At 66.7% G+C, this 55,520-nt stretch carries 53 protein-coding genes and 1 riboswitch (2 of these 54 only partly in view); of the genes, 29 read left to right on the top strand and 24 right to left on the bottom strand.

All coding sequences use genetic code 11. The annotated features are described in order from the left end of the window. Both N8A90_RS04600 and N8A90_RS04605 read left to right on the top strand, forming a co-directional pair. Window positions 1-1,256, top strand: partial view of an MFS transporter gene (locus N8A90_RS04600; protein WP_262073469.1) — the 3' portion only. 439 nt of this gene lie to the left of the window's left edge; only the last 1,256 of its 1,695 coding nucleotides appear in the window; its start codon lies off the left edge, out of view; it ends in the stop codon at window positions 1,254-1,256. Between the two features lie 122 nt (window positions 1,257-1,378). Further along, on the top strand, window positions 1,379-1,528 hold the full coding sequence (locus N8A90_RS04605) for a hypothetical protein (protein WP_262073470.1): 150 nt from the start codon (window positions 1,379-1,381) through the stop codon (window positions 1,526-1,528). A gap of 27 nt (window positions 1,529-1,555) precedes the next feature. Here N8A90_RS04605 and N8A90_RS04610 read toward each other — a convergent pair whose 3' ends face one another. Continuing rightward, a complete protein-coding gene (locus N8A90_RS04610) occupies window positions 1,556-2,668 on the bottom strand; it encodes an ABC transporter substrate-binding protein (protein ID WP_262073471.1) in 1,113 nt (370 codons plus the stop codon). A 186-nt stretch (window positions 2,669-2,854) separates the two neighbouring features. On the opposite strand from N8A90_RS04610, the gene uvrA reads away from it, so the two are divergent. Together uvrA and N8A90_RS04620 are read left to right on the top strand one after the other, a co-directional pair. Continuing rightward, on the top strand, window positions 2,855-8,620 hold the full coding sequence (gene uvrA / locus N8A90_RS04615; RefSeq protein WP_262073472.1) for an excinuclease ABC subunit UvrA: 5,766 nt from the start codon (window positions 2,855-2,857) through the stop codon (window positions 8,618-8,620). A gap of 83 nt (window positions 8,621-8,703) precedes the next feature. Then, window positions 8,704-9,678, top strand: coding sequence for a Bug family tripartite tricarboxylate transporter substrate binding protein (locus N8A90_RS04620; protein ID WP_262073473.1), 975 nt, complete (start codon window positions 8,704-8,706; stop codon window positions 9,676-9,678). A gap of 52 nt (window positions 9,679-9,730) precedes the next feature. Here the strand turns inward: N8A90_RS04620 and N8A90_RS04625 are convergent, their stop codons facing one another. The 5 genes from N8A90_RS04625 to N8A90_RS04645 form a co-directional block, all read right to left on the bottom strand. Then, window positions 9,731-11,173, bottom strand: a complete 1,443-nt coding sequence (locus N8A90_RS04625; RefSeq protein WP_262073474.1) for an NAD-dependent succinate-semialdehyde dehydrogenase — start codon at window positions 11,171-11,173, stop codon at window positions 9,731-9,733. Window positions 11,174-11,360: 187 nt separating this feature from the next. After that, on the bottom strand, window positions 11,361-12,572 hold the full coding sequence (locus N8A90_RS04630; RefSeq protein ID WP_316044001.1) for an HAD-IIB family hydrolase: 1,212 nt from the start codon (window positions 12,570-12,572) through the stop codon (window positions 11,361-11,363). Beyond that, a complete protein-coding gene (locus N8A90_RS04635) occupies window positions 12,550-13,533 on the bottom strand; it encodes a glycosyltransferase family 2 protein (protein WP_410087635.1) in 984 nt (327 codons plus the stop codon). The genes N8A90_RS04630 and N8A90_RS04635 overlap by 23 nt, the downstream gene beginning before the upstream one ends. Further along, window positions 13,530-15,287, bottom strand: a complete 1,758-nt coding sequence (locus N8A90_RS04640) for an ArnT family glycosyltransferase (protein WP_262073475.1) — start codon at window positions 15,285-15,287, stop codon at window positions 13,530-13,532. Before N8A90_RS04640 ends, N8A90_RS04635 begins: the two co-directional genes overlap by 4 nt. Window positions 15,288-15,308: 21 nt before the next feature. Beyond that, window positions 15,309-16,937, bottom strand: coding sequence for a peptide chain release factor 3 (locus N8A90_RS04645; protein WP_262073476.1), 1,629 nt, complete (start codon window positions 16,935-16,937; stop codon window positions 15,309-15,311). Between the two features lie 209 nt (window positions 16,938-17,146). Then, window positions 17,147-17,215: riboswitch (S-adenosyl-L-homocysteine riboswitch) on the top strand. Window positions 17,216-17,290: 75 nt separating this feature from the next. Here N8A90_RS04645 and ahcY point away from each other — a divergent pair. From ahcY to N8A90_RS04665, 4 genes are read left to right on the top strand one after another with little or no spacing between them, the layout of a single operon-like run. Beyond that, window positions 17,291-18,730 (top strand): adenosylhomocysteinase, encoded by a 1,440-nt coding sequence (ahcY, locus tag N8A90_RS04650; protein WP_262073477.1) that lies wholly within the window; start codon window positions 17,291-17,293, stop codon window positions 18,728-18,730. Between the two features lie 9 nt (window positions 18,731-18,739). Next, window positions 18,740-19,540, top strand: a complete 801-nt coding sequence (locus N8A90_RS04655; protein ID WP_262073478.1) for a TlyA family RNA methyltransferase — start codon at window positions 18,740-18,742, stop codon at window positions 19,538-19,540. After that, window positions 19,518-20,351: a methylenetetrahydrofolate reductase [NAD(P)H] gene (metF, locus tag N8A90_RS04660; protein ID WP_262073479.1), complete on the top strand. Its 834-nt coding sequence runs from the start codon at window positions 19,518-19,520 to the stop codon at window positions 20,349-20,351. Before N8A90_RS04655 ends, metF begins: the two co-directional genes overlap by 23 nt. Next, a complete protein-coding gene (locus N8A90_RS04665) occupies window positions 20,348-21,034 on the top strand; it encodes a septal ring lytic transglycosylase RlpA family protein (RefSeq protein ID WP_262073480.1) in 687 nt (228 codons plus the stop codon). Before metF ends, N8A90_RS04665 begins: the two co-directional genes overlap by 4 nt. A 10-nt stretch (window positions 21,035-21,044) precedes the next feature. Here N8A90_RS04665 and N8A90_RS04670 read toward each other — a convergent pair whose 3' ends face one another. Further along, on the bottom strand, window positions 21,045-21,974 hold the full coding sequence (locus tag N8A90_RS04670) for a 23S rRNA (adenine(2030)-N(6))-methyltransferase RlmJ (RefSeq protein ID WP_262073481.1): 930 nt from the start codon (window positions 21,972-21,974) through the stop codon (window positions 21,045-21,047). Window positions 21,975-22,225: 251 nt separating this feature from the next. On the opposite strand from N8A90_RS04670, the gene N8A90_RS04675 reads away from it, so the two are divergent. From N8A90_RS04675 to mdtD, 5 genes are all read left to right on the top strand, one after another. After that, on the top strand, window positions 22,226-23,287 hold the full coding sequence (locus N8A90_RS04675; RefSeq protein WP_262073482.1) for a porin: 1,062 nt from the start codon (window positions 22,226-22,228) through the stop codon (window positions 23,285-23,287). Window positions 23,288-23,515: 228 nt separating this feature from the next. Further along, the gene (rplM, locus tag N8A90_RS04680) at window positions 23,516-23,983 is read left to right on the top strand and encodes a 50S ribosomal protein L13 (RefSeq protein WP_262073483.1); all 468 of its coding nucleotides are present in this window, start codon (window positions 23,516-23,518) and stop codon (window positions 23,981-23,983) included. After that, on the top strand, window positions 23,980-24,372 hold the full coding sequence (rpsI, locus tag N8A90_RS04685; protein WP_162569459.1) for a 30S ribosomal protein S9: 393 nt from the start codon (window positions 23,980-23,982) through the stop codon (window positions 24,370-24,372). Before rplM ends, rpsI begins: the two co-directional genes overlap by 4 nt. Window positions 24,373-24,584: 212 nt before the next feature. Beyond that, window positions 24,585-24,956: an iron-sulfur cluster insertion protein ErpA gene (erpA, locus tag N8A90_RS04690; protein ID WP_183027375.1), complete on the top strand. Its 372-nt coding sequence runs from the start codon at window positions 24,585-24,587 to the stop codon at window positions 24,954-24,956. A 90-nt stretch (window positions 24,957-25,046) separates the two neighbouring features. Beyond that, on the top strand, window positions 25,047-26,480 hold the full coding sequence (gene mdtD / locus N8A90_RS04695) for a multidrug transporter subunit MdtD (RefSeq protein ID WP_262073484.1): 1,434 nt from the start codon (window positions 25,047-25,049) through the stop codon (window positions 26,478-26,480). Window positions 26,481-26,495: 15 nt separating this feature from the next. Here the strand turns inward: mdtD and N8A90_RS04700 are convergent, their stop codons facing one another. After that, window positions 26,496-27,608: an anhydro-N-acetylmuramic acid kinase gene (locus tag N8A90_RS04700; RefSeq protein WP_262073601.1), complete on the bottom strand. Its 1,113-nt coding sequence runs from the start codon at window positions 27,606-27,608 to the stop codon at window positions 26,496-26,498. A 40-nt stretch (window positions 27,609-27,648) separates the two neighbouring features. Then, window positions 27,649-29,004 carry a M23 family metallopeptidase gene (locus N8A90_RS04705; RefSeq protein WP_262073485.1) on the bottom strand — a complete coding sequence of 452 codons (1,356 nt, stop codon included), beginning with the start codon at window positions 29,002-29,004 and terminating at the stop codon, window positions 27,649-27,651. A gap of 158 nt (window positions 29,005-29,162) precedes the next feature. On the opposite strand from N8A90_RS04705, the gene tyrS reads away from it, so the two are divergent. Then, complete coding sequence (tyrS, locus tag N8A90_RS04710; protein WP_262073486.1) at window positions 29,163-30,395, top strand: tyrosine--tRNA ligase; 1,233 nt, start codon at window positions 29,163-29,165, stop codon at window positions 30,393-30,395. Window positions 30,396-30,425: 30 nt separating this feature from the next. On the opposite strand, the gene N8A90_RS04715 is transcribed toward tyrS, so the two are convergent. Both N8A90_RS04715 and N8A90_RS04720 read right to left on the bottom strand, forming a co-directional pair. Further along, the gene (locus N8A90_RS04715; protein ID WP_262073487.1) at window positions 30,426-30,959 is read right to left on the bottom strand and encodes an OmpA family protein; all 534 of its coding nucleotides are present in this window, start codon (window positions 30,957-30,959) and stop codon (window positions 30,426-30,428) included. Window positions 30,960-31,030: 71 nt separating this feature from the next. Beyond that, window positions 31,031-31,501, bottom strand: a complete 471-nt coding sequence (locus tag N8A90_RS04720; RefSeq protein WP_262073488.1) for a FecR domain-containing protein — start codon at window positions 31,499-31,501, stop codon at window positions 31,031-31,033. 127 nt (window positions 31,502-31,628) lie between these two features. On the opposite strand from N8A90_RS04720, the gene N8A90_RS04725 reads away from it, so the two are divergent. Next, window positions 31,629-32,564 (top strand): cation diffusion facilitator family transporter, encoded by a 936-nt coding sequence (locus N8A90_RS04725; RefSeq protein ID WP_262073489.1) that lies wholly within the window; start codon window positions 31,629-31,631, stop codon window positions 32,562-32,564. Beyond that, entirely contained in the window at window positions 32,561-33,004 is a 444-nt protein-coding gene (dtd, locus tag N8A90_RS04730) for a D-aminoacyl-tRNA deacylase (protein WP_262073490.1), read from the top strand. The genes N8A90_RS04725 and dtd overlap by 4 nt, the downstream gene beginning before the upstream one ends. Before the next feature lie 14 nt (window positions 33,005-33,018). Here the strand turns inward: dtd and ybeY are convergent, their stop codons facing one another. Both ybeY and N8A90_RS04740 read right to left on the bottom strand, forming a co-directional pair. After that, window positions 33,019-33,477 carry an rRNA maturation RNase YbeY gene (gene ybeY, locus N8A90_RS04735; RefSeq protein ID WP_262073491.1) on the bottom strand — a complete coding sequence of 153 codons (459 nt, stop codon included), beginning with the start codon at window positions 33,475-33,477 and terminating at the stop codon, window positions 33,019-33,021. Beyond that, complete coding sequence (locus N8A90_RS04740) at window positions 33,477-34,424, bottom strand: PhoH family protein (RefSeq protein ID WP_262073492.1); 948 nt, start codon at window positions 34,422-34,424, stop codon at window positions 33,477-33,479. Before N8A90_RS04740 ends, ybeY begins: the two co-directional genes overlap by 1 nt. Window positions 34,425-34,454: 30 nt before the next feature. Here N8A90_RS04740 and ruvA point away from each other — a divergent pair, with 30 nt between their 5' ends. Then, complete coding sequence (ruvA, locus tag N8A90_RS04745; RefSeq protein WP_262073493.1) at window positions 34,455-35,027, top strand: Holliday junction branch migration protein RuvA; 573 nt, start codon at window positions 34,455-34,457, stop codon at window positions 35,025-35,027. Window positions 35,028-35,072: 45 nt separating this feature from the next. Here ruvA and N8A90_RS04750 read toward each other — a convergent pair whose 3' ends face one another. Genes N8A90_RS04750 through N8A90_RS04780 form a run of 7 tightly spaced genes read right to left on the bottom strand, consistent with a single transcriptional unit; the run spans window position 35,073 to window position 42,771 of the window. Continuing rightward, complete coding sequence (locus tag N8A90_RS04750; RefSeq protein WP_262073494.1) at window positions 35,073-36,953, bottom strand: potassium transporter Kup; 1,881 nt, start codon at window positions 36,951-36,953, stop codon at window positions 35,073-35,075. Further along, entirely contained in the window at window positions 36,950-37,903 is a 954-nt protein-coding gene (locus N8A90_RS04755; RefSeq protein ID WP_262073495.1) for a phosphatidate cytidylyltransferase, read from the bottom strand. Before N8A90_RS04755 ends, N8A90_RS04750 begins: the two co-directional genes overlap by 4 nt. Continuing rightward, window positions 37,900-38,583: a lysophospholipid acyltransferase family protein gene (locus tag N8A90_RS04760; RefSeq protein ID WP_262073496.1), complete on the bottom strand. Its 684-nt coding sequence runs from the start codon at window positions 38,581-38,583 to the stop codon at window positions 37,900-37,902. Before N8A90_RS04760 ends, N8A90_RS04755 begins: the two co-directional genes overlap by 4 nt. Window positions 38,584-38,621: 38 nt before the next feature. Beyond that, window positions 38,622-39,056: a hypothetical protein gene (locus N8A90_RS04765; RefSeq protein WP_262073497.1), complete on the bottom strand. Its 435-nt coding sequence runs from the start codon at window positions 39,054-39,056 to the stop codon at window positions 38,622-38,624. After that, complete coding sequence (locus N8A90_RS04770) at window positions 39,053-40,381, bottom strand: phosphatase PAP2/dual specificity phosphatase family protein (RefSeq protein WP_262073498.1); 1,329 nt, start codon at window positions 40,379-40,381, stop codon at window positions 39,053-39,055. Before N8A90_RS04770 ends, N8A90_RS04765 begins: the two co-directional genes overlap by 4 nt. Window position 40,382: 1 nt before the next feature. Further along, window positions 40,383-42,143: a bifunctional alpha/beta hydrolase/class I SAM-dependent methyltransferase gene (locus N8A90_RS04775; protein WP_262073499.1), complete on the bottom strand. Its 1,761-nt coding sequence runs from the start codon at window positions 42,141-42,143 to the stop codon at window positions 40,383-40,385. A gap of 10 nt (window positions 42,144-42,153) precedes the next feature. Beyond that, window positions 42,154-42,771, bottom strand: a complete 618-nt coding sequence (locus tag N8A90_RS04780; protein WP_262073500.1) for a CDP-alcohol phosphatidyltransferase family protein — start codon at window positions 42,769-42,771, stop codon at window positions 42,154-42,156. Between the two features lie 116 nt (window positions 42,772-42,887). Between N8A90_RS04780 and ruvB the strand changes: the two genes are divergently transcribed. The 6 genes from ruvB to N8A90_RS04810 all read left to right on the top strand — a co-directional run bounded on the left by ruvB (window position 42,888) and on the right by N8A90_RS04810 (window position 48,159). Next, a complete protein-coding gene (gene ruvB / locus N8A90_RS04785) occupies window positions 42,888-43,943 on the top strand; it encodes a Holliday junction branch migration DNA helicase RuvB (RefSeq protein ID WP_262073501.1) in 1,056 nt (351 codons plus the stop codon). 10 nt (window positions 43,944-43,953) lie between these two features. Beyond that, on the top strand, window positions 43,954-44,940 hold the full coding sequence (gene dmeF / locus N8A90_RS04790) for a CDF family Co(II)/Ni(II) efflux transporter DmeF (RefSeq protein WP_262073502.1): 987 nt from the start codon (window positions 43,954-43,956) through the stop codon (window positions 44,938-44,940). Window positions 44,941-45,022: 82 nt separating this feature from the next. After that, window positions 45,023-45,214, top strand: coding sequence for a hypothetical protein (locus tag N8A90_RS04795; RefSeq protein ID WP_262073503.1), 192 nt, complete (start codon window positions 45,023-45,025; stop codon window positions 45,212-45,214). 18 nt (window positions 45,215-45,232) lie between these two features. Beyond that, the gene (locus tag N8A90_RS04800) at window positions 45,233-46,006 is read left to right on the top strand and encodes a hypothetical protein (RefSeq protein ID WP_262073504.1); all 774 of its coding nucleotides are present in this window, start codon (window positions 45,233-45,235) and stop codon (window positions 46,004-46,006) included. 96 nt (window positions 46,007-46,102) lie between these two features. Then, window positions 46,103-46,978, top strand: a complete 876-nt coding sequence (locus tag N8A90_RS04805) for a UDP-2,3-diacylglucosamine diphosphatase (protein WP_262073505.1) — start codon at window positions 46,103-46,105, stop codon at window positions 46,976-46,978. Continuing rightward, complete coding sequence (locus N8A90_RS04810) at window positions 46,975-48,159, top strand: glycosyltransferase (protein WP_262073506.1); 1,185 nt, start codon at window positions 46,975-46,977, stop codon at window positions 48,157-48,159. Before N8A90_RS04805 ends, N8A90_RS04810 begins: the two co-directional genes overlap by 4 nt. 98 nt (window positions 48,160-48,257) lie before the next feature. On the opposite strand, the gene N8A90_RS04815 is transcribed toward N8A90_RS04810, so the two are convergent. Further along, entirely contained in the window at window positions 48,258-49,376 is a 1,119-nt protein-coding gene (locus N8A90_RS04815; RefSeq protein ID WP_262073507.1) for a hypothetical protein, read from the bottom strand. Window positions 49,377-49,947: 571 nt separating this feature from the next. Between N8A90_RS04815 and N8A90_RS04820 the strand changes: the two genes are divergently transcribed. Continuing rightward, window positions 49,948-50,244, top strand: a complete 297-nt coding sequence (locus N8A90_RS04820) for a hypothetical protein (RefSeq protein ID WP_262073508.1) — start codon at window positions 49,948-49,950, stop codon at window positions 50,242-50,244. Here N8A90_RS04820 and N8A90_RS04825 read toward each other — a convergent pair. Further along, window positions 50,207-50,530 carry a YegP family protein gene (locus N8A90_RS04825; protein ID WP_262073509.1) on the bottom strand — a complete coding sequence of 108 codons (324 nt, stop codon included), beginning with the start codon at window positions 50,528-50,530 and terminating at the stop codon, window positions 50,207-50,209. The genes N8A90_RS04820 and N8A90_RS04825 overlap by 38 nt on opposite strands. Window positions 50,531-50,608: 78 nt before the next feature. Next, entirely contained in the window at window positions 50,609-51,577 is a 969-nt protein-coding gene (locus N8A90_RS04830) for a hypothetical protein (protein ID WP_262073510.1), read from the bottom strand. 138 nt (window positions 51,578-51,715) lie between these two features. Here N8A90_RS04830 and N8A90_RS04835 point away from each other — a divergent pair, with 138 nt between their 5' ends. The 5 genes from N8A90_RS04835 (at window position 51,716) to N8A90_RS04855 (ending at window position 55,227) form a co-directional block, all read left to right on the top strand. After that, a complete protein-coding gene (locus N8A90_RS04835; RefSeq protein WP_262073511.1) occupies window positions 51,716-52,312 on the top strand; it encodes a hypothetical protein in 597 nt (198 codons plus the stop codon). Window positions 52,313-52,323: 11 nt separating this feature from the next. Continuing rightward, window positions 52,324-52,671 carry a hypothetical protein gene (locus N8A90_RS04840; RefSeq protein ID WP_262073512.1) on the top strand — a complete coding sequence of 116 codons (348 nt, stop codon included), beginning with the start codon at window positions 52,324-52,326 and terminating at the stop codon, window positions 52,669-52,671. 3 nt (window positions 52,672-52,674) lie between these two features. Next, a complete protein-coding gene (locus N8A90_RS04845) occupies window positions 52,675-54,150 on the top strand; it encodes a phage/plasmid primase, P4 family (RefSeq protein WP_262073513.1) in 1,476 nt (491 codons plus the stop codon). Window positions 54,151-54,316: 166 nt separating this feature from the next. Then, on the top strand, window positions 54,317-54,664 hold the full coding sequence (locus N8A90_RS04850; RefSeq protein ID WP_262073514.1) for a hypothetical protein: 348 nt from the start codon (window positions 54,317-54,319) through the stop codon (window positions 54,662-54,664). Continuing rightward, entirely contained in the window at window positions 54,661-55,227 is a 567-nt protein-coding gene (locus N8A90_RS04855; RefSeq protein WP_262073515.1) for a hypothetical protein, read from the top strand. The genes N8A90_RS04850 and N8A90_RS04855 overlap by 4 nt, the downstream gene beginning before the upstream one ends. A gap of 52 nt (window positions 55,228-55,279) precedes the next feature. Here N8A90_RS04855 and N8A90_RS04860 read toward each other — a convergent pair whose 3' ends face one another. Beyond that, window positions 55,280-55,520 carry the 3' portion of a virulence factor gene (locus N8A90_RS04860; RefSeq protein WP_262073516.1) on the bottom strand. The gene runs 122 nt beyond the window's last position, so only the last 241 of its 363 coding nucleotides appear in the window; its start codon lies beyond the right edge, outside the window; its stop codon occupies window positions 55,280-55,282.

Consider the following 55,520-nt stretch of genomic DNA (forward strand, 5'->3'; position numbering starts at 1 on the left):
CCGCCACCTACGTCGCGGAACATTCGCCGCACGGCAAACGCGGTGCCTACACCTCGTGGATCCAGACGACCGCCACGCTCGGCCTGTTCCTGAGTCTGCTGGTGATCCTCGGCGTGCGGCTGGCCGTCGGTGAGGCCGCCTTCGCCGACTGGGCCTGGCGCATTCCGTTCCTGGTGTCGATCCTGCTGCTGGGCGTCTCAGTGTGGATCCGCCTGTCGCTGTCGGAATCGCCGGCCTTCCAGAAGATGAAGGCCGAGGGCAAGACCTCGAAGGCGCCGCTGTCCGAATCCTTCGGCGAGTGGAAGAACCTGAAGATCGTGATTCTGGCGCTGGTCGGCCTGACCGCCGGCCAGGCCGTGGTCTGGTACACGGGCCAGTTCTATGCGCTGTTCTTCCTGACGGCCCAACTGAAGGTCGATGCAACCACCGCGAACCTGATGATCGCTGCGGCACTGCTGATCGGCACGCCCTTCTTCGTGGTGTTCGGCACGCTGTCGGACAAGATCGGCCGCAAGCCGATCATCATGGCCGGCTGCCTGCTGGCCGTGGTTACCTACTTCCCGGTCTTCAAGATGATCACCGAAGCCGCCAACCCCGACCTGGCCAAGGCGCAATCCACCGCCGGTGTCGTGGTGACGGCCGACCCAGCCAGCTGTTCCTTCCAGGGCAACCCGGTGGCCCGCGAGATCGACTTCAAGAGCTCTTGCGATATCGCCAAGCGCTACCTCGTGCAGAACTCGGTGAGCTATGAAAACGTGGCCGGCCCGGCAGGCTCGCCGGCCGTGGTGAAGATCGGCGCCAAGAGCGTGGCGGCGCCCGCGGGCAACGTGGTCAACCTGAAGTTCGATGAAACGTCGGCCAAGGCCATCGCGGCCTTCAAGAAGGAAGTCGGCGACGACCTGAAGGTCGCGGGCTACCCGGCCAAGGCCGACCCGGCCAAGATGAACAAGGTGCTGACGGTGGCGCTGCTGTTCTGGCTGGTGCTGCTGGTGACCATGGTCTACGGCCCCATCGCCGCCATGCTGGTCGAGATGTTCCCCACGCGCATCCGCTACACCTCGATGAGCCTGCCGTACCACATCGGCAACGGCTGGTTCGGCGGCCTGCTGCCCACCACCGCCTTCGCCATCGTGGCGAGCACCGGCAACATGTACAACGGCCTCTGGTACCCGATCATCATCGCGGGCATGACGCTGGTGATCGGCACGCTGTTCATCCGCGAGACGAAGGACGTCGACATCTACGCCAACGACTGATCGGCGCCAGGCCTCGACCGCGGGCGCGCGGCGAGGCTGTTCAGCACAGGGGCTTCATGCCAGCCGATGGGCCGCATGAAGCCCTTTTTCTGAACATCGCACAACCTCAGGAGACCCCACCCATGTGGAAACTCGTCGTCGGCTTCGTCATCTTCGCCGCGGTATCGCTCTATTTCATCGGCAAGGCGGGCGACAAGGTCGACATGTCCGGCGAGAAGCACGGCGGCGATGCCACGCATGAGCCGGCGCCCGCGGCCAGTGCGCCGAAGTGAAGACGGCCGGGCGCCTTCTTCGGCCGCTCAGCGCTTGAACTTCCCGTCGCTGATGATCGACAGGTCCGCGAAGTCGATGCCGGAGTGGTCGGTGGGCGAGTAGTTGATGTCGAGCCCGCCGCCCAGGTCGTAGTTGCGCAGCCCGTCGAGCGCCGCCAGCACCTTGGCGCGCGTGGGTTTCGGGCCGGCGCGGCGCAGGGCTTCCACCAGCACCTTGGCGGACGCGAAGCCCTCGAGCATCTGCGGCGTCAGCTCGCCCTGGCCCTTGGCCTTGGCCAGTGCCTGGGCTTCCTTCACCATGGGCTGGGCGATGGCCCGCTCCGACGGGAACACCTGCGTCACGATCACGCCGCCGCTGGCCTTGCCCAGCTGCTTGATGAAACCGCCCGACGCGTTGTTCGACAGCGTGACGACCTGCGCCGCCGAGCCGGAGGCCCGCAAGCCCTTCACGCCCTCGGCCACCGCGTCGGCCGAGCCGATCCAGAGCACGGCCTGCGGGTTGGCCTTGGCCAGCGCCGGCAGGATGGCGGCGTAGTCGGGCTTGTCGCGGTCGGCCGGGATCACCGCCACCGGCTGGATCTTCGCCTTGGCGAAGCCGTTGCTGGCGCCTTCCAGGCCGTCCTTGCCGAAGGAGTCGGCGGCGTGCACGACGGCGATGCGGTCGATGCCCACGGTGTGCAGGTGCTGCACCGCCTTCTCCGACTCGCGCTGGTAGGTGGAGCGGACGTTGAAGACGTGCTTTTGCACCGGCTTGTGCAGCACCATCGCGCCGGTCGACGGGCCGATCAGCGCCACGCCGTGCTTGTCGAGCCACGGCAGGATCGCCTGGGTGTGGGGCGTGCCCCGGCTCATGAAGAGGGCGACGACCTTGCGCTCCTCGATCAGTACGCGCGCGTTCTCGCCGGCACGCTTCACGTCGAAGCCGTCGTCCAGACGGACGATCTCGATCGGCTCGCCGTTCACGCCGCCCTGGGCGTTCACGCTGTCGATCATCAACTGCGCGCCCAGGATGGTTTCGTTCATGCTGCCCGCCACCGGGCCGGTGATGCCGGCGGTCTGGCCGATCAGGATCTGGGCCGGGGCGGCGCTGGCGCCCACGGCCAGCAGGCCGGCCACGCAGAGCAGACGAAGATGCTTCATGTCGAGTTCCGAGAAGAGGTGCGGAGGAGACGGGGGGAGAAGCCCTGTCGCGGAGGTTGCATTTGTTACCAAATGTCTATTTTTGAGGCCCCGGGGAAACCCTTGGGTCTTGTGCGCCATGTCACGGCGCGGGCGGAAAGCAGCGCAACCCCTTCCTAGAATGTCTGCCCCACCCCCAAGGCACGCATGACACAGGGCTCCATCCGGATTCGCGGCGCACGCCAGCACAACCTCCAGAACCTCGATCTCGACATCCGCACCGGCGAGATGACCGTGGTCACCGGCCCCAGCGGGTCGGGCAAATCGAGCCTCGTGTTCGACACGCTGTACGCCGAGGGGCAGCGCCGCTATGTCGAGACCTTCTCGGCCTACGCCCGCCAGTTCCTCGACCGCATGGACAAGCCGGCGGTCGATAAGGTGGAAGGCGTGCCGCCCGCCATCGCCATCGACCAGACCAACCCGGTGCGCTCCTCGCGCTCCACGGTCGGCACGATGACCGAGCTGAACGATCACCTGAAGCTGCTCTACGCCCGTGCGGCCCAGTTGTTCGACCGCGACACGGCGCTGCCGGTGCGCCACGACTCGCCCGACACCATCTACGCGGCGCTGGTCGAGCGTGCAGCGGCGGCCGGTGATCCGCGCATCGTGGTGACCTTCCCGGTCGAGCTGCCCGCCAGCACGACGCCCGAAGAAGTGACGCAGTGGCTGTCCGCCAGCGGCTTCACGCGCGTGCAGGCCGAGCGCGAGGTCGCGACGCCGACCGGCCCGCGCAAGGTGCTCGACGTGGTGGCCGACCGCTTCCGCCTCTCAAGCGCCGAGCGGGCCCGCGTGCTCGAAGCCATCGAGACTGGGCTGAAGCGTGGCGTGGGCCGGCTCACCGTGTATGCGGTGCCGGCGGACGAGGGCGCAGCACCCGACATCTGGAAGTTCTCGACCGGATTGCACTGCCCGGAGACCGACATCCGCTACGGCGACCCGATCCCGTCGATGTTCTCCTTCAACTCGGCCGTCGGTGCCTGCGAGACCTGCCGCGGCTTCGGCCGCGTGATCGGCGTCGACTTCGGCCTGGTCATTCCCAACGACAAGCTCACGCTGCGCGCCGGCGCGATCAAGACCATCCAGACGCCTGCGTGGAAAGAGGCGCAGGACGATCTCATGCGCCATGCCGAAGACGCCGGCATTCCGCGCGACACGCCCTGGGCCAAGCTCACGCAGGAGCAGAAGGACTGGGTGCTCGACGGCTCACCCAACTACAAGGGCAAGTGGAACCAGCAGTGGTATGGCATCAAGCGCTTCTTCGGCTACCTGGAGAGCAAGGCGTACAAGATGCACATCCGCGTGCTGCTGTCGAAGTACCGCAGCTACACGCCGTGCCCGACCTGCAGCGGCGCGCGCCTGAAGCTCGACAGCCTGCTGTGGCGCATCGGCCGCAAGGAAGATGCCGACGCCGTGCTCGCGCCGGGCAAGCGCTTCCTGCCGGTCGGCACGAAGTGGTCTCGCGCGCAGCTCGAGGCGCTTCCCGGCCTGTGCCTGCACGACCTGATGCTGCTGCCCATCGAGCGGCTGCGGAAGTTCTTCGACGGCATCGAGCACCGCGGCAACGGCGCGAACGCCAACGAAGGCGATGCCCAGGCGCTCAAGCTGCTGTTCGAGGAGATCACCACGCGCCTGCGCTACCTGCACGACGTGGGCATCGGCTACCTGACGCTCGACCGCCAGAGCCGCACGCTCTCCGGCGGCGAGGTGCAGCGCATCAACCTCACGACCGCGCTCGGCACCTCGCTGGTCAACACGTTGTTCGTGCTCGACGAGCCCAGCATCGGCCTGCACCCGCGCGACATGAACCGCATCACCGAAGCCATGCTGCGCCTGCGTGACGCGGGCAACACGCTGGTGGTGGTCGAACACGACCCGGCCGTGATGCTGGCGGCCGACCGCGTGATCGACATGGGCCCCGGCCCCGGCATCCGCGGCGGCCAGATCGTGTTCGACGGCACCACCGACGAACTGCGCAATGCGCACACGCTGACCGGCGACTACCTCGGCGGCCGCAAGCAGATCGGCATGGGCTTCAAGCGCGCGGTGACCGACAGCACGCCGCGCCTCATCCTCGAAGGCGCGCGCGAGCACAACCTGCAGAACATCACCGTCGAGTTCCCTCTGCAGCGCCTGGTGGTCGTCACCGGCGTCAGCGGCTCGGGCAAGTCGACGCTGGTGCAGGACGTGCTGGCGCCCGCGCTGATGCGCCACTTCGGCAAGGCGACCGAGTCGCCCGGCGAGCACGACCGCCTGCTGGGCGCCGACCACCTGAGCGATGTCGTCTTCGTCGACCAGTCGCCCATCGGCAAGACGGCGCGTTCCAACCCCGCCAGCTACGTCGGCGCGTGGGACGCCGTGCGCGAGATCTTCGCGACGGCCGGGCTGTCGCGCCAGCGCGGCTACACCGCCAGCAAGTTCAGCTTCAACAGCGGCGACGGGCGCTGCCCGACCTGCGGCGGCTCGGGCTTCGAGCACGTCGAGATGCAGTTCCTCTCCGACGTGTACCTGCGCTGCCCCGACTGCGACGGTCAGCGCTACCGCCCGGAGATTCTCGAAGTGAAGATCGAACGCGGCGGCCGCAGCCTGAACGTGGCCGACGTGCTCGACCTCACGGTGGCCGAGGCCGCCGCGACCTTCGCGAACGACCGCGACGTGCTGCGCGTGCTGCAGCCCATCGTCGACGTCGGCCTCGACTACGTGAAGCTGGGCCAGCCGGTGCCGACGCTGTCGGGCGGCGAGGCGCAGCGCCTCAAGCTCGCGGGCTTTCTGGCGGAGGCCGCGAAGAGCGGCACGGCCAGCAAGCAGTCGGTGGCGCGGCGCGGCACGCTCTTCCTGTTCGACGAGCCGACCACCGGCCTGCACTTCGACGACATCTCGCGCCTGATGCGCGCGCTGCGCAAGCTGCTCGATGCGGGCCATTCGCTGGTCGTCATCGAGCACAACCTCGACGTGATCCGCGCCAGCGACTGGCTGATCGACCTCGGCCCCGAAGGCGGCGACGGCGGCGGCCAGGTCGTGGCCGTGGGCACGCCGGAGCACGTGCGCGAGATGAAGGGCTCGCTCACCGGCGACGCATTGCGCGACTACGAACTCTCGCTCGGCCCGTCGCGCCATGCGGTGCGCGAGCGCAGCGGCGCCGAGCTGGCACGGCGTGCGCTGCCCACCTTCGGCCGCGAGGCGATCCAGATCGTCAACGCGCGCGAGCACAACCTGAAGAACCTCAGCGTCGATATCCCGCGCGGCAAGTTCAGCGTGGTGACGGGCGTCAGCGGCTCGGGCAAGTCGACGCTGGCCTTCGACATCCTGTTCAACGAAGGCCAGCGGCGCTACCTCGAATCGCTCAACGCCTATGCGCGCAGCATCGTGCAGCCGGCAGGCCGGCCCGAGGTCGATGCGGTCTACGGCATTCCGCCGACGGTGGCCATCGAGCAGCGCCTGTCGCGCGGCGGCCGCAAGAGCACGGTGGGCACGACCACCGAGGTGTGGCACTTCCTGCGCCTGCTGTACGTCAAGCTCGGCACGCAGCATTGCATCCACGACGGCGCGGCCGTGCAACCGCAGACGCCCGACAGCATCGCGGCGCAGTTGCTGAAGAACTTCCGCGGCCAGCACATCGGCCTGCTCGCGCCACTGGTGAGCAACCGAAAGGGCGTCTACACCGAGCTGGCCGACTGGGCACGGCCGCGCGGCTACACGCACCTGCGGGTCGACGGCGGCTTCCTGCCGGTCACGCCCTTCCCGCGGCTGGACCGCTTCAAGGAACACAGCATCGAGTTGCCGGTGGCCAGCCTCGACGTGTCGCCGTCGAACGAGGCGGCGCTGCGCGAGGCGCTGACCAAGGCGCTCGAACTCGGCAAGGGCGTGGTGCACGTGCTGAGCGACATCGATGCGCTCAAGCCCGCGATGGAGGCCGGCGAGCCGACGGCGGGCATCGGGCGCACGCAGGTCTTCTCCACGCTGCGCGCCTGCCCGGTCTGCAGCACGAGCTACGCCGAACTCGACCCGCGCCTTTTCAGCTACAACAGCAAGCACGGCTGGTGCCCCGACTGCGTGGGCACGGGCGTGAAGCTGACCAAGGACCAGCGCAAGGTCTACGACGACTCGGTGCTGGCCGACGACCAGAAGGGCCGCGAACAGACCTTCGCCGAACCCGAAGCCGAAGACGTGGGCGAGACGGTCTGCCCGACCTGCGAGGGCCGCCGCCTGAACGCGACCGCACGCGCGGTGAGCTTCGGCCCGGCGACGCATCCGGCCGCCCATGCCGGCCCGTTCGGCGCGGGCGGCATCGGCATCACCGAGATCGCACGCATGAGCGTGATGGACATCCGGCAGTGGTTCGAGGGCCTCGCGCTCGTCGGCCGCGAGGCGGAGATCGCACGCGACCTGGTGCCCGAGATCAAGAGTCGGCTCGAGTTCCTCGAAGAGGTCGGCCTCGGCTACCTCACGCTGGACCGTGGTGCACCGACGCTCTCCGGCGGCGAGGCGCAGCGCATCCGCCTGGCGGCGCAACTCGGCAGCAATCTGCAGGGCGTGTGCTATGTGCTCGACGAGCCGACCATCGGCCTGCACGCGCGCGACAACCGCATCCTGCTCAATGCGCTGCACAAGCTCGGCGAGAAGGGCAACACGCTGGTGGTGGTGGAGCATGACGAAGACACCATCCGCCGCGCCGATCACATCATCGACATCGGCCCCAGCGCGGGCAAGCGCGGCGGCCGACTGGTGGCCGAAGGCACGGTGGCCGACATCGAGGCGGCGGGCGATTCGCAGACGGGCCGCTACCTGCGCGATGCGATCAAGCATCCGTTGCAGGAACGTCGCGCCGTGCCCCCGCCCGAGCCCGGCGCGCCCGACTGGCTCACGGTGCACGGCGCCGACCTGCACAACCTGCAGGACGTGACGACCACCTTGCCACTGCACCGCCTGGTCGCGATCACCGGCGTCAGCGGCTCGGGCAAGTCGACGCTCGCGCGCGACGTGCTGCTGACCAACGTGCAGGCGATCGTCATCCAGCGCATGACCAAGGCCGGCCGCGACAAGGATGCGGTGGGCAAGCGCGCCGCGTGGTCCGGTTGCGCGTCGGTGGAGGGCTACGAGAGCATCGACCGCGTGCTCGAGGTCGACCAGACGCCCATCGGCAAGACGCCGCGCAGCTGCCCTGCCACCTACATCGGCTTCTGGGACACGATCCGCAAGCTCTTCGCCGACACGCTGGAGGCCAAGGCGCGCGGCTATGCGCCGGCCCGCTTCAGCTTCAACACCGGCGAAGGGCGCTGCCCGGCCTGCGACGGCGCCGGCATCCGCACCATCGGCATGAGCTTCCTGCCCGACGTGAAGGTGCCGTGCGAGGTCTGCCACGGCGCGCGCTTCAACCCTGAGACGCTGGCCGTCACCTGGCGCGGCAAGAGCATTGGCGACGTGCTGCAGATGGAGGTCGACGAGGCGGTCGACTTCTTCGCCGCCATGCCCAACATCAGCCACCCGTTGCAACTGCTCAAGGACGTGGGGCTCGGCTACCTCACGCTGGGGCAACCGTCGCCGACGCTGAGCGGCGGCGAGGCGCAGCGCATCAAGCTGGTCACCGAATTAGCCAAGGTGCGCGACGACATCACGCGCCGCGGGCAGAAGGCGCCGCACACGCTGTACGTGCTCGACGAGCCGACGGTCGGCCTGCACATGGCCGACGTCGAGAAGCTGATCCACGTGCTGCATCGGCTGGTGAACGGCGGGCACAGCGTGGTGGTGATCGAGCACGACCTCGACGTCATCGCCGAAGCCGACTGGCTGATCGACCTCGGCCCGGAGGGCGGCAACGGCGGCGGGCGCATCGTGGCGGCGGCGCCTCCGGAGGAGGTGGTGAAGCTCGGCACGCACACGGGGGTGGCGCTGGGGCCGGTGCTGACACGCAGGTGACCGACGCGGGACTTCACCGATTGCGTGGTGAAGTCCCCTTCGGCCCAATGGACGGCTTCGGATTTTTCTCCAGGAAGCCTTTCATGCATCGTCGTTCCCTTGTCTCTTTCGGCGCTGCTGCGCTGGCGGCGGCCACTCTGGCCACGCCTTTCGCCGCGCAGGCGCAGGCCTTCCCCAGCCGGCCCGTCAAGCTCGTGATCGCCTTCCCGGCGGGCGGCCCCACCGACATCACGATGCGCCAGCTGGCCGACAACGCCAGCAAGATCCTGGGCCAGCCGGTCATCGTCGAGAACAAGCCCGGCGCCGGCGGCACGCTGCCCGCGCAGGCGCTGCAGGGCGCGCCGGCCGACGGCTACACGGTGGCGCAGATCCCGCTCGGCGTGTTCCGGCTCGGCTACACCACCAAGATCAACTGGGACCCGATCAAGGACATCAGCTACGTCATCAACGTCACCGGCTACGCCTTCGGCATCGTGGTGCCGGCCGACAGCCCCTTCAAGACCTGGAAGGACTTCGTCGACTACGCCAAGGCCAACCCGGGCAAGCTGAGCTATGGCTCGACCGGCACGCTGACCAGCCCGCACCTCACGACCGAGCGCATCGCGCAGCAGGCCGGCATCCAGCTGCAGCACATCCCGTACAAGGGCAGCGCCGACCTGATGCTCGCGCTGCAGAGCGGGCAGCTGATGGCCGGCGCCGACAGCACCGGCTTCGCCACGTTGGTCGAGGCCGGCAAACTGCGCGTGCTCAATACCTGGGGCGAAAAGCGCCTGGCCAAGTTCCCCGACGCGCCCACGCTGAAGGAGCTGGGCTACGACATCGTCCAGAACTCGCCCTTCGGCATCGGCGCCCCCAAGGGCACGCCGCCCGAGGTCGTGAAGAGGCTGCACGACGCCTTCAAGCAGGCGATGGAAGAGCCCAGCTACGTCGCCGCGCTGGGCAAGTACGACATGCTGCCCGACTACAAGAGCAGCGCCCAGTACGCCCAGTTCGCGCAGGACACGGTGGCGCGCGAGAAGGTGATCATCGAGAAGCTGGGTTTGGCGAAGGGGCAATAAAAAAGCCGCTACCCAGCGGTAGCGGCTTTGAGGCCTGAAGGGCAGACGGCGATCAGGCCGCCATGATCGACACGGCCTTCGTGTTGAGGTACGCCTCCACAGCCTCCGGGCCGCCTTCCGAACCGTAGCCCGAATCCTTCACGCCGCCGAAAGGCATTTCCGGCGAGGGCGTGGCGGGCTGGTTGATCCACAGCATGCCCACTTCGACGCGGCGCGCCAGCTGGTGCGCGTTCTTGATCGAGGTGGTGAAGGCGTAACCGGCCAGGCCGAAGGGCAGGCGGTTGGATTCGGCGATGGCTTCGTCGAGCGTGTCGAAGCCGCGGATGGCGGCGACCGGGCCGAAGGGTTCGTTGTTGAAGATATCCGCGTCGAGCGAGACATCCGTCAGCACGGTCGGCGCGAAGAAGTTGCCGGTGCTGCCCACGCGCTCGCCGCCGGTCGCGACCTTGGCGCCGGTGGCTTGCGCGTTCTCGATCACCTTGGCCATGGCGGTCAGGCGGCGGTCGTTGGCGAGCGGGCCGAGGGTCGTGCCTTCGGCCAGGCCGTCGCCCAGCTTCAGGCTCTGCGCGTGCTTGACCAGCAGTTGTGCGAACTCTGCCTTCAGGCTGTTGTGCACCAGGAAGCGGGTCGGCGAGATGCAGACCTGGCCGGCGTTGCGGAACTTGGCGGCGCCGGCGGCACGTACGGCCAGGGCCACGTCAGCGTCTTCCGCCACGATCACCGGTGCGTGGCCGCCCAGTTCCATGGTCGCGCGCTTCATGTGGGCGCCGGCCAGGGCGGCGAGCTGCTTGCCGACGGGCGTCGAGCCGGTGAAGGTGATCTTGCGGATCACTGGGTGCGGGATCAGGTAGTTCGAGATTTCGGCCGGGTCACCGAAGACCAGGCCCACGGTGCCGGCCGGCACGCCGGCGTCGACGAAGGCCTTGATCAGCGCGGCGGGCGAGGCGGGCGTTTCTTCCGGCGCCTTCACCAGGAACGAGCAGCCGGCAGCGAGCGCGGCGCCCAGCTTGCGCACCACCTGGTTGATCGGGAAGTTCCAAGGCGTGAAGGCGGCGACGGGGCCGACCGGTTCCTTCATCACCAGCTGCTGCGCGGCCAGGTTGCGCGAGGGCACGATGCGGCCATACACGCGGCGGCCTTCGTCGGCGAACCATTCGATGATGTCGGCGGAGGCCAGCGTCTCGACGCGGGCTTCGGCCAGCGGCTTGCCTTGCTCCTGCGTGAGCAGCGGCGCGATCTGGTCGGCGCGTTCACGGATCAGGCCGGCGGCGCGGCGCATGATCGCGGCGCGTTCGTTGGCGGGCGTATCGCGCCAGGCTTCGAAGCCTTTCTGCGCCGCAGCCAGCGCGCGGTCGAGGTCCGCGATGCCTGCATGCGACACCTGGCCGATCACCTGGCCGGTGGCGGGGTTGCGCACGTCGAGCGTCTTGCCGCTCTTGGCGTCCACCCATTCGTTGGCGATGAGCAGTTGGGTCGAGGGATAGGAAGTGGTCATGAGGCGTCTTTCGTCGGACTGCGGGGATGGAAAAGAGAAGCCGTGGCAAGCACCGAACGGTGCCGCCCTGCGCGCGGGGCGCGTGTCGGATTCGAGATGCTACGCCACCTCGGTGTCGGGTGCGACTCCCGGCGCAGTGCCCACGACGGCAAAAAGCTCATTGCCTCGACGGGCCGGGCCGGCCGCTTCAGCGCGCCGAAAGAATCGCCGCCGCCACTTCGGTGAATCCGGCGCCGCGCTCGCTGATCGCGACATAGCGCGGCAGATGCGCCAGCTTTGGCGCGAAGCGTGCGACGTTGGCCACGCCGATGCTGTGCGCGAAGGCCTCGAACATGCGCTGGTCGTTGGTCGAGTCGCCCACGTAGGCCCAGCGGTCCATCTCGGCATCGAGGTCGCGCCCCCACAGCACGCGGGTGACCCATCGCGCACCGACGAGCTTGTCGTGGTCGCCGTACCAGCCGTTGATGTGGATGCTGCTGACGGTGGCGTGCATGCCTTCGTCGCGCATCAACGCGACCACGGCGGCAATCTGCGCGTCGTCGAGCTGCTGGAATTCGCTGTGGTCGATGGCAATGTCGGTCTCACGGCCCGCGGAATCGGTGGCCCGCTGCGCGCCGGGGATCTCACGCTCGATGCGCGCCAGCACCTGCTGCATGCGCGCGAAGTTGGCGCTGCGCGTCAGACCATCCTGCAGATAGCGCTTGGACAACACGTCGCCCGGCCGCGTCGGTGGCACCAGCGCCACCGCGCCGTTTTCCGCCACGATGGCGTCGATCGGCCAGGTGGCAGCGAAGGGCGCACTCCAACCCACTGGCCGCCCGGTGATCGCCACCACGTGCAGGCCGGCGGCCTTCAGCGCGGCCAGTGCGGCCAACGCGTCGGACGTGATCGCGCCGTCGGTCGTGAGCGTGTCGTCGATGTCGGTGAAGACACCGACCAGCGAAGCGCGTGACGCGGCGGGCCATTGCGTCAGCGGCCACATGCGGTCTTGGGTGGGAGTGCGTGAGAGGAGCATGCGTGCCGCAGTGAAGTTGGAGAGCAGCCCGAGGCAACTGCCCAATGCGACGCCGAGCGTCGGCGCGAAGGGCCCCGACATCCAGTGCAAGGTCAGCACATAGACCGTGTAGTTGATGGCCGCACCGCCCAGCATCGACGAGATGTAGGCTATGTATTCGCGCCCGATCGACAGACGCGCCTGCGACCCCGGCGCTGCGCGAAAGGTGAATCGGCGATTGAGCCCCCAGGTGCAGGTCGCCGCGGCGACGAACGACACGGCGCGCGCCAGATACCAGCCGAGCCAGTGCGCCAGCAGGTAAAGCACGGCCAGGTCGACGAGCAGGCCGGCAATGCCGACCATGCCGAACTGGACAAAGCGTTTAGCGAGGAGCGCTTTCAGCATGGGCAGAAAAGAGCGGCGCTGGGATCGAGAGGTAAATCAGTCGTTTGGCTTCTTGTCGACCGAGGGTGACAGTGTGCAGGATGGCACCACTCGCTTGCGCCAGCATGGCCGAAAGCATGGTGCCGACGCATAGCAGCGCGGTTGGCTGGCGTGGAACCAGTCCCGTACGCAAGTACTCGAAGACCAGCGGCACGGCGAGGACCACCGAGAGCAGCGCCAGTCCACCCGCAAGCACAGAGAAAAAGGCGAGCGGACGTTCGCTCACGAACAGGCGCACGATCGTGCCGAGAATTCGCCACCCATCGCGAAAGGTGGACAACTTGCTTTGCGTCCCAACGGGGCGTGCCAGGTAAGCGGCAGGAAACTCCAAGTACGGCATGCGCAATTCGAGCGCATGCACAGTGAGCTCGGTCTCCGTCTCGAAGCCGTGGGCCGCGGCCGGAAACGATTTGACGTAGCGGCGCGAAAAGATGCGATAGCCCGACAGCATGTCCTTGAAGCGCCCGCCAAACAGAGCGCTCACTGCCGACGTCAACAGCGTGTTTCCCAGCCGATGTCCGGGGCGATAGGTCTGTGGGTTGCGTCCATCATCGAATCGCGCCCCCACCACCATGTCGAGGTTCTCGCTCACCAGGCGATCGATCATCTGCGCAGCTTTCGAAACGTCGTAGGTGGCATCGCCATCCACCATCACGTAGACGTCGGCTTCGACGTCGGCAAACATCCGACGTACCACGTTGCCTTTGCCGCGCAGCGGGACATGTGTCACTCTCGCGCCGTGTGTGCGGGCGACGGCGGCGGTGTCGTCGGTGGAGTTGTTGTCGAAGACATGGATCACGGCGTGCGGCAGAACCGCCTTGCAATCCGCGATCACGGTGGCGATGGCTCCGGCTTCATTGAAGCAGGGAAGAATGACCGCGATACGCAGGCCGGGATACGCATTGGTGCAGGGCACTGTCACGGCGTGCTCCCGGGCTTTAATTTGTAGAGTTTCACGGGCCCCTCTGTCCATACACCTTCGAAATAACGCGCAAAGTCTGGCTGCGTCACGAACTGCGGAAGTCGTTCGGTGTGAATGACCAGCGCATCGAATTTCTCCGCGGCCAATTTTCGGTGGAGGTCTGCAACGCCCAGGGACGCGTAGTCCCGGTAGCGCCAGGGCCCGAAGATTTCGCCCCATACGGGCTGCGGGGCATAGAACAGTGAATCCTCGTTGCCCAACTGATAGATGCGCCCGACAGGGTGTGCCTTGACATACGTCCACATGGCATAGCCAGGGACGCGCTGGGTGAGTAGTGCCGTCCGAGCTTCGAGCGTGGGCGAGATCCGCTTCCAGTACCGCACGACCTCTGCTGTGGCCATCAGCGCCAGGTAGAGCAGCAGCAGGGATGCAGCAGCGAGCACGATAGTGCGCTTGCGTAGAAAAGGCCATGCCGAAGATGCCAGGCGGATCGCGCACACGCTGGCGGCGGCCGACAGGAGCACCAGCAGCGGATAGGCGGACTGGAGGTAGCGCGGGTAGGGCACGCTGACTGCCCACGTCAGGATCATGTATCCCCCCATGATCATCGCTCGGCGCGCGGCGACGCTGCGTCTGAGCGCCGGGATGAATGGGGCGGCGAGCGCCGGCCATAGGGGCCATGCAGGCCAGCCGCGCACGCGCCGAAGGTCTTCGAACTGTGCTTGGTGATCGGCGGCATTCCAGTCCGTGAAGCCGAAGATTCTTCCCCCAATCGGATTGAACGGGTCCCCCGTTAGCAGGGCGTTTCGCCCGTACCAATAGATGCATGGCACCAGCAACGCGACGACGACGAGCAGCCAGGTCGTCGGCCGTCGGTCGTGCCAGATCAGACCCACTGCAAACAAGGGCAACAGTGTCAACGCCTGGTACTTTGAGCCCACAGCGAGGCCCAGAGCGAAGGCGCAGGTTGCCAGCCATCGGCGATCTTCAGTCGTTCGCCATGCTTGATAGGCGACGCCAGCAACCAGCACGAACAGCGCGACGCCCATATCGATATAGGCGCGCGTGAAATCATCCGCGGCCAACAGCACCCACAGCGATGCGGCCACGCAGGCCGTCAACCTGTCCAGGTGCTGAACGCCCAGGCGATAGATCAGCCACGCCGTGAGCCACCCCGCCAATGCATGCAGCAAATGAGGCAGCACGTCGTTGCCGAAGAGCAGGGCCCCGGCGTAGAGCAGATCGAAGTCATAAGGAAACCATGGATAGCGCAGCCATTCGTTCACCGTCAGGTGACCGCTGGCTGCCCACTGTTGCGCATGCGGCAGGTGGTACATCAGCTCATCCCACTGGGTGGGCGGCGGCAGCGGTGCGGTCAGTGTCGAGAACAGCACGGCCGCAAGCGCCGCCAGGCCCCATCGATCGGGCGGCGGCATTGCTTTCCACCCGATGCGCCAGGCAGGCAAGCGAAGGGAGGCTCGGCCCGCGAGCGCATGCCACGCGCCGAGCAGAATGCCAACTGCGACCAGAAGGCTGACGAAGTGCACCGTCATATACCCGACGATCGCCAGGCCTTGCAGCACGCAGATGCCAATGCCGAGACCCAGCGTGATGGCCAGCGGCGCGCCGAGGCGTGTGGTCGGATCGCGATCGATCTTCAGAAGGCGCAACAGCGCCTCACCCCATCCCCAGCATGCCGCTACGACCAACGCGAGCGCGCCGTATTGGCTCAGCAAGAACCCGAGCTTTCCCATGTTTCCCCCTTGCGGTTTTGTCTAACCCGCCGACTGCAGCGCCAACCCCGCGTGCTCCCGCAGCGGATGGAAGTGGATCTTCGGAAAGCGTTCCTGCGCCAGCCGAACGTCGTAGGGCGAGGTGCACAGGAAGGCCAACGTGTCGGCCGCGTCCTTGGCCATGCGCACCGGGTAGGCATTGACAAATTCGCGCAGTTCGGCCGGCGTGTTGGCCGTGATCCAGCGCGCGCCGGTGTACTGGCAGCCTTCGAGCCGCACGTCGGCGTCGTACTCGGCCTTCAGGCGGTGCTGCACCACTTCGAACTGAAGTTGGCCCACGGCACCCAGCAGCATCGGGCCACCGACCTCGGGGCGGAAGACCTGGATCGCGCCTTCTTCGCCGAGCTGGGCCAGGCCCTGCTGCAACTGCTTGGTGCGCAACGGGTTCTTCAGGATCACCGTCATGAAGAGTTCGGGCGCGAAGAAGGGCAGGCCGGTGAACATCAGGTTGGCGCCGTCGGTGATGGTGTCGCCCAATTGCACGCCGCCGTGCGTGGTGAAGCCGACGATGTCGCCCGCGTAGGCTTCTTCCACGGCCTCGCGGCGCTGGCTCATGAAGGTGACGACGCTGGTGGGGCGCAGTTCCTTCGCGGTGCGCTGCACCTTGAGTTTCATGCCCGGTGTGTACTTGCCCGAGGCCATGCGCACGAAGGCGATGCGGTCGCGGTGGTTGGCGTCCATGTTGGCCTGCACCTTGAAGACCACGCCGGCGAAGTCCTTGTCCTCAGGCCGGATTTCCTTCACCACCGGCTGCCGGTTGACCATCGTGGTGCTGATGCGCGACTGCGGCGGCGGCGCCAGGTCGACCAGTGCGTCGAGCACTTCCATCACGCCGAAGTTGTTCACGCCGGAGCCGAAGAACACGGGCGTCTGCTTGCCGGCGAGGAAGGCCGCATGGTCCCAGGTGGGCGACGCGCCGGTGGCGAGCTCCATGCTGTCCATGGCGCTGTCGAAGTCGGCGCCGAAGCGCTTCGTGAGAACGTCGCGCTCGCTCAACGAAATGGTCTCGAAGTCCTGCGGCAGCCGCTCGCTGCCCGACTCGAACACTGTCATCGCCTGCGTGCGCAGGTTCATGATTCCGCGGAAGCTCTTGCCCTGGCCCACCGGCCAGGTCATCGGCACGCACGGCATGCCGAGCTCTCGCTCCACCTCGTCGAGGATGTCGAGCGGCTCGCGCACTTCGCGGTCCATCTTGTTGACGAAGGTGATGATGGGTGTGTCGCGCTGGCGGCAGACCTCGATCAGCCGGCGCGTCTGCGCCTCCACGCCGTTGGCTGCGTCGATCACCATCAGCGCCGAGTCGACGGCGGTCAGCACGCGGTAGGTGTCTTCCGAGAAGTCCTTGTGGCCGGGCGTGTCGAGCAGGTTGATCACGTGGTCGCGGTAGAGCATCTGCATGACCGACGAGGCCACCGAGATGCCACGCTGCTTTTCGATCTCCATCCAGTCGGAGGTCGCGTGCCGCGAGGCCTTGCGCGCTTTCACCGAGCCGGCGATCTGGATCGCGCCGGAGAACAGCAGCAGCTTTTCGGTGAGCGTGGTCTTGCCGGCGTCCGGGTGGGAAATGATCGCGAAGGTGCGACGGCGGCGGGTTTCGGATTCGAAGGTCATGGCGTGAACGCGGGGCGCGCGAAGAACGGTGAGCGCGTGGCGCTCACGGCGCGGCGGCTACGCAAAGCCGATGATTTTAGCGAGCGGACCTCAGCTTGCGAGGGCGCGGAGCACTGACGCGAAGTCATCGGGCCCTGTAGTCCTTTTTGCCTCTAGCGTCTGCCGGTGTCGGGGTCGCCCCTTTGCACGTCTGGCTGGGCTAAAATCTTGGTTCCGAGGAGCGTTGCAGCGCCGTCAGGCGTGAGGCTCGGACCCCATCGCAACCACGCTCATCCGCTGTTCTCGCGGTGAGTCCCTATCCGGTCGAACCTCCCGAGTGCAGCGGCAGTTGTCAAACTTGCTTTGGAGTTTTCATGAGCGCTGTTCTCAAGCCCACCCCTGTTTCCACCGCCGATCAGGCCATCGCCGATCTGTCCCTTGCCGCCTGGGGCCGCAAGGAAATCCGCATCGCCGAAACCGAAATGCCCGGCCTGATGGCCATCCGCCAGGAATTCGCGAAGGCTCAGCCGCTCAAGGGCGCGCGCATCACGGGTTCGCTGCACATGACGATCCAGACGGCGGTGCTGATCGAGACGCTGCAAGCGCTGGGCGCCGACGTGCGCTGGGCCTCGTGCAACATCTTCTCGACGCAGGACCACGCCGCCGCCGCCATCGCCGCCGCCGGCACGCCGGTGTTCGCGATCAAGGGCGAGTCGCTCAAGGACTATTGGGACTACACCCACGCGATCTTCGACTTCGGCCCCAAGGGCTCGAAGGGCGAAGGCCCGAACATGATCCTGGACGACGGCGGCGACGCCACGCTGCTGATGCACCTGGGCCAGCGCGCCGAGAAGGACCTGGGCGTGCTGGCCAACCCGACCAGCGAGGAAGAACGCATCCTCTATGCCGCCATCAAGGCCAAGCTGGCGGTCGATTCGACCTGGTACACCCGCAAGTCGGCCGAGATCATCGGCGTGACCGAAGAGACGACCACCGGCGTGCATCGCCTGAACGAGATGTCGGCCAAGGGCACGCTGCTGTTCCGTGCGATCAACGTGAACGACTCGGTCACCAAGAGCAAGTTCGACAACCTGTACGGCTGCCGCGAGTCGCTGGTCGACGGCATCAAGCGCGCCACCGACGTGATGATCGCCGGCAAGGTCGCCTGCGTGGCTGGCTACGGCGACGTGGGCAAGGGCTCGGCCCAGGCCCTGCGCGCACTGAGCGCCCAGGTGTGGGTCACGGAAATCGACCCGATCAACGCCCTGCAGGCCGCGATGGAAGGCTACAAGGTCGTGACGATGGAATACGCCGCCGACAAGGCCGACATCTTCGTGACGACCACCGGCAACAAGGACGTCATCACGCACGACATCATGGCCAAGATGAAGGACCAGGCCATCGTCTGCAACATCGGCCACTTCGACAACGAGATCGACGTCGCGTCGATCGAGAAGTACGAGTGGGAAGAGATCAAGCCGCAGGTCGACCACATCACCTTCCCGGACGGCAAGAAGATCATCCTGCTCGCCAAGGGCCGCCTGGTGAACCTGGGTTGCGGCACGGGCCACCCGAGCTTCGTGATGTCGTCGTCGTTCGCGAACCAGACCATCGCGCAGATCGAGCTGTTCACCAAGCCCGACGCGTATGAAGCCGGCAAGGTCTATGTGCTGCCTAAGCACCTGGACGAGAAGGTCGCGCGCCTGCACTTGAAGAAGGTCGGCGCGATGCTGACCGAGCTGACGGACGCACAGGCCGCGTACATCGGCGTGAACAAGGCGGGTCCGTACAAGGCGGACACGTACCGCTACTGATTGCGCACCTTGCGTGCTGATCAGCTGTTGGTAGAGCGCGGCCTCGCGGCATCGCGCTCGCAAGCCGTCCGTCTCATCGCGGGCGGTCTGCGTTGGCGCGACGCCGGCAGTGGCGCCGAATGGCGCAGCGTCGGCAAGAACCGCGACGACATCCCCGAGTCGGCCGAGCTCGAACTGGTCGATGCGGCCGAGTCGCGCTATGTGTCGCGCGGCGGGCTGAAGCTCGACGGCGCGCTGGCGGCGACAGGCATCGACCCGTCGGGCCGCCGCTGCCTCGATGTGGGCCAGTCGACCGGCGGCTTCACCGACTGCCTGCTGCAGCACGGCGCGGCACATGTGGTCGGCATCGACGTGGGCCACGGCCAGTTGCACGACCGCATCCGGGCCGACGAGCGGGTCACCGCCATCGAGAAGGTTAATGCGCGGGCGCTGACGGCCGACGATTTCCCGGAAGACGAGGCCACCACGTTCGATCTGATCGTCGGCGACCTGTCCTTCATCTCGCTCACGCTGGTGCTGCCGGCGGTGGTGCCGTTTCTCGCGGTCGGCGGCGACCTGCTGATGCTGGTCAAGCCGCAGTTCGAGCTGCAACCCGGCCAGGTCGGCAAGGGCGGCATCGTGCGCGACGAGGCGATGTACCCGATCGTCGAGCAGCGCCTGCGCGATGCCTGTGCCGCGCTCGGCCTGCGCGTGCTGCGCTGGTTCGACAGCCCGATCGCCGGGGGCGACGGCAACCGCGAGTTCTTCATTCACGCCGTCCATGACGACGGCCCTGCCGGAGCTGCCCATGCAACTTCCGTTGAGCTTTGAATTCTTTCCGACCAAGACACCCGAAGGCGCGGTGAAGCTGCGCGCGGTGCGCCAGCAGCTGTATGCGATGCGTCCCGAGTTCTGCTCGGTGACCTACGGCGCGGGCGGCTCCACCCACGACGGCACCTTCGCGGCGGTGCGCGAGATCCTGGAGGAGGGCGTCGCCGCCGCCAGCCACTTCTCGTGCATCGGCGCCACCAAGGCCACCGTGCGCGCGCAGCTTGGCGAGTTGAAGGCCATGGGCGTCAAGCGCCTGGTGGCGCTGCGCGGCGACCTGCCCAGCGGCTACGGCGTGGGCGGCGAGTTCCTGTATGCGAGCGACCTGGTGGCCTTCATCCGCGAAGAGACCGGGCGCGATTTCCACATCGAGGTGGCCTGCTACCCCGAGGTGCATCCGCAGGCGCGTTCGCCCGAGGCGGATCTGCGCGCCTTTGCGGCCAAGGCCAGTGCCGGCGCCGATTCGGCCATCACGCAGTACTTCTTCAACGCCGATGCGTACTTCCGCTTCGTCGACGAGGCGCGGCGCCTGGGCATCTCGACGCCGATCGTGCCGGGCGTGATGCCCATCACCAGTTCCACGCAGCTCATGCGCTTCTCCGATGCCTGTGGCGCGGAGATTCCGCGCTGGGTCCGGCTGCGGCTGCAAAGCTACGGCGACGACACCGCCTCGATCAAGGCCTTCGGCCTCGACGTGGTGACGCGCCTGTGCGAGCAACTGCGCGACGGCGGCGCACCGGCGCTGCATTTCTACACGATGAACCAATCCGCAGCCACGCTTGCCCTGCTGGAGCGGCTCGGCAGGCGCGCATGAGGTTCGGCGGCGTCGGCAGGGCGGGTTTCGCCGCCCTGCTCGCCGGGTTGCTGGTGGCCTGCGCCGCGCCACCGGGCGACGAGGGGGCGGCGTCGTCATCCACCGCGCCCGGCCTGCGGCCGTTGACGCGCGATCTGTCGGTGCCGGCGGGCGCCCGGCCCCGGTCGGCCGTGCCCTCGGTGCGCTACGACCTGGCCTCGTCGGGCCAGGACGAACTCGGTCCCGACGACGGTTTACCGGGTGACGACGCGCCTCGTACCGTCTACCAGCGCGGTGGCGCGTCGTGGTACGGCATCGGCTTCCACATGCGCAAGACAGCGAATGGCGAGCGCTTCGACATGACCTCCATGACGGCGGCCCACCGCACGCTGCCCTTCAACACCGTCGTGTGCGTGCGCAGCCTGGTCAACGGGCGCGAGGTGCTGGTGCGCGTCAACGACCGCGGGCCCTTCGCCGCCGGCCGCGTCATCGACCTGAGCCGGGCTGCCGCAGAGGCCCTGGACATGGTGAACACGGGGATCAAGCAGGTGGCGCTGCACGTCATCGACCAGCCGGGTATGCGCTGCAACGGCGAGGTGGCCGACGTGGCGGCATTGCAGCCGTCGCCGGACGCCGAGCCGGCGCAGGCGAAAGCGCCGACGACCAAGCCGAAGCGGCGGGTCGCGGCGCGGCGCCGCAAGTAGCCCGCCGGCTTCAGCCGCCCGCGTCGAGCGAGAAGGTGGCGTTGCGGTCCTGGCCCAGACGTTTCGCCAACTGCGGCAGCGCGGCTGCCATCTGCGCCTTCAGCGTGTAGGGCGGGTTGATCAGGAACATCCCGCTGGCCGGCAGCCCGGGCCGGCGCGTCTCGCCGGTCGGCGCCGTCACGATCTTGCTCGACTTGACGGTGAGCGTGGCGTGCAGCCACGACTTGCCCGCCTTGGTCGCCATCGTCTTGAGCCGGCGCGGGAGGTCGTGCGCCTCGGGCCGCGGAATGATCGGGTACCAGACGGCGTAGGTGCCGGTGGCGAAGCGCTTGAGCGCCTCGCCAACGAAGTCGAGCACGCGGCCATAGTCAGTCTTCAGCTCGTAGCTCGGGTCGCACAGCACCAGGGCGCGGCGTGAGGGCGGCGGCAGGAACTTGGTGGCGCTGCCAAAGCCGTCTTCGCTGAAGACGGCGATCTGCCGGCCGGCCTCGAGCTGCGCGATGTTGGCGTCGAGCGTGCGCGAGTCGGTCGGGTGCAGCTCGAAGAGCTTGAGCCGGTCGTGCTCGCGCAACAGGTGCTGCACGATGAACGGCGAACCGGGGTAGACCTTGGCGCCGCCCTTCGGATTGAAGTCGGCGATCACCGCGAGGTAGCGGGCGATGGCGTCGGCCAGCGGCGCTTCGGCTTCCGGGGCGGCCGCCTTCTTCGCGGGGGCGGCGGCGACAGGCGGTTCGAGCAACCGGAGCACGCCCTGCGCCGCCTCGCCGCTGGTGCCGGCGTAGTCGCCGTCGAGTCGGTACAGGCCGGCGCCCGCATGGGTGTCGACGACGGTGAGCGCCGCGTCTTTCTCGAGCAGATGCTCGAGCGTGGCGATCAGCACCGTGTGCTTGAGCACGTCGGCGTGGTTGCCGGCATGGAAGGCGTGGCGGTAGCTGAACATGAGAAACGGTGCCTGGAAAGAAGAGAGAGGATGGGGCGATCCGCCCCTGCGCGGGTTGACCGCACAGGCGAGAGCCGGATTGCGGACTGGCGATTTTGGGGCCAGTGCCCGGGCTTCGGACGGCTGTCCATTCTCACAGGTTGCGCCGCCAGGGCTTCCGGAGTCCGAGGGCGATGGTCACTTGTGGCCCGGAATTTGCGTGGGCCAGGCGATTCTCACATTCTTTCACGTTTGTAAACAACACTCGCTCCATGAAACGCCACCTCACCCTCATCGCCGTTGCAGTCACCACCCTGCTGGCAGCGCCCGCCCATGCGCAGTCTTCCGTGACCCTCTCTGGGCTCGCCGATGCATTCGTCGGTTCAATGCGCATGGCGGGCGCGCCGGGTCGCGTCGACCAAGTGGGCAGCGGTGGGCTCACGACCTCGTGGTTCGGCATGCGCGGCGTCGAGGATCTGGGCGGCGGGCTGGCGGCCACCTTCGCGCTGACCTCGTTCATGCGCGTGGACACCGGCTCGGCGGGGCGCTTCGACGGCGACCCGTTCTATTCGCGCGACGCCAACGTGGGGCTGTCGGGTAGCCTGGGCTCGGTGCGCCTCGGCCGTGCCACCGCGCCCAATTTCCTGCCGACCATTTTGACCAACCCCTTCGGCGACTCCTTCACCTTCTCGCCGCTGGTGCTGCATGCGAACGTCAACACGTCCGCTTGGTCGTACCGCACCACGCCCGCGGACACGGGCTGGGGCAACCAGGTGCTCTACACGACGCCCAGCTTCGGCGGCCTGACGGCGACGCTGCAGTACCAGTTCGGCGAACAGCTCAATACGACGGGCAACGACAGCAAGAAGAATGTCGGCGTGAACCTGATCTATTCGAGCGGCCCCTGGTCGGCGGCGGCGTACTACGAGCGCGACCAGGTGTCGAACCCGGGCAACTCGGCCCCGCTGACCACCGTGGTGGCCGGCGTGGCCGTGCCGGAAACCAAGAAGGACTGGATGGTCGGCGGTTCGTACAACCCCGGCTTCGCCAAGTTCTTCGTCACCTACGGCGGCGCCAAGACCGAGGTCGCCGACTACGACGCGAAGACGACGTCGCTGGGCGTGTCGGTGCCCGTGGGCGCCGGCTCGATCCTGGCGGCCATTGCACGCACCAAGGTCGAGGGCGCCTACGACGGCAGCCGCACCACGGGCAGCGTGGGCTACGACTATTTCCTGTCGAGGCGCACCGACCTGTACGCCGTGCTCATGCAAGACCGGATCACGGACCGCAGCCATGGCAACAGCATCGGCCTGGGCATGCGCCACCGCTTCTGATCGTCGCCCGATCCCGCTGGCCCCGGTCGGCGGGAAACTTGCCCGGAGCCCGCCTTTCGTCATAGAATCTTCGGCTTCGCAGCGTTTTGGCAGCCCCGCGGCGAAGTGTGCGAGCCGGCTCCGGCACGCGATCCCCCACCTAAGAGATTCCCACCAGAGGAAAACCGACCGTGGAAAAGGGCACAGCCACACCAACTCCGGTTGGGCAAACCAAGTCGAAAGATACTCATGAAAACGTTCAGCGCAAAACCCGCTGACGTGACGCACGAGTGGTTTGTGATTGACGCGACCGACAAGGTCCTCGGACGAGTAGCCAGCGAAGTTGCTCTCCGTTTGCGCGGCAAACACAAGGCCATTTACACGCCTCACGTCGATACCGGTGACTTCATCGTCATCATCAACGCAGCCCAGCTGCGCGTCACCGGCGCCAAGTCGATCGACAAGGTGTACTACCGTCACTCGGGTTACCCGGGCGGCATCAGTGCCACCAACTTCCGCGACATGCAGAACAAGTTCCCGGGCCGCGCCCTGGAAAAGGCCGTCAAGGGCATGCTGCCCAAGGGTCCGCTTGGCTACGCCATGATCAAGAAGCTCAAGGTGTACGGCGGCGCGGAACATCCGCACACTGCACAACAGCCCAAGGTTCTGGAAATCGCAGGCTTGTCCACCAACGCCCAACGTGAGGCCGCCAAATGATCGGTGAATGGAACAATGGAACCGGTCGTCGCAAATCCAGCGTCGCCCGTGTGTTCATGAAAAAGGGCACCGGCAAGATCACGGTCAACGGCAAGGACATCCAGGCCTATTTCGGCCGTGAGACGTCCATCATGATCGCCAAGCAGCCGCTGTTCTTGACGAACAACGTCGAAGCTTTCGACATCATGATCAACGTGGCCGGTGGCGGCGAATCGGGTCAGGCCGGCGCGGCGCGCCATGGCATCACCCGCGCCCTGATCGACTACGACGCGACGCTCAAGCCGGTGCTCAGCCAGGCTGGCTTCGTGACGCGCGATGCGCGTGAAGTCGAGCGGAAGAAGGTCGGTCTGCACTCCGCCCGTCGACGCAAGCAATTCTCCAAGCGCTGATCTTCGCTGCTACGCCACTGCATGGCGGCGTTGCAAATCCTCGCCGGACGGGAGTCCGGCTCCGGTTTGCGCCTTGCCCTGCAGCGGCTCGCGACGCGAATATCCGCACTTCGGGCATTGCCGAAAGCCGCCCTCCGGGGCGGCTTTTTACTTGTTGAAGTAGCATCCTCGTCATTGGCCGCATGTTCGGCCCACCCCCACAGGAGTAAGCCATGAGCGCTGTTGCCGAAACCATCCAGACCCCGACCCAGATGCCCGAGCCGATCGTCTTCACCGACAGCGCGGCCGCCAAGGTGGCGGACCTGATCGCCGAAGAAGGCAACCCCGAGCTCAAGCTGCGGGTGTTCGTGCAGGGGGGCGGCTGCTCCGGCTTCCAGTACGGCTTCACCTTCGACGAGATCACCAATGAAGACGACACGACCATGACCAAGAACGGCGTGTCGCTGCTGATCGATGCGATGAGCTACCAGTACCTGGTCGGTGCCGAGATCGACTACAAGGAAGACCTGCAGGGCGCCCAGTTCGTGATCAAGAACCCGAACGCCACCAGCACCTGCGGCTGCGGCTCGAGCTTCTCGGCCTGATGCCTGGATGCTGCTGACCCAGCGTCCCCGCCAAGCCGCCTTCGGGCGGCTTTTTGCTGCCCGTCGCTCTTCCCATCTTCCCGTTCTCCCATGACGCCAGAGGCCATCACCTCCGCTGCCCCCGTCCGCAAAAGCCTTCTCTGGCTCGTCGCCGTCGGCTTCTTCATGCAGACGCTCGACGCGACCATCATCAACACGGCGCTGCCGGCCATGGCCGCCAGCCTGGGCGAAAGCCCGCTGCGCATGCAGTCGGTGGTGGTGGCCTATTCGCTGACCATGGCGATGCTGATTCCCGCGTCCGGCTGGATCGCCGACCGCTTCGGCACGCGGCGCATCTTCTTCTCGGCCATCGTGCTGTTCGTCCTCGGTTCGATCGCCTGCGCGCTGTCGCAGGGCCTCGGCCAGCTCGTGACCGCCCGGGTGGTGCAGGGGCTCGGCGGCGCGCTGCTGCTGCCCGTGGGACGCCTGGCGTTGCTGCGCACGGTGCCCCGCGCGGAATTCCTGCAGGCCATGAGTTTCGTCGCCATCCCCGGGCTGATCGGCCCGCTGCTCGGCCCCACGCTCGGTGGCTGGCTGGTGCAGTACGCGTCGTGGCACTGGATCTTCCTGATCAACGTGCCCGTCGGCCTGCTGGGCTGTATCGCGACGCTGCGCTTCATGCCCGACCTTCGCGGCGCGGTGCTGCGGCGCTTCGATGCCACCGGCTACGCCATGCTGGCCTTCGGCATGGTGGCGATCTCGCTGGCGCTGGACGGCGTGGCCGAATTGGGGCTGCGCCAGGTCAGCGTGTTCGTGCTGCTGGTGTTCGGCTTCGCCAGTTTGACGGCTTACTGGCTGCAGGCGGCGCGCAAACCAGAGCCGCTGTTCTCCCCGGTGCTCTTCAAGGTGCCCACCCTCGGCATCGGCCTGCTCGGCAATCTCTTTTCGCGCCTGGGCAGCGGCTGCATGCCGTTCCTCGTGCCGCTGCTGCTGCAGGTGTCGATGGGCTATTCGCCGCTGCGCGCGGGCCTGATGATGCTGCCCATCGCCATGGCGGGCATGGCCATGAAGCGCTTCACCACGCCGCTCATCACGCACCTGGGCTACCGCCGGGTGTTGGTCGCTAACACCGCGCTGGTCGGCCTGACGATGGGCAGCTTCGCGCTGACGTCGCCGGGGCAGCCGGTGGCGCTGCACATCGTGCAGCTGCTGTGCTTCGGCGCGGTGAACTCGCTGCAGTTCACCGCGATGAACACTGTCACGCTGCGCGACCTCGACGGCAGCATGGCCAGCAGCGGCAACAGCCTGCTGTCGATGGTCCAGATGCTGGCGATGAGCCTGGGCGTGGCGGCTGCCAGCTCGGTCCTGGGCGGCTATTCGGGCATCTTCGGGAGTGCCGCGCCCATCGATACCCTGCACGCCTTCCAGGCCACGTTCGCGACCATGGGGCTGATCACGCTCGCCTCGGCGCTGATCTTCTGGCACCTGCCGCCCGAGGCGCGTGCCGTGCAGCCCGCGCAGCCCGAGGTGTCGGGGCACGGCTGAAGGCGTCGACGGGCGTCAGGCGGGGTAGATGGCCCCGAGCACCCGTGCGCCGCGCGCGCCGGTCACGCTGGCCAGGTTGCCGGGCTCGCGCCGCACGGTGGCCCGCGCCAGCCAGGCGAAGGCGGCGGCCTCGACCTGCTGCGGCGGCAGGCCGCGTTCGGCGGAGGAACACACCGTCAGCTTGGGCAGCAGGGCGGCCAGGCGCGCCATGAGGTGGTCGTTGAGCGCACCACCGCCACAGACGATCAGCGTGGTCGCGTCGCCGGCGTACAGGCGCACGTCGTGCGCGCAGGCCGAGGCGGTGAGTTCGGTGAGCGTGGCCTGCACGTCGACCGGGGCGAGCGGGGCATCGCCGAGCATGGCGTCGAGCCAGGCCGGGCGGAACAGATCGCGGCCGGTGCTCTTGGGCGGTGGCTGCGCGAAGAAGGGTTCGGCGCGCATCCGCGCCAGCAACAGCGGGTCGACGCGGCCGCTGGCCGCCCAGCGGCCGCGGTCGTCGAAGGGCTGGCCGGTGTGCAGGTGGCACCAATGGTCCATCAGCGCGTTGCCGGGGCCGCAGTCGAAGCCGAGCACGGTGCCGCCCTCGGCGGGCAGCACGCTGAGGTTCGAGATGCCTCCGATATTGAGGACGGCGAGGGTCTCGTGCGCCTGGCCGAACACCGCGTGGTGAAAGGCGGGCACCAGCGGCGCCCCCTGGCCGCCGGCGGCCACGTCACGGCTGCGGAAGTCCGCCACCACGTCGATGCCGCACAGTTCGGCGAGCAGGGCGGGGGTATTGAGCTGCAGCGTGTAGCCGACGCCGTCGACCGCGCCGGGCTGGTGGCGGACGGTCTGGCCGTGGGCGCCGATCGCCACGATGTCGGCGGGCGCCAGCGCGGTGTCGTTCAGCAATTGGCGAACAACCCCGGTGTAGATGCGCACCAGGCCATTGGCCGCCAGGGCGGCGCGGTGCAGCTCGTTGTCGCTGGGCGTGTTCAGCGCGAGCAGCTCGGCGCGCAGATCATCGGGGAAGGGGGCGCTGGCGTGCGCCAGGACCGCGATGCGGCCCCCGTCGAGGTCCGCGAGAACCCCGTCGACCCCGTCGAGCGATGTGCCCGACATCAGGCCGATGAAGCGTTCAGCCATGATCGCTCAGCCGTGCGCCGGGCCCGGTCGCTGAAGGTGGGTCTCAGTCGGCGCTTGCCTGGACCACCGAGAAGGCGGCCGCCAGCTCGCGGCGCGTGGACATCGCCTGGCGGTCGAACAACGGCCGCGCCGATGCGCTGATCGGCGTGCCGCCGTCCTGCTGCGCGATGTTGGCCGGGTTGGTGTACTCGCCGTTCACGCGGAACTCGAAGTGCAGATGCGGGCCCGTGGCCCAGCCGGTGGCACCGACCGCGCCGATGAACTGGCTCTGGCTCACCGCCTGGCCCACCTTCACGTCGATGCGGCTGAGGTGCGCATAGACGGTTTCCTGGTGGTTGCGGTGCTTCACGATGATGATGTTGCCGTAGCCGTTCTGCTGGCCGGCGAACTCCACCACGCCGTCGCCCACCGCCCGCACCGCCGTGCCGGTAGGCGCCGCGAAATCGATGCCGTTGTGCTGGCGCCAGGTGTTCTGGATGGGGTGCATCCGCATCGCGAAACCGCTCGAGATGCGCGAGAACTCGACCGGCGACGACAGGTAGGCGCGCAGCAGGCTGTCGCCGTTCGGGCGGTAGTAGCCGCCCTTTTTGCCCGGTTCCTGGAACCACATCGCCTGGTAGACCGTGCCGTTGCTCTCGAACTCGGCCGACAGCACCCGACCGCTGCGCAGCGACTGGCCGTCGGCCTCGAAGGTTTCGTAGACGACGGCGAAGCGGTCGCCCTTGCGCAGCGCGCGGAAGTCCACGTTGGCGGAGAAGATGTCGGCCAGCTGGCTGGCGACCGCATCGGGGATGCGGGCCTCGTCGGTGGCGGCGAAGAGGGAGCTGCGGACGACGCCGCTGGCGAGCCGGCTTGCGGCAGTGAGCCGGTCGGCCTCGGTGCGGACCGTGAAGCCGTTGCCAGCGCTGTTGCGGGCGATCACCAGGCGCTTGAAGTCGCCATCGCCGTCGGGGATCCAGCGTGCGCTCAGACGCTGCAGCGTGTTGTCGCGGCCGGCCTCGGCCGTCACCGTGCGGCCGGTGCGGTTGAACAGCGCGCCGCGGGCCTCGGCATTGCCGCGCACGAAGGCGGCAGCGGCCGGATCGGCGATGCCCAGGCGCTTGAGCAGGGCGTCGATGGTGTCGCTGGCCCGGGTCAGTTCCGTGCGGAAGAGCGTGAAGTCATGCGTGTCGAGCGCGTCCACCTGTTCGGCATAGGCCAGAGGGTGGACGGCTTCGAGCACCTGCCGGACCGGCAGATCGGCCACGTCCGGGCCGAGCGATGCCACGGCGAAGGCGCCCCCGCCCGCGCACAGCAACAGCGCGCCGATGGCGCCGCTGATCTGCTTCGGATAGGTGCGGAATGTGTGTGCCACACGGGAAGCCAGCAGCTCCTCGGCAGCGAGAATGGCGTTGATCAACGTCGTAAAGCCCTGTATCGGTTCGGCGGGTCCTCAGCACTGGGCTCGCACGGCGAGGCTGTAGGACGGAGCGGAAGAAAGCGCCGCTTAGAATCCGACGCTTGGAAAGTCGGGCTGAGTATAGCTTCGGCCATACGCAAAACTGCCAAAAATTCCCAATGAAGCCCGAGTTTGTTACAAGCCAAAGTCTTTCCGATGATGTAGGACGTGCGCTCGAAATCTCCCTGCGAGGGGCTGACGAGCTGCTCCCCCAGGAGGAGTGGGTGCGCAAGCTGCAGCGCGCCGAGGCGAGCGGCACCCCGCTGCGCATCAAGCTGGGGCTCGATCCGACGGCTCCGGACATCCACATCGGTCATACGGTGGTCTTGAACAAGCTGCGTCAGTTGCAGGATCTGGGCCACACCGTCATTTTCCTGATCGGCGATTTCACCAGCACCATCGGCGACCCGTCGGGCCGCAACACCACCCGGCCGCCGCTGACCCGCGAGCAGATCGAGGCCAACGCCCAGACCTACTACCGCCAGGCCAGCCTGGTGCTCGACCCGGCGCGCACCGAGATTCGCTACAACTCCGAGTGGAGCGACCCGCTGGGTGCGCGCGGGATGATCCAGCTGGCCGCGAAGTACACCGTGGCGCGGATGATGGAGCGCGACGACTTCAGCAAGCGTTTCAAGGCGGGCCAGTCGATTTCGGTGCATGAGTTCCTCTATCCGCTGATGCAGGGCTACGACTCGGTGGCGCTCAGATCGGACCTGGAGCTCGGTGGTACGGATCAGAAGTTCAACCTCCTGGTCGGGCGGCATCTTCAGCAGGAATACGGTCAGGAGCCGCAGTGCATACTCACTATGCCGCTGCTCGAAGGCCTGGATGGCGTCGAGAAGATGTCCAAGAGCAAGGGCAACTACATCGGCGTGACCGAAGAGCCGAACACCATGTTCGCCAAGGTGCTGTCGATTTCCGACGAGCTGATGTGGCGCTGGTACACGCTGCTGAGCTTCCGGTCCATCGCCGAGATCGCCGCGCTGAAGGCCGAGATCGCCGGTGGCCGCAACCCCAAGGACGCCAAGGTCGCGCTCGCGAAGGAAATCACCGCGCGTTTCCACAGTGCTGCGGCCGCCGAAGCCGCCGAGCAGGACTTCGCGAACCGCAGCAAGGGCGGTGTGCCCGACGAGATTCCGGAAGTGGCGCTGGCCGGCGCCCCGCTGGGCATCGCACAACTGCTCAAGCAGGCCGGCCTGGCGCCATCGACCTCGGAAGGCAACCGGCTGATCGACGGCGGGGGGGTGCGCATCGACTCGGCCGTCGTGAGCGACAAGGGCCTCAAGCTGCCGGCCGGCAGCTATGTGGTGCAGGTGGGCAAGCGCAAGTTCGCCCGGGTACAGCTGAGCTGAGCGCCCGCAGTGGCGCGGGCCAGGGCGCGCTCAGCGCACTTCGATCGTGACGCGGCGGTTCCCCGGTTCCTCGACATCCTCGGCGGTCGGGATGACCGGGTTGCGCTGGCCTCGGCCGACCGCCTGGATGCGATAGGCGGGAAAACCGCGGTCGGCGAACATCTGGCGCACTTCCTGGGCGCGGCGGCGCGACAAGTCGTCGTTGCGTCCCGGCGTGCCCGTCGTGTCGGTATGGCCGGTCACCACGATTTCCCCGCCATTGCGGGCGGCTGCGGCAGCCAGCGCTTCGTTGAAGGTGCGCTGGGACTCGGGCGTCAGTGCCGTTTCGCCGGCATTGAAGTAGATCGTGTAGCGCTGCGGGCGGGGTGGCATCAGCTCGAACAGGCTGCGGTTCTCGGCCTCGATGCGCGCCGGATCGGCCTGGTCGACCACCGGAGCGCCAGCGCTTCCCTGGCGGGCGGTGGCCCGCTCGTAAGGCTTCTTCAGCACTTCTTCGCCGCCGGTGGCATTGGCGCGGACCACCACGGCCGATGGCCGGCCATCGGCCTGCGGCAACAGCACCACGCGGGTGGAGGTCGACGAACAGGCCGCGATCAGGACGCTGGCCGAAACAATGGCAGCAAGACGACGAAAGGTCACGGTTGTGCGTCGGCCTGCACGATGAAATCGGTGCCGCGGATCCCGATGGTGGCGGTCTGGGTCTCGACGCGCACGGCGTCCGGCTGCTTCTTGCCGATCAGCCCGGTGACCATGCGCATCGAGCCGCGCAGCAGGGACACCAGCAGGCCGCCGTCCTGGGTCGTGGCGTCGAAATGGAATTCCTTCACATCGAGCCGCGACGAGGGGCCGACCACCATCGTCGTGCCATCACGCAGCACGATGCTGGCGGCGGCGTCCGCGCCGGTCAGGATGCGATCGATGGGCATCAGCACGTCGCCGGGCGAGGCGGGGCGCTGCGTTCCGGAGGCGCTGAGCAACTGCACGTCGCCGCGCACCGACTTGATGGTGCCGGCCTGCAGTTCGGGCGGTGTTGCGGTCGTCTGCGCGAACGCGCCGCCGCTGGCCAGGGCAAGGGCGCACAGCAGGGTCGGGGTCCGAAGGTTCATGGTCGCTCCTGGAGGTCTGTCGCAACGAGGCGAGGCCCAGCATGGTAAGCGACCGCATCGCCGCGCCACGCAGGTCGCGATAATTCAGCGCCCTTGTGGGGTCTAGTTCCGCGCTCCCGTCCTTTCAATGCCTACCTCTGCACCGTCGTCATCCGCTCGCTGGAGTCCCAGGGCCTTGCTGCGCGCATCGGTCGCGGTGGCGCTGGTGACCATCGTGCTCAAGGGCGCGGCGGGCTACATGACGAATTCCATGGGCCTGATCTCGGACGCCATGGAGTCCTTCGTCAATCTCGCGAGTGCGATGTTCGCCCTGGCGATGGTCACCATCGCCGCGCGGCCGGCGGACGAGGATCATCCCTATGGCCATCACAAGGCGGAGTACTTCTCGTCCGGCTTCGAAGGCATCCTGATCATCGGTGCGGCATTGGCCATCGGCTGGGCAGCCATCGTGCGGCTGATGTCGCCGCAGCCGCTCGAACAGCTCGGCTGGGGCCTGGCGCTGTCGATCGTCAGTTCGATGCTGAACGCGGCGCTGGCCGTCGCGATGTTCCGTGCGGCGCGCGCGCACCGATCCATCGCGCTCGAAGCCGATGGCCGGCACCTGGTCACCGATGTGTGGACCTCGGCCGCCGTGGTGGTCGGCATCGTCGCGGTGCACTTCACCGGCTGGCTGTGGCTCGATCCGCTGCTGGCCATCGGGGTCGCGCTGAACATCGTGCGCGAGGGGGCGCACCTGGTCTGGCGTTCGTCGCAGGGCTTGATGGACCAGGCGCTCGATGCACCGTCGCTTGCCGCGATCGACGCCGCGCTCGCGCGCTTCACCGAGTGCGCCGATGGTGCGCAGCTGCGCTTCGACGACATCGTCACGCGCAGCGCGGGGCGCCGGCGCTTCGCCGACCTGCACATGCACGTGCCGGGCGAGTGGTCGCTGCAGCGCGCGGCGGCATTGCGTGATGGCCTCGAGCAGGCGTTGATGGAGGCCGTGCCGGGCCTGCGCGTCACGATCCAGCTGCTGCCGCTCAACATGGAAGCGCGCGCCGTGGGCATGGGCGACCACGAATGAAGGTGGTGCTGCAACGGGTGCGTGAAGCCCGCGTCGACATCGCAGGCGAAACCGTCGGCGCGATCGGTGCGGGGCTGCTGGTGCTGCTGTGCGCCGAGCGCGGCGACACCGACGCGGTGGCCGACCGGATGCTCGCCAAGATCCTCAAGCTGCGCATCTTTTCCGACGACGCCGGCAAGATGAACCGCAGCCTGCAGGACATCGGCGGCGGGCTGCTGGTCGTGAGCCAGTTCACCCTGGCCGCGGACCTGAGCGGCGGCAACCGGCCGAGCTTCACGCAGGCCGCGGCACCCGATGAAGGCCGGCGGCTCTACGACCTGTTCGTGGCGCGGGCGCGCGCCGCGCATCCCGTCGTCGCGACCGGCGTGTTCGCCGCCGACATGCAGGTGCACCTGGTCAACGATGGGCCGGTGACGATCCCGCTGCAGATGACGGCGTAGCGGACGCCTGCCGGCTACTTGCCGTAGGGGCTGCGGATGCCCATTTCGGCAAGGATCTCGATCTCATACGCTTCCATCGCGTCGGCGTCGGCCTCGCCGGTCTCGTGGTCCCAGCCCTGCGCATGCAGCGTGCCGTGCACCAGCAGGTGCGCGTAATGGTCGGCCAGCGTCTTGCGGTTTTCCCTCGCCTCGCGCGCCACCACCGGTGCGCACAGCACCAGGTCGGCCATCACGATCGGCGCCTGCGCATAGTCGAAGGTCAGCACGTTGGTCGCGTAGTCCTTGCCGCGGAACTCGCGGTTGAGTTGCTGGCCTTCTTCCGCATCGACGATGCGCACGGTGATCTCGCCGTCGATGTCCAGCGCATGCCGGATCCAGCGCGTGACGCTGTGGCGCGGCAGCGCGGCACGGTGGCGCTCCACGCCGGGGAAGCGCGCGAATTGCAACGACAGCGACAGAGCCGGCAGCGCCATCACGCGCCTCCGCTGCGCTTGCGTTGCCCGTCGTAGGCGTCGACGATGCGCGCCACCAGCGGGTGCCGCACCACGTCGGCGCTGCTGAAGCGCGTGATGGCGATGCCCTTGACGCGCTTGAGCACGCGCTCGGCGTCGATCAGGCCCGACAGCTGCGACTTGGGCAGGTCGATCTGGCTCACGTCGCCCGTCACCACCGCCTTGGCACCGAAGCCGATGCGCGTGAGGAACATCTTCATCTGCTCGGGCGTCGTGTTCTGTGCCTCGTCGAGGATCACGAAGGCGTTGTTGAGCGTGCGCCCGCGCATGAAGGCCAGCGGCGCGATCTCCAGCGCGTTGCGCTCGAAAGCCTTCTGCACCTTGTCGTAGCCCATCAGGTCGTAGAGCGCGTCGTACAGCGGACGCAGGTAGGGGTCGACCTTCTGCGACAGGTCGCCCGGCAGAAAGCCGAGTCGCTCGCCGGCTTCGACCGCCGGGCGCGTGAGCACGATGCGCTGCACCGCGCTGCGCTCCAGCGCATCGACCGCGCAGGCCACGGCCAGGTAGGTCTTGCCGGTGCCTGCGGGGCCGATGCCGAAGGTGATGTCGTGCTTGGCGATGTGGTCGAGGTAGGCCGCCTGGGTCGGCGTGCGGGCGCGCAGGTCGGCGCGGCGCGTGACCAGCATCGGGCCGTCCTCGCCGCTCTCGGTCATGCCCGAGTCGCTGGCCAGCGTGAGCTGCACCACGGCCGGGTCGATGGGCCGCTCGGCGATCTCGTACAGCGCCTGCAGCACCTCCATCGCCTGGTCCGCGATGGCCTTCGGGCCTTCGACCTTGAACTGCTCGTGGCGGTGCGCGATCGTCACGCCCAGCGTGTCCTCGATGCGGCGCAGGTGCTCGTCGAGCGGGCCGCACAGGTGGCCGAGGCGCACGTTGTTGAGGGGCTTGAAGGTGTGGCGAACGATCAAAGGATAATTCCGGCTCTTGAAGGGGCACCCATGATAGGCAAATTGACCGGCACGCTGGCCGAACGCAATCCACCGCAGGTGGTCGTCGACTGCAACGGCGTCGGTTACGAGGTCGACGTGCCGATGAGCACGTTCTACAACCTGCCGCACACCGGCGAGCGCGTGTCGCTGCTGACGCACTTCGTGGTGCGCGAAGACGCGCAGATTCTCTACGGTTTCGGCACCCACCAAGAGCGTGCGGCTTTCCGCCAGCTCATCAAGATTTCCGGCATCGGCCCGCGCATGGCGCTGGGCGTGCTGTCGGGGCTGAGCGTCGGCGAACTGGCGCAGATCGTCACGCTGCAGGACGCCGGCCGGCTGGTGAAGATCCCCGGCATCGGCAAGAAGACCGCCGAACGCCTGCTGCTCGAACTCAAGGGCAAGCTGGGCGCCGACATCGCGCTGCCGGCGCACGCCGCCACCGACGCGCAGGCCGACATCCTGCAGGCGCTGATCGCGCTGGGCTACAGCGACAAGGAGGCCTCGGCGGCGCTGAAGGCGTTGCCGAAGGATGCGAGCGTGAGCGACGGCATCAAGCTGGCGCTGCGGGCCCTGGCGAAGTAGGAGCGCTGCAGCGACACGGTGCCGCTAACCGGCGGGCCGCCATCGTCAATTGGCGCGGCGCCCGATCTCGATCAGACGGTTGTCCGGCAGGCCGAAGTAGTCGGATGACCGAGCCGCATTCCGCTGCAGCATGCCGAAGAGCGCCTTGCGCAGCACACCCAGCCCCGGCAGCCGGCCCAGGCCCAGCGATGCGCGCGAGGTGAAGTACGACGTGGACATGGACTCGATGCTCAGCCCGTGCTGGTAGGCCATCAGGCGCAGGTACTCGGGGACGGCCGGGTCTTCCATGAAGCCCTGGTAGGCCGTCACGCGCCAGAAGCCGTGCGCCAACTGCTCGACCTGCAGCCGGTCGGCCGGGTACACGCGGGGAACGGGGCGGGTCCGCACGCACAGGATGATCACCCGCTCGTGCAGCACCTGGTTGTGCTTGAGGTTGTGCAGCAGCGCATGCGGCACGCTGTCCGGGTCGGCCGTCATGAAGACGGCGGTGCCATGCACGCGGTGGGGCATGTCGACCGCCAGCGCGTCGATGAAGGGCGTCAGTGCGATGCGCTCCTCGGCCGCCGCCTGCTCGGTCACGCGCCGGCCCTTGGCCCAGGTCGTGAAGACGAACATCACCATTGCCGCCACCACCAGCGTGAGCCAGCCGCCTTCGGCGATCTTCAGGCTGTTGGCCGTGATGAAGGTCAGGTCCACGAGGGCGAAGAGGCCCACGCCGATGCCCACGGCCACCCTGTTCCAGCGCCACAGGCGCCATGCCACCACACCCGCCAGCAGCGTGGTGGTCAGCATGGTCACCGACACCGCAATGCCATAGGCGGCCGACAGCGCCCCGGAGCTGCGGAAGGCCAACACCAGCAGCAGGACGCCCGCCATCAGCAGCCAGTTCACCGTCGGCAGGTAGACCTGGCCGATGGCGGAATCGGATGTCTGCACGATGCGCATGCGCGGCAGGTAGCCCATGTGCATGGCGTGCGCGGTCATCGAGAAGGCGCCGGAAATCACCGCCTGCGAAGCGATGACGGTCGCGCAGGCCGCCAGCACCACCATCGGCAGCGTGGCCCAGGCCGGGAAGAGGCGGAAGAAGGGGTTGTCGATGGCCGTCGGGTCTGCCAGCACCAGCGCGCCTTGGCCGAAGTAATTGAGCACCAGCGCCGGCAGCGCGATGAAGGTCCAGGCCATGCGGATCGGCGCCGCGCCGAAGTGCCCCATGTCCGCATACAGCGCCTCGCCGCCCGTGAAGGCCAGAAAGACCGCGCCCAGCACGCCCAGCGACTGTGCCCGGTGCGTGAGCAGAAACTGCAACGCCCAGCGGGGGTCGATGGCTTCGAGCACATGCGGGTTCCGGATGATGTGAGCGATGCCCGAGACGGCCAGCACACCGAACCACAGCAACATCACCGGGCCGAACGTCCGGCCGACCGATGCCGTGCCCTTGCGCTGCACCAGGAAAAGCCCGATGAGGACCACCAGTGTGATCGGCACCACGTAGGGCTTGAACACGGGCGTGGCGACCTCCAGTCCCTCCACCGCCGACAGGACCGAGATGGCCGGCGTGATCAGGCTGTCGCCATAGAACATCGCGGCGCCGACGAGCCCGAGCGCGGCGACGGCCTTCCAGGCCCAGGGTCGTGCGCCGCCGTTCTCGAGCGCCTGGCCGGCCAGGCCCTGCAGGGCCAGGATGCCGCCTTCGCCGTCGTGGTCGGCGCGCAGCACGAACACCACGTACTTCAGCGTGACGACCAGCATGAGCCCCCACAGCACCAGCGACAGCAGCCCGAGCACGGCGCTGCGGTCCAGCACGACGCCATGGGCCGGGCTCAGGCATTCCTTGAAGGCATAGAGCGGCGAGGTGCCGATGTCGCCGAAGACCACCCCGAGGGCGGCCACCATCAGCACGGATTTCGCGGACTGACCGTCTTTCATGGAACCCACCAGTAGCGCAGCGCGTGAAAGTAGACGGGCGCCGCGAAGATCACCGAGTCGAGCCGATCGAGCATGCCGCCGTGGCCTTCGATCATGTGGCCCCAGTCCTTCACGCCGCGGTCGCGCTTGATGGCCGACATCACCAGGCCGCCGAAGAAGCCCATCAGGCAGATGGTCAGCGCCATCAGCGCGGCCTGCCAGGGTGTGAAGGGCGTGGCCCAGGAGAGCGCCGCGCCGAGGGCGGTCGCGCTGGCCACGCCGCCGATCAGCCCTTCCCACGTCTTCGACGGTGACAGCTCGGGCGCGACCTTGCGTTGGCCCAGCAGCTTGCCCCACACGTACTGCAGTACGTCGCTGCCCTGCACCACGATCACCAGGAAGGCGATCAGCAGCAGGTTGCGGCCCTCGAAGCCGGGAATCTGCAACGTGAGCAGCGCGGGCACATGGCTGATGCAGAAGACGCAGACCATCAGCCCCCACTGAATCTTCGACGTGCGTTCGAGAAAGCGCTGCGTGTCGCCGCCCACGGCCGCCAGGATGGGCAGCACCAGGAAGGCGTAGACCGGGATGAAGATCGCGTACAGCCCATACCAGTCGATCCAGATCAGGAAGTACTGCACCGGCAGGGCGATGAAGAAGGCCACCGCGATGGCGGCGTGGTCGCCGCGCCGGGTGTAGGCCAGGCTCATGAACTCGCGCAGCGCATAGAAGGAGATCAGGTAGAACAGCACGATCACGCCGCCCTTGCCGAAGGCGAAGGACAGGCCGATGACCGCCACCATCACCCACCACGCGTTGACGCGCGCGTTGAGGTTGTCGATCACCGAATGCGGCTGGCCGTGCGCCACGCGCCATTTCAGCAGCGCGCCGATGGCCGAGGCGAGCACGAGCACGCCGAAGACGCCGCCGAAGAGCATCAGCGTGGTGTGGGTCGAGGCGGAGATGGTCATGCGCGGGCGTCCTCTGCCTTGTCGTATTCGGGGCGCAAGTCGAGCATCGCGGCGCGGGCGCGCGCGATGAAGGCGTTCTTGTCTTCGCCCTCGGCCAGTACCAGCGGCGCGCCGTAGCGCACCGTGCAGGCCAGCGGGATCGGCACCAGCGTGCCCTTGGGCAGCACGCGCTTGAGGTTCTCGATCCATACCGGCACCAGCCGCACCTGCGGGCAGGCGCGCGCCAGGTGGAACAGCCCGCTCTTCAATGGCAGCAGGATGTCGTCGCCGGTGTTGCGCGTGCCTTCGGGAAACATGATGAGCGAGTCGCCGGACTGCAGCGCCTCGGTCATCTGCTCGACCGGGTTGGGCGCGCCCGCGGCAGTGCCGCCGTCGCGACGGATCATCAGCGCGTTGAACACGTCCACGCCGATGAAGCGCCGCATCGACGACGCCTCCCAGTAGTCCTGCCCCGCCACCGGCCGCGTGAGGGCGCGCAGGTCGGCCGGCAGCGTGGCCCACAGCAGCACGAAGTCGCCGTGGCTCGTGTGGTTGGCGAAGTACAGCGTCTGCTCGGCCTTGGGCGTGGTGCCCGACCAGATGGCGCGCACGCCGGTCAGCAGCCGCGCGGCCAGCACGATCGACCAGGCCGAGACGACGGCGGCCGCGTGGCGCAGGCCGCTGCGAGGAAGGGAACTCATGGGAATGACGCTTCTTGTTGGGATGGAGAGGGGAGGGATCAGCGCAAGTCTTGCGTCAGGAGCGCCAGCAGGAACATCGCGCTCTGGCAGGCGACGGCGATGCCGTGGCGCTGCATCAGCTGGCGCGCGCCCTGCACCCGGTCGGCCAGCGCGCGGGGCGCGTCGGGCGAGTGGCGCAGGCCGAGCTTCTGCAGGGCGACGTCGAGCGTGCTGAGCGACGGGATCGCGCCACTGGCCAAGCCGTCGAACAGCCCCACGTCGAGCCGCAGCCGCAGTGCCATGTAGCGCTCGAAGATGCCGATGATCGCGACCGCGCCGAAGCCCATGCAGGACAGCATCGAGAGCGAGCGCCCCGTCAGCGCCAGCACGCCGATCGAGATGAGGCTGAGGCCCAGTCCCCAGGCCGCGATCACGCTGGCCGCCTGCAGCAGGCGGGCCGTGGCGGTACAGAGGGCGCGTTCGTGGTCGGTCATGGGGTGCGAGTGTGCCGTGTCGCGTGGTCGAGGGCGTTCTGCCAGGCGCGGCGCAGCACGATCTGCGGTCGCGCTCGGCGCACCTGCGCTTCCGCGTCACCGAGGCTGGCCGACGTGCCATGCAGCCGCAGCCAGGCGATGGTCGCCGCCGCGCTGCGCGAGAAGCCGAGCGCGCAGCACACCCACACGGTGTGTCCGGCGCGGCGCTGCGCGTCGATGACGTGGGCCGCGCGCTGCAGGCGATGCGGCGGCGGCACGACGAGGTCGAGCATCGGCACGCAGCGTGCGCCGTCGACGGCGGGCAACTGCAGTTCGGCGCACAGGCTCACCAGCCGCGGCTGGCCGGCCGCGGCCCATTCGTCACGCGACGGGATGCGGCCGAGCCGCAGCCCCGGCGCCACCTCGACCGACGCCGGCAGGCGCCGCGTCCAGGCCCAGGCGTTGACCGCCGCGCCGAGGCGGTAGGGTGCGAACAGCCAGCGCGCCGCCCATCGCATGCGGCCGTGGCCGTCCATCTGGAAGCCGCGGGCGCCGAGGGCCGCGTAGTTCAGCGCGACCAGGGCGAGCGATGCGGCGGGCCAACTGAGCCAGAGGCCGAGTCCGCCGATGGCCAGCGCGGCACCGAGCAGGATCAGCGCGCCGACGCCATACAAACCCGCCAGCTTCCAGCGCTGCGGATCGCGCGTGACCCGCCACCCTTGCCGGATCGACGCCACCCGTTCCAGCGGCCACAGCCACACGCAGACCAGCCCCAGCAGCGCACCGGTCGGGATGTCGATGAAGTGGTGCTGCCAGGTGGTGAGCACCGACGCGCAGATGGCGAAGGCCCACCCGTGCAGCACCCCCCGCGCCCACCGCGGGCGGATGAAGCGGCGGTACCAGTCCCACAGGATCACGGCCAGCGCGATGTGCAGCGACGGCGCCTGGTTGAAGGGCTGGTCGAAGCCGCGCAGCGCGTCGAACAGAAAGGCCGGCGCGCCGCTGACCGCCGGCTGGCCGAAGCCAAAGCGCAGCGGCCACGCCACGAAGCAGCTCACCGCGATGACGGTGGCGCTGACCAGACGCAGCGCATGCCGGTCCATCGTGTGCCTGTCGCGCGCGAAGAACAGCGACAGCGCGTAGAAGACGTTGATGGTCCAGTACGGGAAGATGGTCCAGGGCCAGAAGGGAATGCCGCGCTCCCAGCCGAAGGCCAGCGTCGGCACCACGGCACGCGAGGCGGCCCACCCGTTCGCGAAGCCATAGGTCGCGTAGAACAGCGGCCCGAGCAAGACGAGCCAGGCGATGGCGCGCCGCCACGGTCGTTCTGCGAACCAGCGCCTCATCTCACTGAACGGTTCGTATCGCCAGCGACACGGTGAAGATGCCCCATTCGTCCACGCGCTGGGCGATCTTGCGGAAGCCGGCTTCTTCCACCAGCTGATCCATTTCGGCCTGCGTGCGGCGGCGCATCACCCAGGCCTCGCCCTGGCGGTGGCTGGTCAGCGCGCGCGCGATCATCTCCAGCTGCGGGTGCCACGGCTGGCCGGTGTAGACCAGGTAGCCGCGGTCTTCCACCGCATCGCCGACGCCGGCCAGCGAGCGGCGCACCATCTCGTTGTCGGGGAAGAGTTCGTACAGGCCCGAGACCACGGCCAGCGTCGGCCGCGGCGTCACGGTCGCGAGGCTGATGCGGTCGAAGGCGTCGGCCTGCACGAACTTGGCAACGTCCTGCAGTTCCTTCTCGGCGATCAGCCTGGTGCCGTCGCGCACATTGATGTCGCTGTAGTCGCGCAGCAGGATCGAGCTGGCCTTCACCGGACTGGCCTGCACCGCGTCGAGCACATAGCGGCCATGGCCGGCGGCGATGTCCATCACGCGCACCTCGCGCTGCTGCTCGGCCAGCCGCTCCATCGCTTCGCGGATCAGTTCCTCGACATGGACCTTGCGCTGGCGGATGCCGCGCCAGCCGATGGACTCAAGGTAGGTCTTGTCGATCGAGCGGCCCAGCGCGCCCTTGCCCTCCGGCGCGTTGCGGTAGACGTAGTCGAGCGTGCTGCCCGAGTCGAAGCCGGTGTCGTGCCCCAGCTTGACGCCGCGGGACAAGAGCCCGCCGAAGCGCAGGCTGGCGCGCGTCATCGCCCAGTAGGCGCCGCGTGGCGACCAGGGCGACAGGGGCGCGGCGAGCGCGCGCGATTCGTCGGCCGTCGCGCCGTGCAGGTGCGCCTCGCGCAGGTCGACCGGTGGCGTCGGCGCGTCGAAGCGCTGCAGGATGAACTCGCGGATCGACGCCACCACCGGTGCGCGGTCGCGCTCGCCCAGCGTGTCGTGGAAGAAGCCGGGCAGCACCGTCTTGGTCTTGATCGCGCTGCCGAGCCGCTCGAAGAAGGTGTGCTGGGGCTTGTGGTGCACCACCCAGTCGGCGCCGGAAATCAACAGCTGCACCGGCAGCGTGATCGCGTTGGCATCGGCCACCACGCGGTCGGCCGCCGTGTACAGGTCGAGCAGGATGTTCACCGCGATCGGCCGCGAGATGAGCGGGTCGCGCTCGTAGCTGGCGATGCGTTCCGGGTCGTGCGTGAGGAACTTCGCCTTGACGTAGCTGTTGACGAAGAACAGCCCGCGCAGCTTGTGCATCAGCCCGAGGCCGGCGCGCGCGAAGGGCACGTAGAGCTTGACCTGGAACGCCGGCGACGCGAGCGTCAGGCCGCGCACCTTGGGCGCGTAGTCGTGCGCCCAGGTCGAGATCAGCACCGCGCCGACGCTCTGCGCGATGACGTACTGGTCCCTCTCCCGCACGCCGTGCGCGCTGCCGATGTGGTCGACGAAGGTCTGCACGTCGCGCACCGAGGTCGCGAAACTGGGGCTGTGGCCGCGCGCACCGGGCGACTGGCCGTGGCCGCGGGCGTCCCAGGCGAAGAAGTCGAAATCGGGCAGGTCGAGCTCGTCGACCAGATGCGCCATGCGCGCGCCGTGCTCGTGGCCGCGGTGGAACAGCAGGATGGCACCGCGACGGAGGGCGCCGGTGGCCGGCCAGTGGCGGTAGAACAGCGAGACGCCGTCGTGCGTGGTGAAGTGGTGCTCGTGCGGAACGCGAGGCTGGGTCATGAGGTTCGATTCAGAGAGTGGGGTGCGCGCCGGCTTCGGCCAGCGCGCGCCGGATGCGGTTGACGATGGTCCAGGCGACGAGCGCGGCGAGCAGCGGCATCAGCCAGCCTGCCCAGACCGGCAGCGGCCAGCCCAGCGCGACATAGAGCCCGAGCGCGCCGAAGACGAAGGCGCGGTCGCTCTTGCCCAGCGGGCCGTCGTAGCGGCGCGAGGCGCCGACCGTGGGGCCCAGTGCGCCCGTGAATTCGCTGAGGCCGGCCAGCACGATCACCGTGCCGACCCAGAAGGGGTGGAAGGGCGCGACGAGCGCGAAGGGCAGGTACAGCGCTGCGTCGGAGAGCACGTCGGTCAGCTCGTTGAGGAAGGCGCCCAGGGCGCTCTGCTGGCCGTGTTCGCGCGCCAGCATGCCGTCGATCGCGTTGAAGGCCATGCGCAGGAACATCCAGAGCGGGATCAGGGCGAAGTAACCGGCATGCGGCGCGGCGAAGAAGAGCCACAGCCCGAGCGCCACCGAGATCACGCAGGCCGCCAGCGTCACCTGGTTGGCGGTCACGCCTGCGGCGTGCAGTCGCACCACGAGCGGCCGGAGCAGCGCCTGGAAGCGTGGCTTCAGTTCATAGATGCTCACTTGGACGGCTCCTCCTTGGGAGGGGCATTCTGCCCCAGGGTGTTGTGGTCGCCGGCCGCGGGCGACCCCGGTGCGGCCATTCGGCCGACTAAACTGTTCCTTCAGCCTAGCCTCCCATGACCATCCAGACCGACGACTTCGCCCCCGCCCCGCCCCGCGTGGTCTCCGCCGCGCCTGCTTCGCCCAAGGAAGAGGCGATCGAGCGGGCCTTGCGGCCCAAGCTGCTCGACGACTACGTCGGCCAGGTCAAGGTGCGCGAGCAGCTGGAGATATTCATCGGCGCGGCCCGCAAGCGCGGCGAGGCGCTCGACCACGTGCTGCTGTTCGGCCCGCCCGGCCTGGGCAAGACCACGCTCAGCCACATCATCGCCGCCGAACTCGGCGTGAACCTGCGCCAGACCTCCGGCCCGGTGCTGGAGAAGCCGAAGGACCTGGCCGCGCTCCTGACCAACCTCGAGCCGAACGACGTGCTCTTCATCGACGAGATCCACCGGCTGAGCCCGGTCGTCGAGGAAATCCTCTACCCCGCGCTGGAGGATTACCAGATCGACATCATGATCGGCGAAGGCCCCGCGGCCCGCAGCATCAAGCTCGACCTGCAGCCCTTCACCCTGGTCGGCGCCACCACCCGCGCCGGTATGCTGACCAACCCGCTGCGCGACCGCTTCGGCATCGTCTCGCGGCTGGAGTTCTACACGGCCGAAGAGCTGGGCCGCATCGTCACCCGCAGCGCCGGCCTGCTCAACGCGCCGATGGACCCGGCCGGCGGCTTCGAGATCGCCCGCCGCTCGCGCGGCACGCCGCGCATCGCCAACCGCCTGCTGCGCCGCGTGCGCGACTACGCCGACGTCAAGGGCGACGGCCGCATCACCGAAGACATCGCCCACAAGGCGCTCGCCATGCTCGACGTCGACCCGCAAGGCTTCGACCTGATGGACCGCAAGCTGCTCGAGGCCGTCATCCACCGCTTCGACGGCGGCCCGGTCGGCCTGGACAACATCGCCGCCAGCATCGGCGAGGAGTCGGGCACCATCGAGGACGTGATCGAGCCCTATCTCATCCAGCAGGGCTACCTGCAGCGCACGCCGCGGGGGCGCATCGCCACCCTGGCTGCGTACCGACACCTGGGCGTGGCGCCGCCGACGCGGGACGGCGACATGTTCGGCACCTGAAAGCACCGCCATGCATACCCATGACCTGAGTCGCTGGAAACACCACCACCGCTTCGACACCGAAAGCCACGGCGCCGAGCGCAGCACGCGCCTGGTGATGTGGATCACCGCCGCCACGATGGTGCTGGAGATCGGCGCCGGCTGGTGGTTCAACTCGATGGCACTGCTGGCCGACGGCTGGCACATGAGCTCGCATGCCTTTGCCATCGGCCTGAGCGCCTTCGCCTATGCGGCGGTGCGGCGCTACGCGGCCGACCCGCGCTTCGCCTTCGGCACCTGGAAGATCGAGGTGCTGGCCGGCTTCGCCAGCGCGCTCTTCCTGCTGGGCATCGCCGCGCTGATGGTGGTCGGTTCGCTGGAGCGGCTCTGGTCACCCGAGCCCATCCACTACCGCGAAGCAGTCGTGGTGGCCATCATCGGGCTGCTGGTCAACCTGGTCTGCGCGCGGCTGCTGGGCGGCGCGCACCACGGGCACGACCACGGCCATGACCATGCACACGCACACGGTCATTCGCATGGTCACGCCCACGCGCATGGCGAAGACCTGAACCTCCGATCCGCCTACCTCCACGTCATTGCCGACGCCGCCACCTCGGTGCTCGCCATCGCGGCGCTGGTCGGCGGCTGGCTGATGGGCTGGCGTTGGCTCGACCCGCTGATGGGCATCGTCGGTGCCGTGCTGGTGGCGGTGTGGGCCAAGGGCCTGCTGCTGCAGACCGGCCGCGTGCTGCTCGACCGCGAGATGGACCACCCGGTGGTCGACGAGATCCGCGAAGGCGTCGAGCAAGGCCTGGCCGACTCGCACACCCGCGTGGCCGACCTGCATGTCTGGCGAGTCGGCCGCAACGCCTATTCGTGCGCCCTGACGGTCGTGACGCACTCGCCGACCCTCGATGCCGACGCCGTGCGGGCGACCTTCTCGATGCACGAGGAAATCGTGCACTCCACGGTCGAAATCCAGCGTTGCGCGGGCGACGAGCGGCCCCGCGCCGCCTGAGCGAAGGACCGTTGCCGGTGGTGATCCGGCGTCGCTTCTGGCACTATCCGGCTCATTGCCGCCCTCATCGAACGGAACCGTCATGAAAGCGCTTCAGAGCCCCCTCGCCAAGAAAGTCCTGGCCGACAACCAGGCGCGCACGCAGCTGCGCCAGGTCGTGTCGCTGGCGAGCCGCCGCGGCGTCGAGACCGACGTGCGCGAGGCCACCATCCTGCTGCGCGAAGGCGCCACGGTGCGCCGCCTGACCGCCGTGGTCGTCCCCAAGGCGGCCTGACGCCGCCCGCTGACCGCGATGAACGTCGCGCTGCCGGCGCTGGTCATCTTCCTGCTCGTTCTCCCCGGTTTCGTCTTTCGCAGCCGCTTCAAGCGCGCCGAGCGCACCGCCCTCGACTACGCGCCCTTCGGCCGGGTCGTCGCCGAAGCCGTGCTCTGGGCCTGCCTGCTGCACGGCCTCTGGCTCTTCGGGGCGTGGCTCTTCCTCGGTGAACTCATCCGCTTCGACCTGCTGCTGGGCCTGCTCTCGTCGAGCCCGCTGACGCAGACCGCGGCCGTGGCCAGCGTCGGCGCGCTGGCCGGGCCGGTGGTGCGCTACTTCGGCACCCTGCTGGCCGCGAGCGTCGTGGCGCCCACGCTGCTGCGTTCGCTGATCACCTGGCGCCGGCTCGACCGGCTCGGCCACTGGCTGGCACCCGTCGCACGCTTCCACGACGCGCCCTGGTACTACCTGCTGACGGGCGCCGATTTCGAGCGCGCCGAGCTGCCCGACCTGATCAAGGTGGCCGCCGTCGTCGACGTCGCCGGCCAGCCCGTGCTGTATCAGGGCTTTCTCGAAGATTTCTATTTCACGCCCGACGGCGCGCTCGACCGCCTGGTGCTGCAGGGCGTCGGCCGCCGCCCGCTCAGCGGCGACAAGGCGCTCGACGCCGCGCCGGGTGACCCGGCCGGCGAAGAGCGCTTCTACCCGGTCGAGGGCGACTACTTCGTACTGCGCTATGCCGAGGCGATCACGCTGAACATCCAGTACCTGCGGCTGGAAGAAGAGCCCGAACCGCCGCCGGCTGCCTGAGCAGCCACCTAGGCGCAGGTGGCGTGCGCGCCACGTCACCGAAGCGTCACGCCGTCGCCACGGCGCCGACACGCGCGTCGACGACGCTGCGTTCCCATGCAACGCGACGACGCCTTTCTTCGCGCATGGCGCGACACCACGGCCCTGTCACACGACACGGCCGATGACGATGCGACGCGTCCGCCGCTGCGCTACCGCACGCTGTGGATCTCGGACCTGCACCTGGGCACGCCCGGCTGCCAGGCCGCCGCGCTGCTCGACTTCCTCAAGCACACCGAGTGCGAGACGCTCTTCCTGGTCGGCGACATCATCGACGGCTGGCAGCTGCGGCGGCAGTGGTACTGGCCGCAGACGCACAACGACGTGATCCAGAAGCTGCTGCGCAAGGCGCGCAAGGGCACGCGCGTGATCTTCGTGCCGGGCAACCACGACGAGTTCGCCCGCAAGTACGTCAACCACGACTTCGGCGGCATCGAGGTGGTGGAGGACTGGGTGCACGAGACGGCCGACGGCCGCAAGCTGTGGGTGATGCACGGCGACCTGTTCGACGGCGTCATCCAGTGCGCCAAGTGGCTGGCCCACGTGGGCGACTCGCTCTACGAATTCACGCTGCGGCTCAACCGCCACCTCAACTCGCTGCGCGCCCGCATGGGCCTGCCCTACTGGTCGCTGTCGCAGTACCTCAAGCTCAAGGTGAAGCGCGCCGTCAGCTACGTCGGCGACTTCGAGACCGCCGTGGCGCGCGAGGCGCGCAAGCGCGGCGTGCAGGGCGTGGTGTGCGGCCACATCCACCACGCCGAGATGCGCGACATCGACGGCATCCTGTACTGCAACGACGGCGACTGGGTCGAGAGCCTCACGGCGCTGGGCGAGCGTGCCGACGGCACGCTCGAGATCGTCCGCTGGGCCGAGCACATGCCCGTGATCGCGCGCGTGCGACGCGGCGACCGCAAGCGCGCGGTGCCCGCATGAGCGGCCAACGCACGGTCGACCTCGTCTACTTCGACGCCGGCGGCGGCCACCGCGCATCGGCCATCGCGCTCAAGGCGGCCATCGCGCGCGCCGGCCTGCCGTGGACGGTGCGCCTCGTCAACCTGCGCGAAGTGCTCGACCCCGCGCAGCGCTTTCGCCGCATGACGGGCATGGAGCCCGAGGACTACTACAACAAGCGCATCGCCCGCGGCTGGACGGTCGGCCTCGCGCAGGAGCTGAAGCTGCTGCAGGCCATGATCCGCTGGTGGCACGGGCCCACCGTGCGCCTGCTGCAGCAGCACTGGCTGGCCACCGAGCCCGACCTCGTCGTCTCGATGATCCCCAACTTCAACCGCGGCCTGCGCGAGTCGCTGGCCAGCGCGCTGCCCGGCGTGCCCTTCGTCACCGTGCTGACCGACCTGGCCGACCACCCGCCGCGCTTCTGGATCGAGAAGGGCATCGACCAGCACGTCGTTTGCGGCTCGGCCCACGCGGTGCAGCAGGCGCGCGACGCCGGCCTGCCCGCGACGCACATCCACGCCAGCTCCGGCATGCTGCTGCGCGACGACTTCTACGCGCCGCCCCCGGCCGACCGCGCCGCCGAACGCCGCCGCCTGGGCCTGGACCCCGACCGCCCGACCGGCATCGTGCTGTTCGGCGGGCAGGGCTCCAAGGCCATGCTCGGCATCGCCAAGCGCCTGCCCGACACACAGCTCATCCTGGCCTGCGGCCACAACACGGCCCTGGCCGACGCGCTGCGTGCCTTGCCCGCACGCGCACCGCGGCTGGTGCTGGGCTTCACGCCCGACGTCGCGCGCACCATGCACCTGGCCGACTTCTTCATCGGCAAGCCCGGCCCCGGCAGCCTGAGCGAAGCGGTGCAGATGCACCTGCCCGTGATCGTCGTGCGCAACCGCTGGACCCTGCCGCAGGAACGCTACAACGCGCAGTGGGTGCAGGAGAACGGCGTGGGCGTGGTGCTGACTAGCTTCGCGAAGGTCGATCGCGCGGTGGCGGAGCTGGTGCGGGACTTGCCGCGCTACCGGGCGGCGACGGAGCGGATGCACAACCGGGCGGTGTTCGAGTTGCCGGGGGTCTTGGCGCAAGTTTTGAATCAGTCGGAAGCACCGACCGTTGCGCTTGATGTTCTACCGATCGAACCACACTCGAAAGTCTTCTAGGCCTTGATGCTTGAGAGTTCTCGCTTCCGTGCCTTCATATGGATCAAGGCCGCGAAGTGGGCCGCTTCCGGGACAAAACCTGGGGCGATCGGATTTCACTAAAAGGCTTGGTCATCGGCAGCTCCTTTGAGCTGTGCGGCCTTGTAACTCACCTCTATCTTGCCGACGATGAAGGCGCGGATCAGGCCTGTGTCCTGCGCAATAGACTGGAAACGTTGGAGCACTTGCTGTTGCTCATGGAAATCGATAAAGCAGAAAAAGAGCGCTTCCATCGCGCGTCGATCAAGGAGGGTTGGGCGACCAATCACATCCGGGAGAAGCAAGTTGTGCACGTATGCGTTGCGGTGCTGGTAGATCTTCCGCGCGGCATCAAGGGATCGTATGAACGCTTCCCCGTACCAGATCGGCAGAAGGTCGGCCTCCGCGAGCTCTGTAAACAGCCTCAACCTTGCCGCGTGGCCCATCCGAGAAACATGCTGCGCAAGATGGTGGGCGCTTCCTGAGACATAGATCAGGCTCTCCGATACCAACACCTCAAGAAACGCGTTCAGAGGTGCGAGCGCTTCGGCGTGGAACCCAAGCGCCACGAGATCGGCCACGCGCCTGAGCGCGGTTCTGAGCAAGAAAGTTGAAGAGTGAGCGTCTGCGTCGTAGCGGCTAAGCGAATCAGCAAACCACTCGGCTGGAACAGGGGTGTGTTGCTGATTTGCTAGGCTGGCAAAGCCAAGGAAGTGGTCGGTGCCGTTAGCTTCACGGCCGAAAAAAGCGGTCGGCTCGCGCCAGTAGCCTTCCAACGTTGACGAAACCGGTACCCTGCCATATTCAAGCCGAAAGGCATCAATGACTCGATTTGAAAACTCGACGACGAAGTGCGACGTGTAGAGGGGTGCACATTGGATCAGCCACCGGATGTCCGGCCCTTCGCGTGTCGACCGCCGACTTTCGCAGAGGTTCTGCGCTGCGTGGCTGGCGACCAGCTCTGCGGTATCCGCTGGCAGGTGGACGCGCTCGGTGAAGTAGAGACTACGCAAGCGTTCGGTAGGTATCTCAATCTCTAGAACGCCAAACTTATGTGGCGCATGAGTGAATCGAGGCTCTAAGGTGACGTTATGAGCTTTGAGCAGTTCGTTGATGCGGTCAATCGGCTCGTCGGGCAGATTTCGCAGCGTGAATCGGTAGAGTTGCTTTTGACTTTCAGGCTTGGCTTGGTAAGCCAACTCCCCCCTACATTCAGAGTTGAGGCCCGGCCACGGCTGCGCCAAGACCAACGACGCAACAAGCTTCTCAAATCGGGGGGCGGCTCCGCTTTTGGGCGGCTCTACAACCTTGCAACTGCCGTCTGCAATCTGGTCGCGGATGAGCCTCAGCAGATGGCTGGGCTGATAGTCTGGAACGAACCCGAAGCGGGTCGCATAGCCCGATGGTTGGCCGCTCCGATCCAGTCTCCGGTGTACCGTGCCGAGTGCGGGCTCTACTACCTTGCACGCGCCACTATGAATGGCATGGCGGATACGCTGAAAGTCAGAGTTCCTGCGATCTAGGGGAACCGAGGATCCGTCCATTTGATAACCCGACAGCCTCCCGTTCCAATAGGTTCGTTCGACAATCACTGGCACCTTAAGAGTTTCGGTTCCAGGCTTTTATACACGGACGCAGAGTTGTCGCCAGGGCCATCCGGAAGCCTAGTTTTCAAGCGCTTGGTGGCGCATGGAGAGCCAAACAACTAAGAAGGCATTTCGCCCCAAGATCGGGACCTATGCGCCACGATCGTGGCCTCTTACGCGGGTGATGGCTGAAGTTCGCGCAGAAAAGCAAAGCGCCCTGCAAGTCATGAACTTGCAGGGCGTTTCTATCTGGTGGCTCTTCACGGAAGAAAAGCCAAAATCCGGAAAGTCCTTGAATATCAAGTACTTGCGAACCCGCGACGGTCAGAAGTGGTACGGGATTCGTGACACCAACCGTATCACGTTCGCCGCCAGTTTCAAAGTGAAGATGGTCTTCAATCGCTCGTTGATCAGCGGCCGTGGCGGACGTGAAAACGCTCAGGCTACTCGCGAGTGGGCGCGCTCGGTGCGTTGGCCTTAACCCAGGAGATTCCGTTGTCGCGTGCGCTCGCTGACGAATATGCTTCGCTGGTCCCGATGATCTCGCCGTTGGATCCCTTAAGCACGAAGTACGGCGATCCTCCTGTAGTCGTGCGGCGGTCATAGCGAGCGTCGTATGGTGAGTTTGCCTTCACTGATGCGATGCCTGCTTGAGCATTCTGCTTCGTCGTATAGCGCTCACTGGTGAGCACTACTTCTCCATTTCCTCCCTTGAGGTTGAACATGTACTGAATGCCGGACGGCTTGAGATGGAAGTAAGCTGACATCTGTAGTCTCGTAGTTATAGGGAAGTCCAGAGTACGTCAGTTGCGTTCCAGGTGCATCCCCTGAAAGGGTGATCGCTACTACGGAGCCAGACCCGCAGGCCACCGCTCTTCAAAGGTCGGCATCTTGAGCCCCATCCTCTTGAGCGCCGCGTCGATCACCTTGCCGCGCTTTTGAACTGACCGCAGCACGTACTCTTGAACATGCTCGTCAATCTGCTCCGCGATCACCCCCCAGCAAAGCCCGACCAGCAGCCATTCCAGTTGTAGCTGCGGGCTGCCATCTTTTTCAGTGGCGAGGTTCGCCAGCGCGATGGCCAGCAGGATCGAATCGTCCAGAGTGAATGCCTCCGGCAGCTTGTCCGCCTCGTCTTCTGCGAACGTCACTGCATACCGGTTGTTGATATGAGTGAGCCAGACCGGGTGCACATCGCGCTGCGGTCCAGTGAGGATGGGGATATCGTCCAACTTGACCCGATACGCCGGCGCAATCAGCGAGTCCATCACCTCCTGCACCAAGCCCGCGAAATCATCCTCCCATCGCTCTTTGGTGGGATTGAGCATCTCCTGAACGAACTCTTGGCAGGCCGTCATGTCGCCGTCCAGCACACGCCACACAGGTAGCTCGCCTGGCCCAAGGTCGTAGACGGCCGCAGAGCCCGGCAGCAAGGTCTCGAACACCGTCAGCGTGATTTCGGTAGGCGTCGTCTCACCAAGGTCGTAGTGCCTCCGCCCCAGCCGCTGAACTGCTTCAACCTGTTCTTCTGACAGATTGTGCTGAGTCAGGCTGTTCAGCCATTTCTGCAAGGCCGTATTGAGTCCCGGCAGTCGCTCCTCAGTGCCGAAGGTGTCGCGCCTCGCTGCGATGTCGGCATACCTCCCCACCTCTCTACCAACCGCGCGCTCCAGAACATGGCGGTACCAAGTCTGCACCCGCAGTGCCTGTAGTTCTTTGGACTTGACGGCGGGAGTAGAGCGCCGCCGACTTGCGTTGTGGCGGCCTGCCGGATGTTCGTTCTCAATATTCATAGCGAATTTTTTGTTTGTCAAGGCCCAACTCTTTGACGCCATGGAAAAAGCTGCGCCCGAATTAATTTTCTACCAAAAATAAAATTCAGGCATGCAAAACGCAAACGGAATAAGCCGATTGCGCGGAGCATAAATCTTCAATTAACCATGGAGGAATCAATGAAAAAAACAAACCGTAATCCCAAGAAAGTTAACCGTTCCCAAGAGGCGTTTCGCTTCCCAGGTCACGCCTGGTCGACCCAGAAGGTACATGCGAACAACCCGCTGGACTCGAATCCAGTCACGGGCTACGACTACCAGAGCTTCGAAGACATCTATTTCTTCAGCACGCTCCGGCCCGAAGACATCGATCGTATCGTGACTGGACTTGAAGAGGGAGGCGCACCGCTCATCCCAGAGACCGCCCTGCATTTCACCGACTGCTATGCACCGCTGGTTGTTGCCTTCCTGATGGAAGGCGATCTGCTTTGCAGCGGTGGCCCCAACGGGCTTCACATCGCAGCAGTCGCCTGCATGCATGTCCGCATGGACAACCCATTGACCGCCTACGAAATCTGCCGGTTCCTGGTGGAGGAAGGCATGGATTGGCCTGGGTTCGTTGCGGTTAGCAGGCTGTGCACCGACGACGAGGTGAACGACATGTTGTGCAGCGACATCGTTCCGATCTGGCAAGAAGCCAATGCCACGTATATGGCCGCCCGCCTTGGCGACCAACTCACCGATAAAAAAACCGGCAGTTCAGCCAAAAAAATCTAAGGAGACACAACATGAAAAAGACAAACAGGAAATCAAACGCCGCACAAGCTCAGACTCGTGTGAACCCCGCGCTCACCAGCATCGTCGCATCGGTCAGCCAATTCTGCCGCCGCGAGCGGGTCAGTGCCATCGCCCTGATGGGACAGGGTTTCAGTCCTGCCCTTCTTCCACTTTTCGCTGCCCTTCGGCAATTCGAGAGGGGCGAGGTTGAGCTTGCCCTCTCGCTCCTTTGCGATTGGGAGGTGGACAACAACTCGGTCTGCGACGAACCGATCTTCATTCCCCTGGTGCTGGAGCACAACGGCGGTCACGCCCTTCATGTGATCACCAACATCACCGACATGGCAGAGGAGGGCTGAATCATGACCAAAAAATTTACCCCTTCCCTCGTGACTTCAGCCGGCCCTGCCGTTTCCAAGAGCCACAGTACGTCGGCTTCCACGCCGGACCTGCAATATGCCAATCTGTGCAAGGACGATCCCAACACGGCCTGCTTGAGCCGCAAGCTCTATCGCTGGAACCGCGACCACTGGCAGGTCCAAACCGCCGAGCAGTGCGAACAGGATGCCTTCGACTGGCTCGCCAACTTTGACCCTGCCCGTGCGACGGTTTCAATGGCTCGCGCTTGTGCCGATGCCGCGAAGCTGAAGTCGGGCAGGTTGCCCGAGCCGGAGAAGGACCGCACCATCATTCCGGTTATTGGAAGCTGGCTCGTCGTGGAGGGTGACGGGTCCATCCATGCGATTGAGCCGGATCGTTCCATCGGCATTTGCCATCGCATTCAGTCCAGCAAGCCCATTCCTCTCGGCCCATATGTGCCACAACCGCTGGATCCGGAATCACTGTTCGCCAAGTTCCTGAACAAGTCGTTGCCTGATCCACAGGTTCAAGCCTTGGTGCAGGAATACATCGGCTACACCCTCACGCCGACGGCTTCCAGGCAGCAGGCCCAAATCTGGATCGGCAACACCGGTTCCAACGGCAAGTCGACTTTGCTGAACATCGTCCGTGCTCTGCATGAGAAGGCTGCGGCGATGAGGCTGGACGGACTCAAGGGGTTCGAACTGGAGCCGATGCTCGGTGCTTCGCTCGCCTTCTGCGACGAGGCTCCACAGGGTCATATCAATCAGCAGATTCTGAAGACCTTGATCGCCGGTGGCGAGTTGCCGATTCGCGGGCTGTACGAAAAGGGCGGCAGCTATGCCCCGCAGGCCAAGTGGATTCTGTGTACCAACCACTTGCCCAAGTTCCGCGATACCTCCACGGCATGGTGGCGCCGCTTCCATGTGATCGAGTGGAACCAACGGGTGACAGGCAGCGACATCATTCACGACCTGGACCGCCGCATCGTGAAGACCGAACTGGACCTCGTGCTGGACTGGGCATTGGCAGGACTGCAACGGTTGATCCGCCAAAAGAACTTCGCTGTTCCGCAGCAGGTGGAAGCTGCCAAGCAGAAGTCCATGCAGGAAACGGACTCAGTGAAGGAATGGGTGGAGAACTGCGGAGTCGCGCTTTCCACATTGCCGAGCCAGATGATTAGCAAGGCCGAACTGTCTGCTCGCTATCGCGACCACTGCGACCAACAAGGCTTGATGCCTTTCGGTCACGGTGAGTTCTGCAAGCGGCTGAATGCCATCTTTCCTACGGTCAAGGAAGACCGCCCGGTGCTCACCGTTGACGGCAAGAAAGAGCGGGTTCGCCGTCTCGGATTGATGCTGGGCCACTTTGATGTGAGCGGCACGACGACGACTGATCCGCATGCTGAACGGGATGCCATGCTCATGGCGAACATCCCAACGGCAGACGAGGATTTCGACCCGTTCAAGAACAGGTAAGGCATGTCCAAGCTGTCCAGGCCGGCCAGCCATTTCGATGACTTGGCCGGCCAGACAGTGACGACGACTTGCTCCTCCCGCTCCGCAGCTTCCATGCGACGAAACACAGAAATCGCTTGGCCAGCCTGGACAGGGTGGACACAACATAACTTTCAAGGAAACCAAAATGACACTGAACGAATTTACCCAGGCATTCAATGCTGCCTTCACGCTGCGCCAGACCAACGGTGGTTATGGCTTCACCAATGACGACGACAGCTTCGCCTTTTCGATCACCATCCGCGAAGAGGAACTGAGCTTCGGCGAGGCGATGGGCTACGGCCGCGAAAAGGAACGCCCTGTCATCGACCCTGTCGATGCCATCTTTGAAGCCTGCTACTGCGATGGTGACTCGCTGGAGGAAATCTCCATCTACGGCGGCAACTTCACCGGTGCGACCGATGCGGAACAGCTTCGCAACCTGCTGGACATCGCATTCGCACGAGATGAAGAACAGGCGGAGGACTGGTCATGAGCGCGATCATCTGGGCCGAGACCGATTGGCATTGCTGGCGGATGGCGGTGATGGGTTATCCGGCGAGCGAAGCCGATGACTACGAGCCGAGGCCGGCTCACGACTACCAGCCGAACTTTCGGACCCACACCATGCACAGTGCGCTGACAGATGCCGGTGTGGCGGACCTGACGGCAGCGATCAACCGGGGCGAGAAACTCACGCGGTGGCGGCTTCAGCACTTCAGCGATGACCACGCGACAGAGCTTGAAAATCTGCTCAGTGCCGGGGCATTGGCCGAGCCTGATCCGTCATCCGTGGGCCTTGCGATGCTTGCTCATCGGCACTGGATGGAGATGGGCAACCCTCGGGTAGCGAAGGTGCTGGTGATGTACATGCTGCAGTTGCAAATGACGGCCGACGACATCGTCGATGAACTCATGAACGAGAACAGCATGTCGGGCGAGGATCGTGATGACCGCTTCGCCGCCTTCGTCGTCAACTGCCAGACAGAATTGCGACATGAGGGCTTGTCGAACCGACTCCCACCGAAGGCCGGCGCGGAGAAGAAGGTCAAAATCTAACGGAGTGCTTCAATATCGCCGTGTCCAACAAACCGAAAATTTTCTTGAGGCGCTACAGCGCCGGGGTCAAATCGTTGAGTTCTTCAATGCGAAGCATCCGAAGATCCCGAACGGACGCTTTGAACCAAGGAAGCGTTGCGCTGAGAGCCTGGGCAGCGAGCACACATTGAACAGCAGTTATCGTCTCATTCCCAAAGTAGACGCTGCCTTGCTGCCATGCGAAGCCTTTTGAGACAAGGATCTTTTTGATCTCACCATACGCGTTGGTGTACGAGGGGCCGGGGTAGGCGCCC

This window comes from Variovorax sp. N23, from assembly GCF_025486315.1.
Lineage (GTDB): Bacteria > Pseudomonadota > Gammaproteobacteria > Burkholderiales > Burkholderiaceae_C > Variovorax.

What these genes read in the sequence shown, in the direction of transcription:
- ahcY (WP_262073477.1), top strand. Translation starts at nt 17,291, where the DNA reads ATGAGCGCTGTTCTCAAGCCCACCCCTGTTTCCACCGCCGATCAGGCC.
- N8A90_RS04805 (WP_262073505.1), top strand. Translation starts at nt 46,103, where the DNA reads ATGCAACGCGACGACGCCTTTCTTCGCGCATGGCGCGACACCACGGCC.
- N8A90_RS04765 (WP_262073497.1), bottom strand. Translation starts at nt 39,056, where the DNA reads ATGACCGACCACGAACGCGCCCTCTGTACCGCCACGGCCCGCCTGCTG.
- N8A90_RS04760 (WP_262073496.1), bottom strand. Translation starts at nt 38,583, where the DNA reads ATGAGTTCCCTTCCTCGCAGCGGCCTGCGCCACGCGGCCGCCGTCGTC.
- N8A90_RS04720 (WP_262073488.1), bottom strand. Translation starts at nt 31,501, where the DNA reads ATGAACCTTCGGACCCCGACCCTGCTGTGCGCCCTTGCCCTGGCCAGC.
- N8A90_RS04850 (WP_262073514.1), top strand. Translation starts at nt 54,317, where the DNA reads ATGACACTGAACGAATTTACCCAGGCATTCAATGCTGCCTTCACGCTG.
- N8A90_RS04795 (WP_262073503.1), top strand. Translation starts at nt 45,023, where the DNA reads ATGAAAGCGCTTCAGAGCCCCCTCGCCAAGAAAGTCCTGGCCGACAAC.
- N8A90_RS04770 (WP_262073498.1), bottom strand. Translation starts at nt 40,381, where the DNA reads ATGAGGCGCTGGTTCGCAGAACGACCGTGGCGGCGCGCCATCGCCTGG.
- tyrS (WP_262073486.1), top strand. Translation starts at nt 29,163, where the DNA reads ATGAAGCCCGAGTTTGTTACAAGCCAAAGTCTTTCCGATGATGTAGGA.
- dtd (WP_262073490.1), top strand. Translation starts at nt 32,561, where the DNA reads ATGAAGGTGGTGCTGCAACGGGTGCGTGAAGCCCGCGTCGACATCGCA.
- erpA (WP_183027375.1), top strand. Translation starts at nt 24,585, where the DNA reads ATGAGCGCTGTTGCCGAAACCATCCAGACCCCGACCCAGATGCCCGAG.
- N8A90_RS04755 (WP_262073495.1), bottom strand. Translation starts at nt 37,903, where the DNA reads ATGACCATCTCCGCCTCGACCCACACCACGCTGATGCTCTTCGGCGGC.
- ruvB (WP_262073501.1), top strand. Translation starts at nt 42,888, where the DNA reads ATGACCATCCAGACCGACGACTTCGCCCCCGCCCCGCCCCGCGTGGTC.
- N8A90_RS04630 (WP_316044001.1), bottom strand. Translation starts at nt 12,572, where the DNA reads ATGCTGAAAGCGCTCCTCGCTAAACGCTTTGTCCAGTTCGGCATGGTC.
- N8A90_RS04725 (WP_262073489.1), top strand. Translation starts at nt 31,629, where the DNA reads ATGCCTACCTCTGCACCGTCGTCATCCGCTCGCTGGAGTCCCAGGGCC.
- rplM (WP_262073483.1), top strand. Translation starts at nt 23,516, where the DNA reads ATGAAAACGTTCAGCGCAAAACCCGCTGACGTGACGCACGAGTGGTTT.
- N8A90_RS04620 (WP_262073473.1), top strand. Translation starts at nt 8,704, where the DNA reads ATGCATCGTCGTTCCCTTGTCTCTTTCGGCGCTGCTGCGCTGGCGGCG.
- N8A90_RS04675 (WP_262073482.1), top strand. Translation starts at nt 22,226, where the DNA reads ATGAAACGCCACCTCACCCTCATCGCCGTTGCAGTCACCACCCTGCTG.
- N8A90_RS04625 (WP_262073474.1), bottom strand. Translation starts at nt 11,173, where the DNA reads ATGACCACTTCCTATCCCTCGACCCAACTGCTCATCGCCAACGAATGG.
- N8A90_RS04775 (WP_262073499.1), bottom strand. Translation starts at nt 42,143, where the DNA reads ATGACCCAGCCTCGCGTTCCGCACGAGCACCACTTCACCACGCACGAC.
- N8A90_RS04825 (WP_262073509.1), bottom strand. Translation starts at nt 50,530, where the DNA reads ATGTCAGCTTACTTCCATCTCAAGCCGTCCGGCATTCAGTACATGTTC.
- N8A90_RS04640 (WP_262073475.1), bottom strand. Translation starts at nt 15,287, where the DNA reads ATGGGAAAGCTCGGGTTCTTGCTGAGCCAATACGGCGCGCTCGCGTTG.
- N8A90_RS04750 (WP_262073494.1), bottom strand. Translation starts at nt 36,953, where the DNA reads ATGAAAGACGGTCAGTCCGCGAAATCCGTGCTGATGGTGGCCGCCCTC.
- mdtD (WP_262073484.1), top strand. Translation starts at nt 25,047, where the DNA reads ATGACGCCAGAGGCCATCACCTCCGCTGCCCCCGTCCGCAAAAGCCTT.
- N8A90_RS04800 (WP_262073504.1), top strand. Translation starts at nt 45,233, where the DNA reads ATGAACGTCGCGCTGCCGGCGCTGGTCATCTTCCTGCTCGTTCTCCCC.
- ybeY (WP_262073491.1), bottom strand. Translation starts at nt 33,477, where the DNA reads ATGGCGCTGCCGGCTCTGTCGCTGTCGTTGCAATTCGCGCGCTTCCCC.
- N8A90_RS04855 (WP_262073515.1), top strand. Translation starts at nt 54,661, where the DNA reads ATGAGCGCGATCATCTGGGCCGAGACCGATTGGCATTGCTGGCGGATG.
- N8A90_RS04670 (WP_262073481.1), bottom strand. Translation starts at nt 21,974, where the DNA reads ATGTTCAGCTACCGCCACGCCTTCCATGCCGGCAACCACGCCGACGTG.
- dmeF (WP_262073502.1), top strand. Translation starts at nt 43,954, where the DNA reads ATGCATACCCATGACCTGAGTCGCTGGAAACACCACCACCGCTTCGAC.
- N8A90_RS04605 (WP_262073470.1), top strand. Translation starts at nt 1,379, where the DNA reads ATGTGGAAACTCGTCGTCGGCTTCGTCATCTTCGCCGCGGTATCGCTC.
- N8A90_RS04665 (WP_262073480.1), top strand. Translation starts at nt 20,348, where the DNA reads ATGAGGTTCGGCGGCGTCGGCAGGGCGGGTTTCGCCGCCCTGCTCGCC.
- N8A90_RS04820 (WP_262073508.1), top strand. Translation starts at nt 49,948, where the DNA reads ATGGCTGAAGTTCGCGCAGAAAAGCAAAGCGCCCTGCAAGTCATGAAC.
- N8A90_RS04810 (WP_262073506.1), top strand. Translation starts at nt 46,975, where the DNA reads ATGAGCGGCCAACGCACGGTCGACCTCGTCTACTTCGACGCCGGCGGC.
- N8A90_RS04645 (WP_262073476.1), bottom strand. Translation starts at nt 16,937, where the DNA reads ATGACCTTCGAATCCGAAACCCGCCGCCGTCGCACCTTCGCGATCATT.
- N8A90_RS04610 (WP_262073471.1), bottom strand. Translation starts at nt 2,668, where the DNA reads ATGAAGCATCTTCGTCTGCTCTGCGTGGCCGGCCTGCTGGCCGTGGGC.
- ruvA (WP_262073493.1), top strand. Translation starts at nt 34,455, where the DNA reads ATGATAGGCAAATTGACCGGCACGCTGGCCGAACGCAATCCACCGCAG.
- metF (WP_262073479.1), top strand. Translation starts at nt 19,518, where the DNA reads ATGCAACTTCCGTTGAGCTTTGAATTCTTTCCGACCAAGACACCCGAA.
- N8A90_RS04840 (WP_262073512.1), top strand. Translation starts at nt 52,324, where the DNA reads ATGAAAAAGACAAACAGGAAATCAAACGCCGCACAAGCTCAGACTCGT.
- uvrA (WP_262073472.1), top strand. Translation starts at nt 2,855, where the DNA reads ATGACACAGGGCTCCATCCGGATTCGCGGCGCACGCCAGCACAACCTC.
- N8A90_RS04835 (WP_262073511.1), top strand. Translation starts at nt 51,716, where the DNA reads ATGAAAAAAACAAACCGTAATCCCAAGAAAGTTAACCGTTCCCAAGAG.
- N8A90_RS04845 (WP_262073513.1), top strand. Translation starts at nt 52,675, where the DNA reads ATGACCAAAAAATTTACCCCTTCCCTCGTGACTTCAGCCGGCCCTGCC.
- rpsI (WP_162569459.1), top strand. Translation starts at nt 23,980, where the DNA reads ATGATCGGTGAATGGAACAATGGAACCGGTCGTCGCAAATCCAGCGTC.